Consider the following 56,211-nt stretch of genomic DNA (forward strand, 5'->3'; position numbering starts at 1 on the left):
ACGACCTGGCGAAGTCCAAGGCGCTACAAGACGCCCTCGTCTCTGAAAAAGACGCCCTCGCTTCCGAGAAAGACGCCGCCAGCCAGAGCGCCAACGACCTCCAGCAGAAGCTCACCGCCCAGGCTGAGGTCTTGCAGCAAGCCCACAACGCCCGCGATCAGCACGCTGCCCTGATCAAAAGCCTCCAAGACGACCTGGCGAAGTCCAAGGCGCTACAAGACGCCCTCGTCTCTGAAAAAGACGCCCTCGCTTCCGAGAAAGACGCCGCCAGCCAGAGCGCCAACGACCTCCAGCAGAAGCTCACCGCCCAGGCTGAAGCCCTCCATCGTCTCCGGCATCTGGCCCGGCCCTTGGCCGCAAGCCGCCCGTGATCCAATCAATCTGTCACGAGATCCTTGAGCTGTCAGAGCCAAGCCTTTCCGCCATGGCGTCGACTTCCAGCCTGATCTGAGCGAGCTGTGTGGCAAGTTGATCCCTTTCCTGCTGCAGCTCCTCCAGCTCCAGAAGTCGGGTCGCCAGTGGATCGCGCAGCCAGGCGTCCTTCCGCCCTTCTTGCCGGCAGAAGCCCCGTGCCACGAGCCAGGCGTCTAACGCCTCACCCCAGATCTCTGCGGCCCTGGGCCCCAGCAGCTCCACCCGCTCCAAACGAACCAGCCAGAGGCCTGCCCCCTGCAGCGCCCCAAGTGGATCACCTTGACGCACCAACAGCTGCAATGGCGTGGTGCTGCTCTGGGCTTGTGGCCAGCCCTCCAGCAGCGTGTCCAGCCGAGTGCCCACCATCCTCTGCTCCGCCAGCAGCTTCACATTGGGATAGTGGGACTGCCACCCATCCATTCCAAGGGGACCGTCCAGCCGGTGATCACTGAACCAGTGCCACAACACATCAGCTTCGGTCTCGGCAGCCAGAACGGCATGACGCCAGCTCAGCGGTTCCTGGCGGCGTTCCAGGGGCAAAGTCAAAGCCGACAGCCGCTCCCCATCCGCTTCGACCAGCAAGGTGGGCCCCGCAGGTAGCTGAGTGATCAGGCTTGGTGCCCCGATCACAATATTCAAGGGCGATTCAGGCACCAGGAGACAGGATGGGCTTGTCCAACTTAAGTTCCAGTCATTGTGGCCGACCTGCCGTGTTTCATTGGTATTCCCCTTTCCCCCTAGAACCAGCTCTCGAGGAGCACCTGAGCACAGGGGGACTGCGGCGGACGGCCGACGACGCTGGGGCTTCGGTGGACCTCCTCCTCTACGACACCCCTGACGCCGTCTTGAAGATCTGGCGCCAGCTGGACCAGCCAACCCCCGACAGCAAGGAACTGCTGGAGGGATACCGCAGCCTGGCCCGGAAGAGGGATGGCTCCCGGCTGATCAGCTCATGGCGCCTGCGCCAGCTCAAAGCGGATGAGTTACTAGCCTGGCTCCGTGGCGAGACCACTTGCCCCACTGTCCCCATGTCATTGCCAGAGGTGGACGCGCTTTTGGCCGTGGTGACGCGTTCGGTACTGGAGGTGGAACCCGATGCCTTGGAGGCCTATCTCGACCTCGAACTTCTGGCTGAACTTGCCGGTACCACTCCCGACAGCAACTACATCCATCGGCTCGACAACAGTGCCAGTGCCGAGGCCCTGCAAAGCCGCTGGTGCCAAACAGAACAGCAGACCATCAAGGTGAAGCACCTGGTAGAGGAGTTGGCTCAGCTCAATACAGAGTATGACGGGTTGGTCAAGAAGAAAGATGCCGCGCTCCAGGACGCCGACAACCTTAAACAACAGCTCCAAAGCCGCCTTCAGGAGCTGGAGGCTGCCAACCAAGCCATCAAGGAATCCAGGGAAGAAGCCGAGCTCACCCTCCTGCAGCTCCACCAAGTGCAGGAGGAGCACGAGAACTACTTCCTGCGCTCACGCGAACAAGATGACTTCACCGTCCAGCTCCAAACCAAAGTCGATGCCCTCGCCACCGAGAAAGACGCCGCCATCCACCGCGCCGAAGAACTTCAGCTGCAGGTCACCACCCAGGCTCAGGCCTTGCAGCAAGCCCACAACGCCCGTGATCAGCAGGCCGCCCAGCTCAAACGCCTCCAAGACGACCTGGCACAATCCAAGGCACAACACGACGCCGTCACCTCTGAAAAAGACGCTCTCGACACCGAGAAAGATGCCGCCATCCACCGCGCCGAAGAACTTCAGCAGGAGTGCACCGCCCAGGCTCAGGCCTTGCAGCAAGCCCACAACGCCCGTGATCAGCAGGCCGCCCAGCTCAAACGCCTCCAAGACGACCTGGCACAATCCAAGGCAAAACACCAGGCCCTGCAGGCTGCTCAAGCGAAGTGCTCCGACATCACCAATCAACTCCAACAGCGCAACCAGGAGCTCCTCACCCTGCAGCAACGTTATGACCAGCTGAGCATGGCCCAGAACGATCTCAGCGCCCAGGTCCAGTCCAAGGATCAGGCCCTCCAAGCCGCCTCAGCAAGCACTACTGACCTCGGAAATCAACTCCAACAACGCGGCGAGGAGCTGGAGACTGCCAACAAGAACCTAACGGAAGCCCAGCAAGAAGCCGAGCGTACTCTGCTGCAACTGCATCAGGTGCAGGAGGAACTCGAGCACTACTTCCTGCGCTCACGTGCAGGAGACGAGCTGAGCCATGCGCAGGCGCAGGAGAATTCCCGGGCCATGGGGCTGCTGGTCCGCATGATCCGTCTCCAGGCCAATGGTCTTCTTAACTACCCAGCTCGCTCCTCACCGGCTGACCTGGGCGCGTAGAATGCTACATACATACCAGTCTATCCATAGCGCCAAAGAGAATCCAGTTTCAGAAGGACTTTCAATTCCTGGGTTTCTTCGGCTATACACCAGCGAGGTTCAGTGTGAGGCTGCTCTTGAGAAAGACCGCTAGCCTCAAGACGACCATTACGGACCAATCGGCCTCTCATTGAGACACAAGCACAAAAACCAGGGCGGTCAAGGGCGCAGCAACGCAGCAACTTGCACACCCCCCCCTGGATAGGGACCCCTAATATTTGTAAATCTCAACAGAATCTAGGTGGAGATGATTTGGTTCTTGAAGCTGCAAGCGAACAAAGCGAGTGTTGTAGCCGGAGCAGAAAATCCGCAATGGGTTGCCATCTATGCCACCAAAATCTTTTGCTTGCTGACTCCCTTCGTAAACGCGGTGCCATCCTTCGCCGTCAATAGATATGTCAACACAGAGCGTGCGAGCCCTGGGTATACTGATATCTGGATACAGGCGGTTGAAAACAACTATCTCGTCAAAGTCAACAACGTCATTAAAGTCAATTAGCAAGAATGGCCTGTCCTCGTAGTCAGTATGGAACGAATAGGAGCCATTGCGCTCCCCGTTCACAGCCCGCTGAGCTTCGTCTGCCCCCACGCTCCACCACCTGCTCAGCGAGCTTTGGGTGCAGCGAGCAGTAATGGCTATGTTAAGACCCTCGATAACTGGTTCGATTTCTTGCATTGAATGTCTCACTATTTATGTACTATCGCATGGGAAGACCATTTAGTCAACCCTGCATAGCAGCCTTTATGTCTGTACAACGTGACGTTGGCGGGCCTGTCAGTATGGATGGTTTCGGCCGGCGGGTTGGCTACCCTCAATTCCCGAAATCCAAGTCGCACCAGCCGAGTAGAGAGCTCCGAGCAGCCTAATCAGCTTCCTCAAGGCCAGTCTGAGTACCTCAGACTGGTGGATGTCAAGCGACATCCAAAACTGGTCCGGGACCAAAAGCGGACTTGATTAGGCTGCTTGCTCCGCGAGCGGCAACTGAGTCCCAAACTGGTACGCCAGCACCAGTCAGATCATGGGACGCAACGGCATTCAGTGCCAGAAGGGGCTTTCCGTTACCAGAGATCCAGCAATGCTACGGAACGGAGGCCCAGTGATGAAGCCTTGGCACAGATCCGATGGCCCGATCTCTTCCGTTGCCCGCGCTGCGACGGGGCTGCCCATGGTGTGACAACGCTATCTCCGGCGTCTGGAGGCCATCTGCACGCAGGCCTGGCTCTCAACTCCGCAGACCAAGCAGGCGGAGCAACCGATCCCGCTTGCGCAGTGGGCCGCTTGTCTCTAGGGCCTGGCGCCCACGCAGCTGCTGAAATTCCTCCGCCCGGCAGACCTGGGCCTCCAGGCCGTCCAGAAACTGACGGAACTGCTCCAAGGCCTGCCAGCTCTGCTGCAACTCGCCGGGCGCATTCGCCACCTGCGCGGCATACGGCGACCCGGAAGCGGGATGCATCAGTGGAGCTGGAGACGGAATCACACCCAGTCCGGCCCCCGGCAGGCGGACCACACCAGCCCCCGGCAGCAGGATTTTCCCGCCCGCGTCAAAGCAGACCTGCACCTCCTGCCCGGCCCAGGCAGGAGGCAGCTGATGCAGCTCGATCTCAAAGCCACACTGCTCCGGGTAGCCCTGATCAGCCATCCCTGGTCGGTAGCGATCGCAGCGAAGCTTCACCGGTGGCTGACCCGCCGCGTGCAGCCACACCTCAATCGGCTGGCCAGACCTCTGGCCGCGACGGTAGGCCCAGCCGTGAAGGGCGTCGCCTTCAGGACTGAGCCCATCGAAATGGCCCACAGCGCCGCGCACCTCTGGGGCGAGCACCTGCTGCAGACGCTCCACCGTGCTGGCTGGCTGCGGCTGATAGGCCAGTTCCACGCTGGTGCCTCCATCGACAGAGAGCGCCAGCACACGCGGGGCCTCCGCAAAGGCCACCGCAGGAAGATCGCCGCAGATCTCCAACTGGAACCCAAAGGCGCCCTGGATCCCAAGCCTCTGGCAGGCATCCTGGCGTGGCTGATTGATCAGGGCCTGCGCCAGCAGATTGGGCCCCACCAACAAGCGCACCTCAGAAAGAGGTGCTGCTGAACAGTGGACCCAGCCAGCGATCAGGCCCGGTGTGATCGTATCGATGCCGCCGGCATGCTTGGGCTTGGAACGTCGACGGCGAAACAACGGAACTCCTCGTCTATCAGTGTGGAACCATTATCCCTTGGACGCGGCCGCCTCTGAGCTTGCCTGTGGCCACATCCTGAGGCTGCCGAAAACAGGCACCTCCAGCAGAGAATTCAAAACTATGCATCGGCGTGGTGTATAAACAATCCGCAAAGAAGAAATGGTTCACCTGGCTCCAGCGCGTGCGCTCACGGTTGTTCACCGGCAGCCCCCCATGCAGCAGATTGGCGTGCCAAATGAGCACCTCACCTTGGCGCGGCAGGTAAGTTTCGGGCTGCAAACCATGCTGCTGCAGCTCCTGTCGCCAGATCGGCTCGAACAGGCGCTGGGGGTGGGGTTCAGCCGCCACGTCCTCCGGACTCAATCCCTCCGTTTCGGCACTGCGGTAGGGCAGACGATGGCTGCCTGGATAATACACCAGTGGACCCGCATCGGCCTCAATATCTTCCAGAGCCATCCACACGCCACACATGAAACCATGGGGATAACTATGAAAATGCACGGCATCACTGTGGAAGTGCTGCTGGCTGCCCACCGGGAAGTTTAACGTTTGAAAGCAGAACGGGTCGCGTCCGTAGAGGTGGCGGAGCAGCTCCAACACCACCGCATGCAGCGCCAGCTCCCGAACAGCTTCGCACTTTTTCCAACTGTCTTGCAGACGCAGATCAACGGTCGTACCCTTTCTCCAACCATCCAGATCAAACTGGGGCTCCAGGGAAGCCCGAATCGCGCTGGCACGCTCGTGGAAGCTGTCATCCGCCAGATCCAGCAGGCAAAAGCCCTGCTCCGCCATCTGCAGAGCCTGCTGCCCATAGGGACCAAACGCCCCGGCGGCCACGCGGCCGGCCACATCAGGCCGATCAATCCAAGGCCTGCTGGCCAGATCCAGCCCCATCAGATCACCTCCTGCGCTGGCTGGAGCCGCCGCAACTGGGGGGCCGGACCATCCAAACGCAAACCAAAGTTCTCCTCACGAAGGCTGAGTTGGGGATGGTAATGGGGGTCTGCGTTGAGAATCACGCCCCAACGCTGCTGCATGACGTCCCTCTCCTTCTGCCACTGATGGAGAGCCTCTGGTGTGATCGGTGCACCCCGACTCTTCGACTCGTGGTGCACCAGGACAGCCTCGGCACAGTAAAGGTTTCGGTGGCCGGCGGTCATCGCCCGAAGACAGAGATCGAGATCGTTGTACGACACATGCAGCTGTTCGGCATCCAACCCCCCCAGCTGCTGAAACAACGCTCGACGGATCATCAGAACCGCACCGGTCACCGCACTGAGATTGTGACTGAGCTGGGCACGCAGCTGATGGCCAGGCTCCGAAGCCGATTGGTATTTGTGGCTATGGCCGGCAACACCACCAATGCCCAGAATCACGCCGGCATGCTGCAACGTTCCATCGGGATAGAGCAGCTGGGCCCCCACACAGCCGATCTCCCCCCGCAGGGCCTGGCCCGCCATCATCTCCAGCCAACCAGACGCCTGGGCCTCGATGTCATTGTTCAGCAGCAGCAACAACTCCCCTCGTGCCACCTCGGCGGCCGCATTGTTCAGTGCCGAATAGTTGAAGGGCCCAGGGCAGCGCAACACCCTCGCCCGGCCGCTGACCTCCAGCTCCGCCAGGAAGGCCAGTGTGGCTGGCTGCAGGCTGCCGTTATCCACCACCAGAAGCTCAAGCTCCAGGCGGCTTCCAGCCGTGGCCTGAAGGGAGTGGAGACAGGGCTCCAACAACTCCAGCCGGTCCCGGGTGGGCACAATCACACTCACGCTCACAGGGCGATCCGGCAGAGCCCACAACAGCCGATGGCCCCCACCCTCGCGAGCCTCCACCTCAACCTGGTATCCCAAACGCTGCAGGTGCCGCTGCACCAGCGCCGCCGTGGCCGTGCCCCCACGGCAGACAGGGCGATGGTGGCTCAGCACCTCGGGCCAATGCCAGATGTGCTCGGCCTGGCAGACCTGGGACAGCTCCAGCAGCAGGCCATAGGGGGTGGGTTCTTCACCGGCTGCAGCCAGCCGCTGCAGAGCCACCTCCAACCGGTCGGAACGCACCCAGAAACAGCGGCTGTAATGGGGGTCAGCCAGCAGCAGATCAGGATTCCAGGCTGGTTTCCACTGGGCACTGTGACGCACCCCCTGGGCTGAGAGGAGATCGCTGTCGGCATAGATCAGTTCAGCTCCAGGCGCCGCACACAGCAGCTGGCCAAGGCGTTCATTCGCATGGGGAGCCAGGCGATCTCCCTCATCCAGAACCACCCACCAGTCGGCTCGGCCGCTGCACTCCGGAGACCACAGCCGCAGACGAAGCTCAGCACCGGTCAGAGCCGTAGGCGGAGGCGTCAGTTCCAAGGCTCGCCGCTGGCAAGCCTCCACACGCTCCATCCAGGCGCTGTAGCCATGGGCATGCAAGGAGCGACGGGCGAGCAAGGCGTTGTAGTCGAACCAGAGACGCGCATGGCTCCGGTGGCGATTACTGCCGATCACCCGCCCATAGAGGTCGTGGCGGGTGCGGAGATGACGGGCCACCCGAAAGCGGGCCCTCGGCGAAAACAACGGCTGATAGCGCACCTGCACCCGCTCGAGATCCCCCTCAAGGTGCAAGAAACGAAGTTGCAAAGATTGGCTGCCACGACTGGAAATTCGCACCAAACGACGACGCTCCACACCATTGGTGGCCAAAAGAGGCTGCACAAAAGGCTCCTGCCCACGGCGAAGGTCGATCCGGTACCTGTGTTGGGGCCCCTGCAACAACAAACCAAGCCGGTACCAACCTGGCGATAAGGCGGTGTCACTGAGCCAGACAGGGGAATGCGACGATTCCGACCAGCGGCCATGCAACGGCTTCCAACGACTGAACACCAAGGCAAGTGTCTTGCGGCGCCACTGGCGTCCGGTGCTGAACGGAAGCCGGTGGAAGATCCGCCTACTCACGGTGGCTGTCTTGAACACCAAGCACAAACTTACCCAGGCTCAAGCTGACCAGGGCGAGGGCAGCAACCGTAAAGAAACCACGCAGCCGCCAATTGAACGCAGGAGAATCTGGCAAGAGCGGTGCCGACAAAATGGCCATGAATTTCTGTTGACGCTGGGTGTCCACACGGGCCTTTTCAGCAGAAACAAGTGCAGTTTTATACAAGTCCGCGGCAAAGTCGACTGCCGATTGGTACTGGAGCATGTCGGCCGCTTTTCGATTCAGATTTCGACCCGATCCCTGACGTGACACCAAGCCCTTACGCTCAGAATCAATCAATCGTTGCAATTCTGCAATCTGATCCTTGACAGCCAATAGATCCGGCTCGTCATCACTCTTGAATTGCTGTTGCAAGGTAAAGCGATGCAACTTCAGTTCAGCCAGCTTCATCTCAAGCCCTCCTACAGAGTTCGCCACAATCCCAGCCTCCACTTTGGGATCAATCACTTCCGTAGCGCTCTGAAAGGTAAGTAGTCGCTGCTTCGCTATGTTCAATTGCGATTGGGAACTGGCCAACTCCTTGCGGGCAAACTGCAGTTGCGCTTCACCGATCCTCTGGTTCAGGCGATTGACAAACTGCTCACTTTGCTTCAACAAGAACTGGTTGAGTTCGTAAGCCGCTTTGGGAGATAAGCCAACGGTCGTAAGAGTGATCACACCAGAGATCTCATCAAGCTGCACCTGCACCTGCTTCTGGAAGAACTTGAGCCGCTCTTGCCGATTGGCACCACTGGGCAAGCCCGCCATCAGATCAGGCGGGAGCTGGGCATAGGCAGCGTCGAAATCATAGGATTTGAGTAGATCCTCCAGAACCTGTGGAGACGTGAGATAGGTACGTAGGTAACGCGCATCCTCCAGGGAATTCTGGCTGGAACCCGCCAGCAAACCTGCAAGCCCACTGGTGGCACCGCCGCCCAGCGAAATATCTTCGGCTGAACGGCGTACGACATAGCTCGACTCCACTGCATATCGGTCACGCGCAATCGCAAAGAAGTAAATGCCCGCTAAAACCACCGGTACAAGTACCAACTGGAACAACGAACGCCGCTTTAACCAGCGCAGAGGATTAGGCCGCCGTAGCTGAGACCTCCAATCAGCTTGCGCCTGCTGGAAAACCTGAATCGAACTCTGCTTGGCTTGTTCAAGCTGCATGGGGAACTCCAGACTCTGGCGCCAATTCAGCAAGCAGGGTTTTGGTGTGGATATCTATGGCCTCTTTGACATTCGCATACTCAGTAATTCCTCCAGACTCCAGCAAGAAGGCCCGGTTACAATGGATCTGCAGGCCCCACAAATTATGGTCAACCATCAAGAAGTTGGAGGTTTTCTTTCGATCCAGCAAAAGGCGTTTGCTCTTTTCTCTGAACTTTTGGTCGCCAGCCGCCGTGATCTCATCGATGAGATAATAATCGAAGGGGAAGGCCATCGAAAGCCCAAAACTAAGGCGCGACTTCATGCCGGAGGAATAGGTTTTGAAGGGTCGATCAAAGTATATACCAAGCTCCGCAAAGTCTTCGACGAATTTGATGCGGTCGTCAATCTCACGCTTCTCTCCATAAATCATGCTCACGAACGTCACGTTCTCCCTGCCTGTTAGGCTTCCCTGGAAACCACCCTCGATACCCACGGGCCAAGAAATCGTGCCAGTACAGTCAATGGTTCCTCGATCAGGGATATCTATTCCTCCAAGCAGCTGAAGCAGGGTCGATTTCCCAGCCCCGTTGGCACCGATGACCGCGATCGACTCGTCGCCAGCAATCTCGAAGGTCAAATTGTCCAACACACGCTTGCGCTTGCCCTTGTAGAGGTAACTCTTGGTAAGCGAGCTAACACGTATCATTGGCCTAGCGGCGGATCAATACCTTCTCATTGTTAGTGTAGCACCAAAGGGCAAGACTCAGGTAAACCAGCGCGAATCCCGCCGGGTAGCCAAGGGTCACCTGGGAAGGAATCTGATAATCAACGCTCAAGGCCCTACGGGCCAGCTCAATGCACTGGAGAAGAGGGTTCCAAACAAGAAAGTCTCTGGCAAATTGAGGAATTTGGATCGGCGCATAGATAACACCTGAAGCAAAGTACAAAGCTCGATTCAGCCAAGAAAGCACCTGCTTCAGGTTAGGAAAATAATGGGAGCCCACCAAAGAAAGGAGGGAACTGGCAATGGCAAGTAACGTCATCAGCACAAAGGCCATGACCAAAAGGGGCAAATCTCGGAGCACCAAGCTGTAGAGATAAGCCCAGACAAGTCCAAAAACAACAATCGCTGCAGAGGCATAAAGCCCCAACTCTTCAATCGCCTTGGCTAGAATTGTGTCTATAGGCTTGACGCGACGGTAAAAAAACAGGGCCTTGTTGGCCTCCATCGTCGTCAGCCCATGCGAAGCCACCCTGGAATATAGGTTGAAAAGGATAACCCCGCAGGCAAGGAATAGAATGATATTGAGATTATTCACCATCGTTGCTGGGCTCGCAATCATGCGTAGCACTGTCCAAACAGCAATCTGACCGATCGGCTCCATCAGCACGGCAAGAAATCCACCCTGCACATCGCTGACGCGGCGCCTAAGCTCGCGATAAACGAGAGCATTCACCACACGCCACTGGATCTCAAACCCACTCAGTCGACGCAGCCGAGAATCTGAACCCTCCATGAAATCCCCTAGTTCACACCCAGCAACCGCAACAAAGAAGCGGCATTGATCACAGGACCCACGGGCTCGAGCGTGGCTCGCACCGCGTCATTTACAGCGGCCCTTCGGTTGCGGTTCACAACCACCACATCGCCCTCGCGCAGGGCAGGATTGTTGTCACTACCCAAGGGGTCCGAAGGACTGAAACGCACCTGCTTCTGGGTAACAGTCCCATTCGATTCGAGGCGAAAGAGTTGGAGGTTACCCACACTGGCCCGCTCTTTGACAAAACCACCAGCCGCCAGCACAGCGTTGCTGAGGTGACTGTTGGCCCGCACGCGAATGCTGCCAGGACGAACGACTTCACCCACGACGTTCACACCAATCGTATCGGGAGCAAAGGTCGATGAACCAATCTTGATCAGATCTTCGTAACTGAACTCATCGGCCGCCGTCACCATGACGACATCACCATCAAACAAGATTGGATTCTCAATCTGTTGACCATCTCGCAGCGCCTCCCAGAAGTTGACCCGCAGTTCTCGTTGCGGGCCAGGCCCCAGTTGGCGCTTGAGCACAACAGCTCGGAGATCTCCCCGTGCTGTGATGCCACCAGCCTTCTGAATCGCTTCGACCAGCGTGGGCCAACCACTGGACTGAATGGTGGTGGGCTGGGAAGAACCAGCGGTAGCGCCCGCACTTTCCAGCTGAAAACTGCCAGAACGATCCAGACTGTACAAACCTGGCCGCTGAACTTCACCGGTGACGGTGATGCGCATGGGTCGGGCATACACCAAATCCAGGGACACGCTGGGGCGGCGAAGGTAGCGCCCGTAGGCCTCACCGATGCGCTGTCGGGCCTGATCCAAGGTGAGTCCGGCCACAGGGACGCTGCCGATGCGAGGGAAACTCGCCGTGCCATCAGCGATCACCTCGGCAATCCCCTCATAGCCCGGAACCTTGAACACTGACATGCGGATGCGATCGCCAGGGCCAAGGCGATAGCGCAAATCGCGACTGAAACCGCTTGGAGCCTTTCCCGAAGGACCCATCGGTTGGGACGCTGCTCCCTGACCTAGGCCGAGCCCAGCACAAACACCAAGGATCATCAAAGTATGTGTTGCAAACGGGAGTTTATGTTTCATCGCTTAGGCCTAAATGAAGATAGTGTGAAGCGTGACAGCGGGCAGAATCAGCGAGTTGTTCACGCCATTGGGGCTGGCTCGACAGGCGATGAATAGCATCAAGCCACTCGTCGTATTGATCACCCAGCAAGAGCCCATCATCACCATGGTGTACCATGTTAGCATAGGGAGCCCGATTGCTGTATAGCCCAACGGCACCTAAGCGGACGGCATCAAAGAACTTCACCGCTGCGCGCGCACCATTGAACGTGTTGTCAAGGAGTGGGCATAGGAGCAGATCAAGATGCTGGCCGGCAGTGACTTCGCGATAGCGCTCCCAGGGAACGGGATGCTGCACCTGAACCCTCGGTAAGGGGCTGTATAACTTGCGAACCTTGTCATCGCCGTACAGCTCCACAAGCGTATGCGAATAGCGAGCCTGCACGTCCGCGATGAGCGGATACAACCAAAGCAATTCCTGCCGATGGGACGCCGTGCCGTGGTACCCGATAGTGAAGCTGCGGATCTGTTCCACCACCCTGGCCTGAGGGCGCAACGGGATCAGTTCAGGATTCAGGCTGGCATAGCGCTGGGCCAGGGATGGGGTGCTCACCCAAAGCTCCTGGCACCAATCAAGAATGGCGTGACGGCGATCCCAGGCCAGGCGACGCAATTTGGCCGCATACTTGCGCGGCAACACTTCAAATCCCGATCGGTCCATGAGGTCGTCATCCATCCAGTAGATGCAACGCAGGCCCTGCCGCCTGGCCTGCCTGAGCACCGCCCGCCAGCACCATCCGCTGGGCCAATACCGCACCAGCACGACAACCCGTGCCTTCATCAGCTGAGATCCCATGTCCGAAGGCGGACGACGGCGGGTATCCACCAAGAGTGCACGCCAATGCCGCTCCCGAAAAGCCGCATGCAAAAAATAGTCAAGGCTGGATTCCGCACCCTGATGGAGCACCAGTGCCGTCGTCACGCGCTCGCCCACACCAGGCTCACGTTGTGACCGCCAAAACCGAAGGCGTTCTTGAGAACCAGATGACGACGCTGCGGATCGAGCGGCTCGTTGCGATGCCTGGGGATCCGGAGCGCCAACTCAGGGTCGGGGGGATCGGCGTTCAGACTGCGTGGCACCACAGCCTTCTGCAGTGCCTTGAGCGTCAGGATGGACTCCACGGCTCCAGCGGCTCCCAGGAGATGGCCAAGGCCTGCTTTGGGAGCGGTGACCCAGACCTGATCCGTTGCCGTACCAAACACCCTATGAAGGGCGCGAGCCTCCGCCAGATCGCCCAGTGAGGTGCCGGTGGCATGGGCACTGATCATCGAAATCTCCTGCGGCTCCACCTCTGCAGTTCGCAGGGCCTTCTGCATGGCCCCAGCCGACTGCAGTCCATCGGGCTGAGGCATGGCCAGATGATGGGCATCACTGGTCATCCCAGAGCCAAGGAGCACCCCTTCAATCGTCGCCCGCCGCGCCAGGGCATCGCTGAGGCGCTCGAGGACGAGGACCCCGGCCCCTTCCCCAACAACAAAGCCGTCCCGATCGGCCGCAAAGGGCCGGCAGGCGCCCGACGGATCGTCGTGACGACAGGAGAGCGCACGCATTTCTGCAAATCCGCGCAAGGTGACGAGATGGATCGCCGCCTCCGTGCCGCCTACAACAACCACATCCGCCTGATCAGTTGCCAGCAGCATCTGTCCCCAGACAATCGCCTCAGCACCACTGGCACAGGCCGATACCGGGGCATGGGCACCGCCATGGGCACCCAACTCAATGGACACCTGAGCCGCGGCGGCATTGGGCATGGCCATGGCCACAGCCAGAGGATGAATGCGCCTGGCGCCGGCGGCATTGCGCTCATATTGTTGAATCAACGTGGATTGCCCACCAATGCCTGTGCCGATCACGACGGCCAGGCGTTCGCCAGGGACCCCAAGATTCCCCAGACCGCTCGCAGCCCAGGCCTGGCGGGCCGCCAGCAACGCCAGCTGACTGCAACGATCCAGGCGATTAACAAGGAAATCCCCAAGCTGTTCCCCCATATCACAAGAAACAGGTGCAACGATTCGGGCGGACAGCCCTGAGGCCCAAGGTTCAACAAGTTCGCTGCTAGCACTCAAACCCTGGAGATAAGACTCAGAAGCTGTATCAGGATTGTTTCCCAGCGGCGTAATACATCCCACACCGCTGACGGCTACGGCCGTAAAAGAGCTCATTCCACCTGTTCCTTTACAAAATCAACAATATCTCTAACGGTTGAAAGCTCCAGCAACTGATCGTCCTTAATCTCAATACCGAAACGATCTTCGGCATCCATGACGAGCTCATATGTCCCGAGAGAATCAATCCCAATGTCACCCACAAGTGAAGAATCAAGTTGAATGTCATCAATGTCGTGAGGCACAACTCTTCGCAGGATGATGACAATCTCTTCGACGATTTCTTCGTCACTCATCTCGCGAAGAAGGGCCTGATCAATTTTTTTGACGGTGGAGGACATTCAGTGCTACTTTAGCCTAGTCACCGTATCATACCACACTTGACAAACTTTGCTATAGGATATAGTACTGCAGCATCAAAGAGGAGCCATGCTCTCGCCAGGGGTTCCCCAACTCGCCAGCCAGAGGCTTGTTGATCGTCTGTTGCGGCGCAATGGCCTAAAAGCATCGGATCTGCCGTTCTTTTCGAGAGCAGATCAAGTCAACGCGCCGGGCCAGAGGCAGTTCTCATCTTATGACTATCTGGATCTCAAGACACATCCCCTGATCCTTGATGCCGCGTCAGAAGCCCTAAAGCAGTACGGATTGTCTACCTCGGCAAGTCGCCTCATGGCCGGTGAGCTGCCCCATCACGCAGGCCTCGAAACCCAGTTGGCGCAGGTTTACGGGCAAGAGTCGGCCTTGGTGTTCGTCAGTGGCCATGCAACGAACGTCAGCACAATCGCAGCCTTAGTAGAGCCTGGCGATTTAGTGATCGTAGACCAACTTTCTCACAACAGCATCCAGATGGGCGTCAGGCTCTCCGGTGCCCGTCGCCTCGTCTTTCCGCACAACGACCCGGTAGGTCTTGAACGCCTGCTCGTCAAGCACCGCCATCAGTATCGCCGCTGCCTGATCGTCACGGAAGGTCATTTCAGTATGGATGGCGACAGTCCCGACCTCAACAGCCTGCTCACGCTGCGAGATGAGCATCGAGCCTGGCTGATGGTGGACGAAGCGCATGGGCTCGGGGTGCTGGGTGCTGGTGGTCTTGGCAGTCATCAGCAGCAGGGAATTGACCCCAGCAAGGTGGACATCTGGATGGGAACGCTCAGCAAAAGCCTCGCCTCTACTGGCGGCTTCATCGCTGCCAAGCAGGACGTGATCCAACACCTCAGACTCCACGCCAGCGGCTTCAGTTTCAGTGTGGGACTGAATGCACCCTGCTGTGCCGCGGCGACTGCCGCTTTGACTGTCATGCGCAACGAGCCAGAACGGGTAGCCTCTCTTCAGGCCAACGGGAGGTACCTGATCCATACCGCGCAGGAGGCAGGCCTCGATGTGGGCCAGAGTCTCGGTATGGGCATTGTTCCCATCATGTTGAACGATCTTCGTCACACGTTCCTTGCCGCCAACCATCTGCTGGCCCAGGGCTGGGGGGTTTACCCGATCGCTCCTCCCACCGTTCCCAGCAATCGCTGCCGACTACGTCTGTTCGTACGCTCCGATCACACCAAAGAAAGCATCACCAACCTGGTGAATGACCTCAGCAGTGCCATTCACCATACAAAAACCAATGCGGGTCGTTAAGGTCCGTACTACTCTGGATCATCACCGGTTCAGGGCAGGGCTTGGCATCGGGCTTGAACCCGAACATTATCCCGATTGGTTTGACCGTTTCGATGAAGTCTTGCGAAGCTCAAGCTGGTTTCATCCCTATCTGAAGCGCACACCCCACCGGCGCTGGATTCTCAGGAGCCAAGGCAAAACCATTGGCAGGATCATGGCCATGCATCCTAAAGATGGTCCGTCCCGTTTCGGCTTCTATAATTGCATTGACAGCCCAGAGGCCGCTCACGCGCTCACCCATGCCGCCGAAACATGGACACGCTGCGGAGGCTCTGAACTTCTGATCGGTCCCTTTAATCCATCCATCCATGACGAATGTGGTCTACTAGAATACAGGAGTTGCTCGAATCTGTACGGCTATCCGCAGACTCCTCAACACTACATCCGCAACCTTGAGGCCTGCGGTTTTAACTGTGCCAAGCGATTGCTGACGTTCCTTCAAGCCGATGAACGCAATGCCTTGCGACTCCAACTGCGGATGGGCCCGCTACTCAAAGTCATGCCTCAGCAAGGGCTTCAACTAGAAGTAGCCAAGTGGTCAACTCTTGATCGCAATTGTGAATGGGTTGAAACCCTCATCAACCAATGCTGGAGCAACAATTGGGGTTTCGAACCGATCAGCAGAGCTGAGGCCAGAAACTTGGTCCTCAAGGTTCTTACGATGCTGCCCAAGGGAGTACTTTCCTTCATCTCTCTTCACGGTCGTCCCGTTGCCATTTGCCTAGGCATCCCCAACGCCAAGGAAATCGCCTCCAACCTCAACCCCAAGCTTGGGATCCTCAACTTGCCCATGTTGTTACTGAGATTACGGCGTTGTCAGTGCGAACATGGGCGGATCGCTCTTTTAGGCGTCATCCCTGAGCTTCAGGGATCCCAAGTTTCCTTGATAGCGTCCATCGCCATGCTCAGTCACTTGATCAATACGGGATTGGCCTTCGGCAGCTCTTCGGCCAGCATGGGCTGGATTCTCGAAGACAACCAAGCGATGATTCGCTTCCTGAAGCTCTACGGAGGTGAGCAGGTGATGTCTCATTTGATCATGGCCAAAAGCCTCGATAGGCCCGGCTAGAAGCAAGGATCCAGCGCAAGGCAGGCTTGGGTAAACGTTGCCCGATCCAAAGCAGCAGAGCCATCCGACGGGGAAACACAATGCGTTTGCGCCCAGCCCGCAAACCCCGCAGGATTCGTTGTGCAGCTTGTTCAGCCGTGCATTCCAATGGCCGAGGGCCTGGATAGTCCGTGGCCATGGCCGTGGCCACGAAACCTGGAAACACCTGGCTGAAAATGACCTCCGCACCTGGTTCAGAGCGGCAGGCATAGAAGTCGTCAAGGGCTTCCACCAGGGTGTGCTGAGCCGCCTTGGCCACGCAGTAACCTGGTGCCTCTCCGAGCGGCAGAAAGGCATTCAGAGAACTCACGACCACGCAATGAAGATGCGGTCGCTGTTTCACGGGCAGGCTCAGTCCAGCCTGGAGCAATGAGAGCGTACACGTGAGGTTGTGATCAATCTGTTCCCGAAGTTGCTCCCAATCGGGGCCCAGGTCGGTTGGCGTGTCCTCCAAGGCCACCACACCGGCATTGGCGATCAGAAGATGCACGCCTCCGCTGCTCGCAAAAGCCTCGACGGTATCCGCCACAGTCTCACGATGCCGCAAGTCAAGGGCCCTCCAGTAGACCTCCGCTCCTTTCCCAACGCAACGCTCGGCGACCTGGCGCAAATCGTCCCCATGCCGAGCCAACAGCATCAGAGCAACGCCAGGCTCCGCCAAGGCCTCAGCCAACGCAGCACCGATGCCTCGGCTTGCTCCCGAAATCACCACCCTCTGGGCCATCAACCTGAAGCCCCCTTCCGCACCAACGCCTAACTTTGCATGACCTGGACCACCCTGATGGGTAATTCCCTGGCTCCCCTGTTCGGACTTGAGCAGCCTACGTGGTTCCACAGGCTGGGGGGTTGGCAGCCTTTGAGCCGTTGCAACTGGTGCCAGCCACCGCAGGGTCTCTCTCCACTCCTTCCAAGCCAGGAGAAACGTTTGGAGGGGCTACTCAGTTACTGGCGGCACTGGGGAATCAGTGGCTGGAATCCGCGCCACTTAGCCACTCCACCGGAGCAGCCCTTCGTACTGCTCGCCAACCGGTGCCGAGGGCAGAATCTGCACATGCTCGCCCATAAACTGTATCCCTACGAGCGCGTTCTTGATCTCAGACGCCAACGGCAGCACCCGGCACCACTTCTGGCGACAGCGTCCGCGATGGTCACCAAGGACTGGCGTTGGGGCCTGGAAGCGCTGATCTGGAACCTTCCGGTGCATGGGCTTCCGCACCTGCCATCCAGCCGCCGATGGCAACTCGCACTGCTGCACCGATGGCTGCTGGAGGAGAGCACGTACTGGGATCCAACCCGGCGCCAAGCCTGTGATCCGGAACAGATCCTCGCGTTGGTCGGCTTGCAACTGCAGCAACGACGTCGCTTTCCAGAACGCATTGAAGCGTTCGGGATCCATCCGTTCCACCACCGAACCTTGCGCTACTACCTGGCAGGAAGCCAGCTGCGCTTTCGCCATCGGCACGCCAAGCCCAGTCGGAAAGCTCAGGCCTCAGCCGTGCTTGGCAGGGCGCTCAACAAGCAGGCGCTACAGCCTGAGAAAAGGCCACTGATTCAACTGGAGGATGGCTTTTTGCGTTCCAGTGGACGGGGAGCCCACCTCCAGCTGCCACTCTCACTGGCGGTTGATGCGGTTGGGATTTACTTCGATGCCACCTGTCCCAGTGCCCTAGAAAGATTGCTTCAAGAGCACTGCTTCAACGTCGAGGAATGCTTGAGGGCCAAACAACTACGGGCAGAGATCTTATCCGCTTCCCTCAGTAAATATAACCTGAAAGGACAGAGCTGGAACCGTCCGTACCACGACAAGTCTGTGGTGCTGGTAGTGGGGCAAGTGGAACAAGATGCCTCCATCCGCTACGGGGCTCCTGATATTCGCACCAACCTGGCCCTTGCCATAGCTGCCCGCAGATTAGAGCCCGAAGCTCACTTGATTTATAAACCTCATCCATTCGTCGCCAATGGACGAAGGCCCGCTGGTGACGGTGAAGACACCATCCCCAATTACGTCGATGTCATACTGCCACATGTTGCGATTAATACGCTGCTGAACCAAGTGGATCGCGTCCATGTTCTTACCTCCGGAACAGGCTTTGAGGCCCTGCTCAGACAGGTCCCCGTAGTCTGCCATGGCCTGCCATTTTATGCTGGCTGGGGACTCACAACGGATCGGCTTCACTGCAAGCGTCGACAACGCAAGCTTACACTGGATGAACTGGTCTTTGGGGCCCTAATGGCTTATCCCACCTATGTGAACCAGCACTGCGGCTGGTTCATCACTCCTGAACAAGCTGTTGAGCAATTGATAGCGTTGCAGGCCAATCCACCCTCACGCCTCGCTCTCAACCTGCAGCACTTGGCCGCATTCTTGCCGATCATCCATTCATGATATTCAAGCAACTTCGCCGAAGAACTACGGCGGCCCGAATGCTGGGCGGCGACACGGAGAGTCATCAGAACTCTGGATTCTGGCTTCTCAATGCAACTGCCAAAGATCATTACTCAGCAGGCACCGTTGTCGTGGCTGGACTGGGGCGCTCGGGCACCTCCATGCTGGCTGCTGTGCTCAAAACGGCAGGTATTTGCATGGGCGAGCAAACAGCCATTGGCACGCATGAAGATCAGCAGCTCGCAACACTCCTGCAGCCACGAAAACGCAGGGAATTGCGACGGCTGATTGAGCAACGCAATCAGAATTACACTCTGTGGGGCTTCAAGCTTCCATCCCGTCAGATTCTTGAGCCATCGCTGTTTAGCCTACTCAGACGACCCTACCTTGTGGTGATCTTCCGGGACATTCTTGCCATCGCAGGCCGGCGCCAAATCTCCAAGGGTGAAAGCTTGCAGTGCCAACTCACGCAGAGCCTTAGCGAATACCGTCGCTTGGTGAGGTTCCTTGATCGAATCGATCACCCCTGCCTACTAATCTCCTACGAGAAAGCCCTTCTAGATCCCGATTTGCTTGTTGATCAATTGGATCACTTCCTGAGGCTCAATCTCGATAACATCAGCAAGGTGGCCTGCAGTGCCAGTGTCCAAGTATCGCCCGATATCTATCGCCGCGAAGTTCGACAGCTACAGGGCTGGCAGGGCCGGCTTGAAGAAATTCAAAAAGATAAAATCAAGGGTTGGGCTTATGTTGGGCAAGCCGACGCTCCAGCAAAGGTTGAAATCTGGATCAATGGTCTTCGTCAGTACTTTTGCATTGCCAATCGGCCGCGGCCAGACGTCCAGAGCGAGCATCAGCTCAAGACATCAGCGTGTGGATTCTGCATCGCACTAAACGGTGACTCCCAACTGTTAAAACAGGGCGATTATGTGTCAGCCCGCTTGGCCGAGACAGAACAACAACTCCGTAATTCACCGCTGACCTACACAGATCCTTAATCCGTCCGAAGACAAGCTTGTTCACCTTGCCACCTTCGGGCCGCCGGCCGGCAAGCAGCATGGGGGGATGGCCACCCCCTCCCCGTTCGACGTCATTGCCGTGGTTCCCCCGGGGCTGGAGGAACCGGCGGCGGCGGAACTCACGGCCCTCGGCGCCCTTGAGGTGCGCCCCCTGCGGCGCGCCGTGGGCCTGCGGGCCGATGCGGCCACCTTCTACCGGCTGCATCTGCAGGCCCGGCTGCCGTTCCGCTTCCTGCGCCAACTGGCCCGCTTCCCCTGCCGCGGCCGTGAAGAGCTCTACGACGGCGTGCAGCGGGCCGCCGACTGGGAGCGCTGGTTGCCGCCGCAGTTGAGCTTCCGGGTGGAAGCCAGCGGCAGCGTGCCGGGCCTCAACCACAGCCACTACAGCGCCCTGCAGGTGAAGAACGCCCTGGTCGAGCAGCAGCGCCAGGTGTGGGGGTCCCGCTCCTCGGTGGACCTGGATGAGGCCGACCTGGTGCTGCACCTGCACCTCAGCCCCGGCCGCCCCGGCGGCAGCGGCCCCGAGGCGGTGCTGAGCCTCGATGGCGGCGGCGCCAGCCTGCACCGGCGCGGCTACCGGGCCGCCATGGGCCTGGCACCCCTCAAGGAGAACCTGGCCGCCGGGCTGATCGCCCACACCGGCTGGGACGGGAGCGTGCCGCTGGCCGATCCCTTCTGCGGCTCGGGCACCCTGCTGATCGAGGCCGCCTGCCGGGCCCTCGGCCGCGCCCCGGGCCTGGAGCGCCCGTTCAGTCTGGAGCGCTGGCCCGATTTCGATGCCGCCCTCTGGCAGCGGGAGCGGGCCGCGGCCATCGCCATGGCCCGCAACACCCTCCCGGGTGGTGAACCCCTGGCCGCGGTCGTGGGCCTGGAGCGGGATCCGGCCGTGCTGGCCATGGCCCGCAGCAACGCGGCGGCGGCCGGGGTGGCCGACTGGGTCGACCTGCAGGAGGGGGACTTTCGCGATTTCCATCCCCCCGAGACACCCGGGGTGCTGGTGTGCAACCCGCCCTACGGCGAGCGGCTCGGAGCGGAAGACGACCTGGAGGCGCTCTACGGCGATCTGGGGCGGATGGTGAAGGAGCGCTGCAGCGGCTGGACCCTGTGGCTGCTGAGCGGCAACCCGGCGCTCACGGGGGCCCTGCGCATGAAGGCCAGCCGCCGGGTGCCGGTGAGCAATGGCGGCATCGACTGCCGCTGGCTCCGCTACGACATCCGCTGAGGTCTGTTACAGCAGCTCCCCTCCAGCGCTGCTAGCGGTGGGTTCTGCCTCCGCCGCCGCCAGCCCCCATGGCCTCACTCTTCGAAACGCTCAGGCAGGAGGTACTCGCCGTCGAGAGGGATCCGGCCCTCGACACCAGCGCGGCGGCGGTGGCGCTGCTGCAGGAGTGGCTGGCCAGCCACGAAGCCGAGATCAGCGCCCGCAAGCTGGCCGCGCCGACGGAGTTCAACGGCACGCTGATGCAGTGGTTCCACTGGTACAGCGACGGCGACGGCGGCCACTGGCGGCGGCTGCGCCAGGAGGCCCCGGCACTGGCCAGGGCCGGCATCACGGCCCTGTGGCTACCGCCGGCCGGCAAGGGGGGCAGCGTATGGGATGTGGGCTACGGCACCTACGACCTGTTCGATCTGGGCGAATTCGACCAGAAGGGCACGGTGCGCACCAAGTACGGCACCAAGCAGGAGTATCTGGAGGCCGTGCAGGCCTGCCGCGAGGTCGGGATCCAGGTGTACGCCGATGTGGTGTTCAACCACAAGCTGAACGCCGACGAGCAGGAGCAGTACCGGGCCACCCCCTACGACCCCGCCGACCGCAACCGGCCCCTGGGGGAGGAACGCACGATCAGCGCCTGGACCCGCTTCCGCTTCGATGGCCGCGGCGACCATTACTCGTCGATGCAGTGGCACTGGTACCACTTCGACGCCGTCGACCACAACAGCCTCGATCCCGATTTCAAGGCCATCTGGCGCACCCAGGGGGCCGGCTTCGAGAGCAACGTCGACCTGGAGAAGGGCAACTACGACTACCTGATGGGCAGTGATCTCAACATCAACCACCCCGAGGTGCGCGGCGAGCTCAAGCACTGGGGCCGCTGGACCCTCGACCACGTGGGGGCCGACGGCTTCCGCCTCGATGCGATCAAGCACATCGCCAGTGACTTCTTCCTCGACTGGATCAGCGACCTGGAGGCGCATGCCCAGCGCGATCTGTTCGTGGTGGGTGAGTACTGGACCTACAACATCGCAAGCCTGCACTGGTACGCGGCCAACACCGGCGGCCACATGAGCCTGTTCGACGCGCCGCTGCACCTGAACTTCCACCAGGCCAGCCGCAGCGGCGGCCATTACGACATGCGCCGGCTGCTCGACGGCACCCTGATGCAGCAGCTGCCGCTGCTGGCGGTGACCCTGGTGGAGAACCACGACACCCAGCCGCTGCAATCACTGGAATCGGTGGTGGAGGCCTGGTTCAAACCCCTGGCCTACGCCGTGATCCTGTTGCGCGACCAGGGCTATCCCTGCATCTTCGGTGCCGATTACTACGGCGCCGAGTACACCGACAAAAAAGACGGCCAGGAGTACCGGATCGTGCTGCCCAGCCACCGCTTCCTGATCGACCGTTTCCTGCTCGCCCGCAGCCACTGCGCCTATGGCCCCCAGTACGACTACCTCGACCACGTCAACACCATCGGCTGGACGCGTCTGGGCACCCCGGGCCACCCCGGGGCCATGGCGGTGCTGATGAGCGACGGTCCCGCCGGCCACAAGTGGATGGAGGTGGGCAAGCGCCACACCAGCTTCCGCGACCTGACCGGGCACATCCAGACACCGATCACCACCAACGGCGACGGCTGGGCGGACTGGCACTGCCCGGGGGGCTCGCTGTCGGTGTGGGTGGAGGAGGCGTCCCTGGCGGCGATGGGGGTGACGCTCTGAACGGGCCGCTGGCCCTGGGTTCAGAACTTGCCCGTGAGGGCCCGGGTGGTGCGGATCAAGCCAGCGGTGGTTTCCGGCAGGTAGGGGCCCTTGAGCATCTGGCCGCCGATGCGCAGGCTGAGGCCGGCCAGCACCAGGTCGATGGCGGCCACGGCCGCCGCAGCCTGCAGCCAGGTCAAGGCGAAAGCCCCCTGGATCCAGAGCAACAGCACCAGCTCCGCCGCCACCAGCGCCAGGGTCATCAGGGTGAGGCCCATGCCGAGCATCACCCCGCCGCCCACAAGGCGCCGTTTCTCCTTGTCGGCCTCCTGCAGGGCGATGCGCACGTGCAGGTCCATCACCGAGCTGATCAGCGCCGTGACACGGGCGAAGTTCTGGCCCTTCATGCCGAACGCCGACCCGACGACAGCAGCAGCCCCACCACCAGCCCCACGCCGGCGGCGATGCCGAGGGCCATCAGGGGGCGCTCCCGCACTGGCTTCTCGATCCGGGGGCGCAGGGTGCTGTTGAGGTCATCGAGCAGGTGCTCCAGCTGCTCCTCGAGCGGCCGCAGTGAATCCACCACGTGGCCCGCCTGCTCACCCGTCACGTTGACCAGATCAAGCAGTTGCTGCTTGACACCGGCGGTGGTGACGCCGCTCTGGCGGCTGATCACCTCCACCACATGGTCGAAGCTGCCCCGGGTCGCCTCCAGGGTGTGGCGGGCCACCTCGGGCCATTCCTTCTGGATGCTGGGCAACAGGCTTTCAAAGCGTTCCCGGAACTGGTTCTGCGCCTGCTGGGCGTCAGCGGAACCGACGGGTTCCGGCGCCGGCGCCGGGGCCGCTTCCGGTGCGGGATGGGTGGTGTCCGTGTCCATGGGGCGCTCCGTGCGACAGCTGCACGGCATCACCGTAGGAAGAAGGGCTTGTGATCGTCAGCACCTCGGCTAAATTCCGATGGCGCGGCGCGCGGGCCTGTTGGTTCACATCAATCAGGTCGAGCTCACCCACTTCAAGTCCTTCGGCGGGTCGATGACCATCCCGCTGCAGGAAGGTTTCACCGTCGTCACGGGCCCGAACGGCTCCGGCAAGAGCAACATCCTCGATGCGGTGCTGTTCTGCCTGGGCCTGGCCACCAGCCGGGGCATGCGGGCGGAGCGGCTCCCCGATCTGATCAACAGCGCCATGCTGCGGGAGGGGAAGGCCGCCGAAACCAGCGTCACCGTCCGCTTCGACCTCGGTGACTGGCAACCGGACAACGCCGAGGAGGGGCTGGACGTCCCCGAACAGGGCCCCTGGCTGCAGCGGGGCCAACAGCAGTGGAGCGTCACCCGGCGGCTGCGGGTGGCCCCCGGCGGCACCTACAGCAGCAGTTTCAGCGCCGATGGGGTGCCCTGCAATCTGCAGCAACTGCAGACCCAGCTGCGGCGGCTGCGGGTCGACCCTGAGGGCAGCAACGTCGTCATGCAGGGCGACGTGACCCGCATCGTGTCGATGAGCGCCCGCGACCGGCGCGGCATCATCGACGAGCTGGCCGGGGTGGCCCTGTTCGACTCCCGCATCGAGCAGAGCCGGGGCAAGCTCGATGAAGTGGTCGAACGGCAGGAGCGCTGCCGCATCGTTGAGCAGGAACTGCTGGCGACACGCCAGAAGCTCGAACGCGACTGCGCCAAGGCCCGCACCTACCAGGAGCTGCGCGAACGGCTGCACCAGGGGCGCCTGCAGGAGCAGGTGCTGGCCTGGGAGGAGGCCCGTGCCCACGGCCTGGCCCTGACCGGCCGGCTTGACAACCTCGACCGCCAGCAGGAGCAGGAGCGCGAAGCGATCGTCGGCGCCGAAGCCGCGGTGGTGGCCGCCGCCGCCGCCCTCGAGCGGCTGCAGGCGGAGGTGAAGACCCTGGGCGAAGACCAGCTGCTGGCGGTGCAGGCCGAACTGGCCGGCCTGGAGACCAGCGGCCGCGAACTGGCCCGCCAGGCGGAACGGCATGGGCACCAGGCCGAGGAACTGCAGCGCCGTCGCCAGGAGCTGCAGCAGAACCAGGGCGAGTTACGCCAGCAGCGCCAGGCCCTCGACAGCCAGGTTGACGACGGCGCCATCGCCCGTGCCGAAACCCTCTGCCGCGAGGCCGAGGCGGCGGTGGAGCTGTCTCGCCGGCGGCTCGGAGAAGTGGCCGGGCGCTCCGGCAGCTGGCTGGAGGAGCAGCAGGGCCGCAGCCGCCGGCGCCAGGAACTGCAGGACCAGCTCGCGCCCCTGCTGGCCGAGCGGCAACAGCTGGAGGAGCGGCTGCGGCAGTCCGGCGAGCGGCTCCAGGAACTCGGCGGCGAGGAGCAGCAGGAGGACGCGGCCCAGGCGGAGGGCGCCGCCTCAGTCGCGGCCCTGGTGGAGCAGGAGCGCGCCTTGCTGGCCGGCCTGGAGGATCGCCAGCGGCAGGCCCAGGAGCTGGCCGAAGCCCTGGCGCTGCAACAGCGCACCAGGGCGCGGCTGGAGCAGGAGCAGACCAGCCTGGAGCGGGAGATCGCCCGCCTCGACAGCCGCCGCGAAACCCTGCAGGAGAGCCGCGGCACCGGCGCCCTGCGCCTGCTGCTGGAGGCGGGGCTGGAGGGGATCCACGGCTCGGTGGCCCAGTTGGGCGAGGTGGAGGAGCGGCTGCGGGTGGCCCTGGAGGTGGCCGCCGGGGGACGGCTGGCCCAGGTGGTGGTGGAGGACGACCGCATCGCCGCCCGGGCGATCGAGCTGCTCAAGAGCCGCCGCGCCGGACGCCTCACCTTCCTGCCCCTCAACCGCATCCGGGGCGGCAGTGGGGGCGGCAGTGGGGCCTCGGGGGGGGCCGCCCTGCAACGGGGCAACCCTGGGGCCGCTGCAGGGGCCGACGGGCTGGTGGGGCGGGCGGTGGATCTGATCCGCCACGAGCCCGTCTACGCCGATGTCTTCCGCTACGTCTTCGGCGACACCCTGGTGTTTGCCAGCCTCAGCGACGCCCGCCGGGAACTGGGCCGCTGCCGCGCCGTGACGCTGGAGGGCGAACTGCTCGAGAAGAGCGGCGCCATGACCGGCGGCAGTCTGCAGCAGCGCTCCGGCCAGCTGGGCTTCGGCCGCAGCAGCGAGGGCGATGAGGCTGAGCCGCTGCGGCAGCGGCTGCTGGAGCTGGGGGAGAGCCTGCTGGCCTGCCGCCGCCGCGAAGCGGAGCTGGGCCGGAGCCTGGAAGAGTCCCGGCCGGTCCTGCTGGAGCTGCAGCAGCGCCAGGCCGCCCTCCAGGCCGAACGCAGCGCCGCCGAGCGCACCCTGGCCCCACGGCAGCAGCGCCGCGACCAGGTGAGCAGCCGGCTGCAGCAACTGCAGGGGGCCCATCAGGCCGATGGCCGCCGGATGCAGACCCTCGAGCAGACCCTGCCTCCCCTGCGCCAGGCCCTGGCGGAACTGGAGGAGGCCGAACGTGCCGCCAGCGGCAACCACGACAGCGCCCGCTGGCAGGGCCTGCAGAGCGAGCTGGAACGGGCCGACCAGGCCCTGGTGGAGGCCCGCCGCCAGCGGGATGTCCTGGAGGCGGAGCGGCGGGAGCGGAGTCTGGGCGCCGAGCGGCTGGGCAGCCAGCTGGAGGCCCTCGCCGGGGAGGAACGGCGGCTGGTGGAGGCCGTGCAGGCCCTGGTGGCGGAGCGCCAGCTCTGGAAGGAGCGGCAGCAGACCGAGCAGGAGCGCCGCGCCGTGCTGGAGCGGCAGCAGAGCGAGCTGCAGACCCGCTTCGGCGAACGGCGCCGCGCCCGCGATGGGGCCGAAGCCCACCTGGCCGGCCAACGCCAGGCCCTGCAGCAGCGGCAGTGGGAGCTGCAGCGGCGCCAGGAGGAGCGGCTGGCCCTGGCCGAGGAGCAGCGCAGCCACGGTCTGCGGCTGGCCCAGATGGAACGGGAGCTGCCCGAGCCCCGGCCCGAGCTGCCCGAAGAGGTGCGCGAGGCTGGCCTGGAGGCGCTGCAGCAGAGCCTGCGCAGCCTGCAGCAGCGCATGGAGGCGCTCGAGCCGGTCAACATGCTGGCCCTTGAGGAGCTCGAGCAGCTGGAGCAGCGGCTGGCCGACCTGGACGACCGGCTGGAGGTGCTCAGCAAAGAGCGGGAGGAACTGCTGCTGCGGATCGAAACGGTGGCCACCCTGCGCCAGGAGGCCTTCATGGAGGCCTTCAACGCCGTCGACGGCCATTTCCAGACCATCTTCGCCGGCCTCTCCGAAGGCGAGGGACACCTGCAGCTGGAGAACCCCGACCAACCCCTCGACGGCGGCCTGACGCTGGTGGCCCACCCCAAGGGCAAGGCGGTGCGACGGCTGGCCTCGATGTCGGGAGGTGAGAAATCCCTGACCGCCCTGAGCTTCCTGTTCGCCCTGCAGCGCTTCCGCCCCTCGCCCTTCTATGCCCTCGACGAGGTGGACAGCTTTCTTGACGGGGTGAACGTGGAGCGCCTGGCCGCCCTGATCGCCGCCCAGGCCGACCAGGCCCAGTTCATGGTGGTCAGTCACCGCCGGCCGATGATCGCCGCGGCCACCCGCACCATCGGCGTCACGCAGGCCCGAGGCTCCCACACCCAGGTGGTCGGTTTGCCGCCGGCGGCCTGAGCCGACCGCGTGGGCCACAATGGGCCGACCAGGCTGTTCCAGGCCGTGAAGTCGCTCCCGCCCCCCCTGCCGTCCAGCCCCGATCTCCGGATTTGACCTCCCCGATTCCCCCCTCCACCGAACCCGCCGCCAGCAGCGACCGCCTCTGGTTGCGCTCAGAACTGATGGGCACCCAGGTGATCACCCGGGACACCGGCCGGCGGCTGGGCGTCGTCGGTGAGGTGGTGGTCGACATCGACCGGCGCGAGGTGGTGGCCCTGGGCCTGCGCGACAACCCCCTCACCCGTTTCCTGCCGGGCCTGCCCCGCTGGATGCCGCTGGACCGCATCCGCCAGGTGGGCGACGTGATCCTGGTGGATTCGGTCGATTCCCTGGCCGAAGGTTTCAATCCCGAGCGATTCAGCAAGGTCATCAACTGCCAGGTGATCACCGAATCGGGCGAACAGCTCGGCCGCGTGCTCGGCTTCAGCTTCGACATCGAAACCGGTGAGCTCACCACCCTGGTGATCGGGGCCCTCGGCGTTCCCCTGCTGGGGGAAGGGGTGCTCAGCACCTGGGAAATGCCGGTGGGGGAGGTGGTCAGCAGCGGCCCGGACCGGATCATCGTTTACGAGGGAGCCGAAGAGAAGCTCAAACAACTCGGCACCGGCCTGCTGGAGAAGCTCGGCATCGGTGGCGCCAGCTGGGAGCAGGAGGAGCGGGATCGCTTCCGCTCCGGCGCCGTGCCCGCCGAGAACCAGCTGCCCGCCGGCCAACCCACCGCCCAGGAGCAACGCCGCATCCAGCCGGCCACCAGCCGCAGCTTCCAACCCGCCGAGGAGATGGAGTACGTGGAACTGGAGGAGCGGCGCGAACGGGAACCACTCCGCCAGCGGCGCTACCTCGACGACGACCTCCCAGAGCCGCGCCAGCGCCCCGAGCCCCGCTCGGCACCCTCCGACCCCTACGCCCGAGAGTCGTACGCCTCCGACACCTACGGCCGGGAGCCTGAGCGCAATCCTGCCCGGTACGACAACCGTTACGAAGAGGAGCGCTACGACCAGGAGCGCGATCGGGAGGAACGCGGTTTCGAGCCGGACCGTTATGCCGCCCCCACCCCTATCCCCACGCGGGACTTCGAAGAGCCACCGCGCGTCCGCGAGCCGCAGCGGGCGGAGCGTCCCCAGGCACCGGCCCCCCGGCCGAAGGAGCCAGTGGATGTGGAGCCGGAAATCCTCGACGATCCCTGGTGAAGCCGCCGGAGGGCGGCCTCAGCCCTCTGCAAATCTCAGCGAAGCCGAATTGACGCAGTAGCGCTGGCCGCTGGGGGCAGGGCCGTCGTTGAAGACATGGCCGAGGTGAGCGTCACAGTTAGCGCAACGGATCTCGGTGCGCTCCATGCCATGGGTGCGGTCGGTGTGGGTGGTGATCGCCCCGGCGCCGACGCCCGCCCAGAAGCTGGGCCAGCCAGTGCCGGAATCGAACTTGGTGGCGGAACTGAACAGCTCGCTGCCACAGCAGACGCAGTGGTACATCCCCGTGGCCTTGTTGTTCCAGTAGGCACCGGTGAAGGCCCGTTCGGTGCCACCCTCGCGGGCCACCCGGTACTGCTCGGGGGTCAGCTTTGCCCTCCAGTCGGCCGTGTCAACGCTCTGGAGGGGGCTGGAATCACTCGACGGCATGGCCTGGAACCCGGCGTGGGGCAATGGTTGAAGAAATCCTATCCAGATCGCAGCGGGCGCCCGGAGGGTTCCTGCGCCGGCAGCAGGCCCCGCACCATGGCGGCCACGGCCGCCACGGCCCCCGGCGCTCCCCGCAGGCTGCGCAGGTCGCTGGCCATGGCCGCCAGCCGTTCGGGATGCTCCAGCCAGTCGGCCGCCTCAGCCGCGATCTGGGCCGGTTCGATCGGCCCCACCCGTTCCGGCACCACGGCACGGCCGGCGGAGATGTTGGGCCAGGCGAGGAAGCCCCGGTGACGCATGCGCCAGGCGGTGAGGGCCACCCCCACCAGACGCCGCAGCAGCGGCAACCGGGCCACCAGCCCCAGCCAGCCATCCCAGGCCTGCATCACCGCGAGGTGCTGGGTGGGCACCAACACGATCATCGGCACCGCCAGGGCCCCCAGCTCGGCGGTGTTGGCCCCCACCGTGGTGAGCGCCAGGGCGCACTGGCTCAGGGCGGCGTGGGCGGGATGCTGCACCAGCAGCAGGATGCGGGTGCCGGCCGCCGTAACCAGCTCATCGCCCTGGAGATGGGGCTCGCCGGCCCCCTGGCGTCGGTTCAGCGGATTGGACGGCCCGCCGTAGGCCAGCAGTTCCCGCACCGACGTGGTGGGAGCCACCGGCAGCAGGAAGCGGCAGCCGGGCCGCAAGGCCGCCAGCCGGTCGGCGGTCTCGAGCAGGAAGGGCACCCCGACCAGCAACTTGGCCCGCTTCGAGCCGGGCAGCAGAGCCACCCAGTCACCGGCGGGCAGGGGATCGTCCTGGCGCGCCAGGGCCGAAAGGTCCGCCATCAGGTCCCCCACCACCGTGGCCCGGGCCCGCCAGCGGGGCGCCAGGCGGCCGGCCGCGGCGGGTCCCATCACGGCGAGGCGGTCGTTCCAGCGGGGCCAGCGGACCACCCACTCGGCATAGGTGAGGTGGCGGTAGCCCAGCCGGGCCGAGAGCAGCACGGTCCAGAACTGGTCACCACCGAGGAAGACCACCACCCCCCGCTCGGGCCAGGGGCCGTGGCGGCGGGGCCGCAGCAGCAGCCACCAGAAGCGGGTGGCCGGCAGCACCCGATCGAACAGGCCCCAGCCCTCGGCCACCCGATGCTCCGCTCCAGTGGCGTTGGGGCAGGGGACCAGCACCAGCCGCAGGCTGCAGCTGGCGGCGGGGTCGCGGGGCCGCAGGGGCTCCAGACCATGGAGCTGCTCCGCCAGTGGACGCACCCAGGTGCTGAGTTCGCCAGGGCCGTTGCTGACCAGCACGATCGCGCTGCCTGCGGCTGGAGCGGAGACCGGCGACGGCTGGATCAAAAGAGCCGCAGGTTCCGGGGGACGGGAGCGGGAAAAGAAAAATGCGGATGGCGAGACTTGAACTCGCAAGGCCGAAGCCACACGCCCCTCAAACGTGCGTGTCTACCAATTCCACCACATCCGCGTGGCTGGCGCGGGCCGAAGCCCCTCACCGATTGAGCAATATACCCATGGGCTTCCCCGCCCCCGAAGGCCCTCACCGCCAAGCCGCGCCGGTGAGCACTGATACAGTCCGCCCCGGCATGGCCGCACCCTCGCCAGCCCACACCGCCTGGACCTGCACGGATGCCCATCGGCAAACTGCTGATCGCCAACCGAGGCGAAATCGCCCTCCGCATCCTGCGCAGCTGCCGGGAGCTCGGCATCGCCACGGTGGCCGTCTACAGCACCGTGGACAAAAACGCTCTGCATGTGCAGCTGGCCGATGAGGCCGTCTGCGTGGGTGAAGCCCCCAGCAGCCGCAGCTACCTCAACGTTCCCAACATCCTGGCGGCCGCCACCTCCCGCGGCGCCGATGCCATCCACCCCGGTTACGGCTTTCTGGCCGAGAACGCCGATTTCGCCGAGAAGTGCCTGGATCATGGCCTGATCTTCGTGGGCCCCTCGCCGGCCGCGATCCTGGCCATGGGCGACAAGTCCACGGCCAAGATCACCATGCAACAGGTGGGTGTGCCCACGATCCCCGGCAGCGAGGGACTGCTGCAGGATCCAGCCGAAGCGGCCGACCTCGCCGAGGCCATGGGCTATCCCGTGATGATCAAGGCCACCGCCGGTGGTGGCGGTCGGGGCATGCGGCTGGTGACGGACGCCGATCAGCTCGAAAGCCTGTTCCGGGCCGCCCAGGGGGAAGCGGAGGCCGCGTTCGGCAACCCCGGCCTCTACATGGAGAAATTCATCGACCGGCCGCGGCACGTGGAGGTGCAGGTGCTGGCCGACCGCCACGGCAACGTGGTGCACCTGGGCGAAAGGGATTGCTCGATCCAGCGCCGCCACCAGAAGCTCCTCGAGGAGGCCCCCAGCCCGGGGCTGGATCCGGAGCTGCGACGACGCATGGGCGAGGCGGCGGTGGCGGCGGCCCGCAGCATCGACTACGAGGGCGCCGGCACGGTGGAGTTCCTGGTGGACAAGAGCGGCGCCTTCTACTTCATGGAGATGAACACCCGCATCCAGGTGGAGCATCCCGTCACCGAGATGGTGACGGGCATCGATCTGATCGCCGAGCAACTGCGCATCGCCGGCGGCGAACCGATCTCGGTGCGCCAGGACCAGATCCGGGTCCACGGCCATGCCATCGAGTGCCGCATCAACGCCGAGGATCCCAGCCACAACTTCCGGCCGGCCCCAGGCAAGATCACCGGCTGGCTCCCCCCCGGCGGCCCTGGGGTGCGCATCGACAGCCACGTCTACACGGGCTATGAGATTCCGCCCTTCTACGACTCCCTGATCGGCAAACTGATCGTCTGGGGGGTCGACCGCGACCACGCCATCCGGCGCATGCGTCGGGCCCTGTCGGAATGTGCCGTCACGGGCATTCCCACCACGATCGAGTTTCACCTGGCCCTGCTGGATCGCCAGGAGTTCCAGCGCGGCGAGGTCTGGACCAAGTTTGTTGAAGAGGAAATGTTGAACCGCTGAAGCCCGCAGGGCTGCCGGTTCAGCCGATGGCCTGGCTGCGCAGCAAGGCCAGGGTGAGCAGTCCCTGCTGACCCACCAGCAGTTCCCGCAGCAGGCTGATCAACCCCACCCACACCACCGGCGTCACATCCACCCCACCAATGGGCTGGATCAGACGACGGGTGAGGCTCAGCAGGGGTTCGGTGGGCGCCCCCACCAGGCGCATCACTCCTTGGCTGAGGTCGACCCTCGGGTACCAGGTGAGGACGATCCGGAACAGGAACAACAGGGTCCAGCCCGCCAGGGCCAGCCCCAGGGCCAGGTGCAGCAGGGGTAGGGGCGCCAGGGCCGTCACAAAGCTCTAAGCATGGAAGGACTGATCGTAGGAACTCACCGCCACTGCCTAGGATCCGCCGAGCTGTCCAGAGCGAACGCCTGCCATGACTCCTTCCCTCGCCAACTTCCTCAGCAGCCTTGGCTGGGGCGCGGTCATCGTGGTGATCCCCATCGCCATCGCCCTGGTGCTGATCAGCCAGAACGACCAGCTCGACCGGCGTCTCTGAGGGTCTGCTGACAGCGCGGGTACGGTCCTTAGAGTGTTGGCCATCGCCCGGGTCAACAGCCGTGGTCAACGCCAGCCTCAACTGGGCCAGCATCGTCGGCATCGTCCTGGCGGTCGGCGGAGCCTTCCTCTACTTCATGAGGAGCTTCAAACCGGCCCTGGCCCGGGACTACGACGTCTTTTTTGCCGCCATCGGTCTGCTTTGCGGCGGCATCCTCTTCTTTCAAGGCTGGCGCCTTGACCCGATCCTGCAGTTCGGCCAGTTTCTGCTGGCGGGCACCACCGTTTTCTTCGCCTATGAGAGCGTTCGCCTGCGTGGGGTGACCACCGAACAGGCCCGGCGGTCCTCCTACTTCGACGACGAGGAACCCGCCGCCCCGTTCCGGCCGCGTGGTGGCCTGGGCGGCGGCCGCAGCTATGACGACGAGCCGGACCGCTTCGATGAGCCGGAGCCCCTGCGCCGTCGCATTCCCTCCCGCGACGAACCCGAGGACGACTTCTACCGGCCTCGCCGGCCCAGCAGGGCCGCGATCCCCGAGCGGGCCGCCAGCCGCAGGGAGGCGCCCGACGCCTGGGACAACCCCCGCTCGGAGCGCCCCTCCAGCCGGCCGGAACGGGATCCCATCGACGAGCGCCCCGATCGGAACGCCGGCCGTTACAGCGCCGGTGGCCCTGCCCGCAGCCAACCCAGCGATTTCGGCGCCCGCCGCCGGGATCGGGACAGTGCCCCCGAACCCCGCCGCGGCTCCCGCCCGGTGGCCGCCGCCGACAGCGCTCCCCGAAGCGGCCGTCGTGGTTCCACACCGCCGGGCCCTGCCGGCCCCCCGTCCCGTGACCCTGGCCTGGGAGCACCGCAGGGAACGCCCATGGGCACGCCGATCCGCTCCAGCACGGCCCGCGGCGCTGCTGCCGACGACGTCAGTGATGCCGACTTCTCGCCGATGGCCAGTGGCCGGCCCCGGCCAGCGTCGACCGAGCCCCCCGCCGCCCCGCCCGCGTCCAGCCGGGACAACAGCTCCCGCTTCGACGACTGATCCGCTGATCACCCAGCACCGGCGACGATCAAGCCCAGGCCTCTCTTGGCTGGTGTTCGGGATACTGGCCCTGCTGGTTTCGGGTTGCGGCAGCTGGAGCTGGGGACGCCGCAGCGCCGGTCCGGTGGGCTGGGGCGGCGCCGACCGCCAGGATCCTGCCCTCAGCGGCAACGGCCGGGTGCTGGCCAGCGTGGTGCGCCGCGACGGCCGCGATACGGTGCTGCTGCAGGAGCAGCCCTCCGGCACGGTGCTGCCGCTGCGGCATCTTGGCCGGCTGCAGCCGCACCGCTCCCCCTCCTTGAGCTGGAACGGCCGCTATCTGGCCCTGCTGGTGCAGCAGGGACCGGAACGCCGGGTGCTGATCGAGGACCGGGCCACGGGGCGCCTGCACCGCCTGCCCCTGCCCGGCGGCCTGGTGCCCGAAAGCCTCAGCCTGGCCGCCGATGGCCGGCGCCTCGCCATCGCCACCGAGGGCGACGGCCGCTCCCGGGTGCAGCTGTACGACCTCACCGCCCTGCTGGAGCCCGACCTGCCCGCCGGCCTGCCGGTGCGGGGGGCGCCGGCCGCCACCCCATGACGCGGGGATCCGACAGCCTGGTTCGGATGGCGACAGTGGCCGTCGCGGTGGCGGGCAGCCTGCCGCTGCTGCTGGCGGGCTGCCTGGCGCCCCTGCCCCAGCCCCTGGTGGGCCTGAATCAACGCCTCGAGGCCGCCGGCCCCGCCCGGGCCCCCTCGCTCTCCGGCGACTGGCTGGCCCTGATCGTCAGCCGTGACGGCCGCGACCGGGTGCAGCTGGTGGATCTGAAGCGCCAGCAACCGGTACCCCTGCCGGGGCTGGAGCGGCCCGACGCCCAGCCCCTGAGCGTGGCAGTGGATGGCCGCGGCGAGCGGCTGGCCCTGGTGCGCCAGCTGGAGGGCCGCACCGAGCTGGTGCTCTACCGCCGCAACCTGATGGCCCTGCAGCCAGTGCCGCTGCAGCCCCCTGGTGTGCCACGCCGGGTGTCCCTGCGGGCCGACGGCCGCGAGCTGGCGGTGGAGGTGAGCCGCCAGGGCCAGTGGCAGGTGGATCTGATCGCGCTGCCCTGATCAGGGCACCAGTCCCGCCCAGTGCAGGAAGGTGTCGTGGCTGAGGGCCTCGACCAGCAGCACGGCGACGAAACCGAGCATGGCGAAGCGGCCATTGACCCGCTCGGCGTAGCCGCTCCAGCCGAAGGCCGGCACCTCCGAGGTGGTGGCGCTGGTGGCGGGCGGGGTGGCGGCGGCCGGGGATGCGTCGGCTGATGGGTTGACGGAAGGGTCGCTCATCGGATCAGTCCTCGCGGCCAAAGGTATAGCCGGCCGCCGGAAGCAGGCGCCAGCCGGCGTTGCCATCGAGCTCCAGAACGGTGTCGTGATAGGCGGTGAGGGTGGGGCGATGGCCCACGCTCACGAAGGCCATCTCCCGCTCCACCAGCAGTTCGTAGAGGGCCTTCTCGGTGGTGATGTCAAGGGCGCTGGTGGCTTCGTCGAGCACCACGAACCGGGGCGAGTTGAGCAGCAGCCGGGCGAAGGCCAGGCGCTGCTGCTCGCCGAGCGAGAGCAGGCGGGGCCAGTCCTGCTTAATGTCCAGATCGGGGTAGCGGTGCACCAGTTCGGGCAGGCGCACCTCCTCGAGCACATGGCGCAGCTGCTCGTCGCTGAAGCGATCGGGGGGCTGGGGATAGCAGAGCTGCTCCCGCAGGCTGCCCAGCAGCATGTAGGGCTTCTGGGGGATGAACATCAACTCGCCCACCGGCGGCCGCTGCACGCTGCCGGCAGCGGGCGGCCAGAGGCCACTCACCAAGCGCAGGAAGGAGGTCTTGCCGCAGCCCGAGGGCCCCACCACCAGCAGCCTCTGGCTGGGGGTCACCTCGAGGCTGAGGTCGCTCACCAGCAAGCGGTTGGTGCGGGGGGGCACCAGGTTCACGTGGCTCACCAGGATCGATTCCGGGCGCACGGCGCCGGCCCCAGCACCCATGGCGCCACCGGCGGAGGCCTGCTCGGCGGCGACGAACTCGGCCATCTCAGCGCTGATCGACTCCACCTTGCCCTGGAAGCCCTCCAAGCGGCTGATGGAGGCGGAGAAGGCGGCCAGCCGGTCGATGTTGTTGACGATGTAGCTGACCGAGGACAGCACCTGGTAGAAGGCGATGCTGGCCTGACTGAAGACGCCGAAGTCGACGTCCTTGGCGAAGTAGATCGGAGCTATCGCAAAATAGGGCAGAAAGCGAGAGAAGTAGTCGTAGGAGCGCTGGATGACGCTGATCAGCGCCTCCCAGATGATCAGGCGGTTGTAGTTGACGATCGCCCCTTCCAGGCGTCGTTCGCCCTCCTTCTGCTCCTGGCGCTCGCCCCGATAGAACGCAATCGATTCGGCGTTGTCGCGGATGTGGACCAGGCCGTAGCGGAAATCGGCCTCCAGCTTCAGCTGCTGGTAGTTGAGGTTCACCAGCTTGCGGCTGGCGAACACGATCAGGGCGGTGCCGCCCACCGAATAGGCCAGCAGCCACAGGGCCAGGGTCTGGCTGATGCTCAAGAGAACGAAGATGAAGCTGAAGAAGGTGAGCAGGACGGAGATGATCTCCACCGTCACGCTCAGGCTGGTGGCGGTGAAACTGGCCGCGTCCTGGGAGATCCGCTGGTCCGGGTTGTCGATCCCTTCAACGCTTTCTTCGTTGGGATTGAGAACGTAGTAGGCCCGGTTGGTGAGGTAGCGGCCCAGCATGCGGCCACTGAGCCACTCCCGCCACAGCAGACCCAGCTTGGGAATCAGGTAGCTCTGGATGGCGCGGATCGGCAGGGCCAGCACCAGGCAGAAGGCGTAGATCGCGAGGATCTTCCAGAACGACTCCGCCTTGTACGCCACCAGGGCGTTCTCGAGGTTCCGGACGATGAAGCTGATCCCAACGTTGATGCCGTTGATCACCAGGATCAGCAGGACGATGATGCCCAGCAGCAGCCAGGGCAGCCAGCGCCCCTGGCGCAGCTTGGCCCGCAGGCTGATGAAGGCGCCCAGGCCAGCGGCGAACAGCACCATGATCACCAGGCCGATCGGGCCTTTCCAGACCGCCGCCACCTGCTCGGGAACCCCGGGCAGGAAGCGGCTGCGCAGTTCGGGGATCCAGGCCCCGGCCGCCGCCACCGCGCCGGTGAGCAGCAGCAGGGTGAAGCCCACCACCACCGCCAGCAGGGCCACCACCAGCAGCAGGAACTGGCCGCCGCCGCCGCCGTCTTCGTCGAGGGGCAGGAAGTAGGGCTGGGCCAGGCGCTGCAGCTTGCCGAGCTGCTCGCGAAGGGCCTTCAGGGGGGTCATGGGCGTGGGCGGATCGCGCCATTCTCTCCGCCAGCCCCTCCCGGTGGTGGCGGCGGTGTGAAGGCGGCCATCAGCCGGGCGGCCAGGCCAGCGGGCGGCCGCCGATCACATGCACGTGCAGGTGGAACACGGTCTGGCCGGCGTCGGCGCCACTGTTGATCACCGTGCGCCAGCTCTCGAGCCCTTCGAGCCGGGCCACCTTGGCGGCCACCAGCAGCAGATGGCCCAGCAGAGCCTGGTGCTCGGCCGTGGCCTCACCCAACTGGGCGATCGGCTCGCGGGGAATCACCAGCACGTGCACCGGCGCCTGGGGGTTCACATCCCGGAAGGCGAGGCAGAGGTCGTCGGCATAGACCTCCTGGCAGGGGATCTCGCCGCTGAGGATGCGGCCGAAGATGGTGTCGCTGCTGGCCATGGGACGCCGGGGAGTGGTCGGGAGGTGGCACTGAACGGGCAGTGGGCTCCGAAGGGGATGTTGGCACGGTGCAGCAGTGGGGCCCTGCGGGGCCTGGAGGCCCTGCCGGTGACGGTGGAGGTGGACATTGCGCCGGGGCTGCCGGGGTTGCGGGTGGTGGGTCTGGCGGATGCGGCGGCCCAGGAATCGCGGGAGCGGGTGCGGGGGGCCCTGCGCAACGGCGGCCTGCGGGTGCCCCTCACCCGGGTGGTGGTCAACCTGGCCCCCGCCGACCTGCCCAAGGCGGGCCCCGGCTTCGATCTGCCCATCGCCCTTGGGCTGCTGGTGGCCAGCCAGCAGCTGGCCGCCGCCGAGGTGGAAGGGGTCTGGAGCGCGGGGGAGCTGGGCCTCGACGGGCAGTTGCGGCCGATCCGGGGGGTGCTGGCCCTGGCCCTGGCCGCCCGCCGGCACGGCGCCCGGGCCCTGGTGGTGCCGGCGGCCAACGCCGCCGAGGCCGCCCTGGTGGAGGGGCTCGCCGTCTGGGGAGCCGACCATCTGGGGGAGGTGGTGGCCCTGCTGCGGGATCCGGGGCGGGCCCGAGCGGCGCCAGCCAGTCCGGCCCTGCCCCCGCCGGTGGCCGCCGGACCCGACCTGGCCGAGGTGCGCGGCCAGGCCCATGGCCGGCGGGCCCTGGAGATCGCCGCGGCCGGCGGCCATCACCTGCTGCTGGTGGGGGCACCCGGCAGCGGCAAGACGATGCTGGCCCGGCGGCTGCCGCCACTGCTGCCGCCCCTGGGGCACCAGGAGGCCCTGGAGGTCACCCAGCTCCACTCCCTGGCGGGTCTGCTGGGGGAGGGGGCCGGCCTGCGGCGGCAGCGCCCGTTCCGCAGCCCCCACCACGGCTGCTCCGCCGCCGCCCTGGTCGGTGGCGGCTCCCTGCCCCGGCCTGGGGAGCTGAGCCTGGCCCACCACGGCGTGCTGTTCCTCGATGAACTGGCGGAGTTCCGCCGCGAGGTGCTCGACCAGCTGCGCCAGCCCCTGGAGGAGGGGGAGCTGTGGATCAGCCGGGCCCAGCAGCGGTGCCGCTTCCCTTGCCGGGTGCTCCTGGTGGCCGCCACCAACCCCTGCCCCTGCGGCTGGTACGGCGATCCCAGCCAGAGCTGCCGCTGCGGCGAAGCCCAGCGGCAGCGGCACTGGGGGCGCCTCTCCGGGCCCCTGCTCGACCGGATCGACCTGCAGGTGGTGATGCGACGCCCCGAGGCCCACGACCTGGGTGGGGCCTACCGGGAGGGAGCGCAGCAACGGGGCCCTGGCGGCGAAGCCAGCGCGGTGGTGGCCCAACGGGTGGCCGCGGCCCGGCGGCGGATGGGCCAGCGCAATCCGGCAGGAGCGGCCAACGGCCAGCTGGATGGCCCCGCCCTAGCCGCGATCGTGAACCCGGAGCCCGACGCCCTGGTCCTCTGGGAGCGGGCCATCAGCCAGAGGCGCCTGTCCGCCAGGGGGGCGGAGCGGGTGCTGCGGGTGGCCCGCACGATCGCCGATCTGGCCAGTGCCGAGCGGGTGTCGGGCTCGGCGATCGCCGAAGCCCTCAGCTACAGATCCTTCGACCAGGTGGCCTGAAACCCCGGGATCAGCGGCGGCGCCGGCGGGTGGTGTCGCCGCTGAAGGGCTGCACACCGATCGCCGGCGGGCGGTGCTGGGCTTCTTCCGCCGGGTTGCCCCAGGCGTGGTTGATGGTCTCGGCCAACCAGTGGCTGAGCCGTTGAAGAAGGGAGGCAGACCTTGGCTGGCCCGCCGTCGAAGCAATCGGATGGCCCATGGACCCTGCAGCGATGGCCCCTCCAGCCTGCTCACGGGCGGAGGGCAAGGCAACAGGTACAAGCACCTGAAGCGAAGACGCCGGAGCGAAGCTCAGCGGCGACGGCGGCGCTGCTGGGCCTTGCGCTTGTACTTCTCGGTGGGGGTTTCGTGGTGGCGCAGCCGCTTCAGATCGGCAAAGATGCCCGCCTTGGACACCTGGCGCTTGAAGCGGCGCAGGGCCGATTCAATGCCTTCGTTTTCGCCGACGGTGACCTGGGTCATGAAGTACTGCTGAGACGTGCGCAGCGTTGCACCCTAGCAAGCGGCGCTTCACCCACCCGCTCAGAGCTTGGTGGCGGGGACGGCCGGCGGCGCCACGGGCTGCTGGACCGCGGACGGAGCCGCCTCCTTGACGGGGACCGCGGCGGTGGGGGGCTGGGCGGGCTCAACCGCGGTGGGCTGTGGCTGGGCGGCGGTCGCCGCCGTTCCCGGCCAGCTGTCGGCATAGACGTAAAGGTGGCCAAGGTTGCGGCCGCCGAACTGGCGCCGCATCAGCCGCCAGCTCGGCTCCAGGTGGAGCTTGAGGAAGCCGGGCGCACTGCCCCGGGTGCGGGCCACCACCATCTCAGGGCCGGCCCCGGCCTTGGTGGGGAAGGCCAGCAGCAGCATGTCGCCGCCGCTGCGGGTGACCATCAACCGGTAGGACGTGGCCAGGTCCTGGCCGCCCACCCGCACCGAGTAGCCGTTGGCGTCGATGTAACGGTTGCAGATGCCGGTGAAATCGAAGGTGGCCAGCAGGGGGTTCACCGGGGACGGCAGGCCCTCGCTCACCTCGAAACAGGGGCGCACCGGCTTGAGCTGCTCGTAGATGTTGAGCTGGGCCTTTTCGCCCTTGCTGCCGATGGGGGCGGCCACCAGCAGGAAGTTCTGCTGGTCCACCTCGGCGGCGGCGAACAGGGCGGAGGCTCGGACCGGGGCGGGGGCTGCAGTGGCCAGGGTTGTCGCCAGCACCGCCAGGGCCGCCAGGCCTGCGCGGTGGAGCACGGGAAGGGTCACGGCGTTCATCGAAGCGGCCTAAATCGTATGAACGGCAACCGCCGGAAACCAGCCCATGGGCCCAATCAGCCGGCCGGTTGTCGGGCCGGCCGAGGGGGCGCGGTGAGCTGGGGCGGGCTCAGGCGGGCTTGTTGATGCGGATCGCCACCAGCAGGGCCAGGACGGTGCCTGGCAGGCTGCCGGCCAGGATCCAGCGGGTGGCCTGAACGCCGAGGTCGGGGTCACCGTAGGAGAGCTCGAAGATCGATCCGGTGGCGGCGATGCCAAGCAGACAGGCCAGGCCCAGGAAGAGGCCGGCCAGGGGTTTCATCGGCATGGGGATCAGCGGATCGACTGGACGTCGGAGCGGTGGAAGCCCTGCTGCTGCAGGCCGTCGTTGAGGCTGAGCTCGTCGGTGACCCGATCGACGAACAGCACGCCGTTGAGATGGTCCATCTCGTGCTGGATGCAGCGGGCCAGCAGGCCATCGGCCTTGAGGCGGCGGGGGCGGCCCGTCTCATCGCGGTAGGTCACCTCCACCACCGACGGGCGCACCACATCCAGATAGACGCCGGGGATGCTGAGACAACCCTCCTCGTAGGTGTTGAAGGAGGCGCCGGCGGCGGTGATCTCGGGGTTGATCAGCACCAGCGGCGGGGTGGCCGCCTCCTCCAGATCCAGATCGATCACCAGCAACTGGCGATGCACCCCCACCTGCGGGGCCGCCAGGCCGATCCCCTTGGCGGTGTACATGCTGCGCAACATGTCGCGGGCCAGGTCGCGGACGGAGGCATCCACCTTGCTGATGCGCCGTGCTGCGGCCCGCAGCTCCTTCGACCCCAGCTTGTGGATCTCGAGGGGGGGCCGTTCCACCGGCTCCTTCGGCACCAATACGGAATGACCACCCTGCTCGGCGGAGCGTGCCATCTGGGCGAAGCTGCGGGCCAAGACGTCACCTGAAACGATGGATCGATTCTAGAAGCAGCCTGCGGAGGGCTCGGGTGGGGGCGGAGTCCTGGCAGGAAGATGGGCCCCTGCCCGCCGAGGTGGCGGTGGGCCTGGCCACCAGCGTCGCCGAACCGCGGCTGGACGGGGGGCGCCTGTTCTGGCTGGAGCAGCGCCCCAGCGAGCGGGGCCGCACCACCCTGATGGCGCGGCGCGGCGCCGCGGCCGTGGAGCTCACAGCGGGGCCCTGGAACCTGCGCACCCGCGTGCACGACTACGGCGGCGGCGCCTATGCGGTGGCGGGCGACCAGCTGGTGTTCGTCGACGACGGCGACCGCTGCCTGTGGCAGCTGAGCCTGGCCAGCGATGGTGACCCCCTACCCGCCGCGGCACCCCGGCGGCTCACCGCCCCCCCCGACCCGCAGCGGCCGCGGGCCTTCGCCGATGGCCTGATCGACCGGCCGCGTCAGCGCTGGATCGGTGTCATGGAGCAGGACGGCCTCGACCGGCTGGTGGCGGTGCCGCTGGCGGGGGGCGAACCGGAGCTGCTGCACCAGCCGGCCGACTTCTGCGGCTACGCCGTGCTGGCCCCAGGCGGCGGCCACCTGGCCTGGGTGGCCTGGCAGCAGCCCTTCATGCCCTGGGAGCGCAGCCAGCTCTGGCTCGCCGCCATCCATGCATCTGGGCAACTGCAGCAGGCCCGGCCCATCGCCGGTTCGGGGCCTGGGGATCCCCAGGGGATCTCGGTGTTCCAGCCCCTCTGGCTCGACGACGGCTCCCTGGTGGTGGCCAACGACCGCAGCGGCTGGTGGAATCTGGAGCGGCTGGCGGACGTGGCTGCCCTGGGGACGAACACCCCGCCCCGGTGGCAGCCGCTCTGCCCCCTGGAGGCGGAGTTCGGCGGGCCCCAGTGGGTCTACGGCCTGCGCACCCTGGCCTGGGACGGCACCCGGCTGCTGGCAGCGGTCTGCCGCCAGGGGCGCTGGGAGCTGGGCCGGCTGGGGGTCGACGGCGGCCCCTTCGAGCCGATCCCCCTGCCCTTCACCGAGCTGGCGGCCCTGAGCGCCGAAGCGGGCCGGCTGGTGGCGGTGGCGGGCGCCCCCGACATCGGCCAGGGGCTGCTGGAGCTGGACACGGCCAGCGGCAGCTGGCAGCACACCCCAGCCGCGCCGTTGCCCCTGGCGGCAGAAGCGATCAGCCGGCCGGAGCCGCTCTGGTTCGACGGCCACGGTGGGGCGGCGACCCACGCCTGGTACTACCCCCCCCGGGGGGGCAGCCGCGCCGAGGCCCCCCTGCTGGTGAAGGGCCACAGCGGCCCCACCGCCATGGCCGGCACGGGGCTGAACCTGGCCATCCAGTTCTGGACCAGCCGTGGCTGGGGCGTGGTGGATGTGAACTACGGCGGCTCCACCGGCTTCGGGCGGGCCTACCGGCGGCGGCTCGACGGCCAGTGGGGCGTGGTGGATGTGGCCGACTGCGCCGCCGCCGCCCGGGCCCTGGTGGCGGCGGGCAAGGCCGACCCGGCCCGGGTGGCCTTCGAGGGCGGCAGCGCTGGCGGTTTCACCGTGCTGGCGGCCCTGTGCTTCACCGACGTGTTCCAAGCCGGCGCCTGCCGCTACCCGGTGGCCGATCCCGAGGCCCTGCTCGGAGTGGATCACCGCTTCGAGGCCAGTTACACCGAAACCCTGATCGGCCCCTGGCCCGTGGCGCGGGCCCTCTACGAAGCCCGTTCACCCTTGCGGCACGCGGGGCGAATCACGGTGCCGGTGATCTTCTTCCATGGGCTGGACGACCGGGTGGTGCCGGCGCGTCAAAGTGAGCAGATGGTGGAAGCCCTACGGCGAGGCGGACTGGAAACGGAACTGCACTTGTTTGAAGCAGAGGGCCACGGCTTCCGCGACAGCGGCGTGCGCACCGCGGTGCTCGAAGCCACCGAAGCCTTCTTCCGCCGCCAGTTCCGCCTGTGATCGCCGCACGGGTGCCGGAGGTGGTGGAAGGCGTCGAATGGCTGGCCCTGGCCCTGGCCGCCCTGACCGTGCTGTTGCTGATCGGCAGCGGCATCGGCGGCCTGCTGGGCATGAAGCGCTGGGGACTGCCGGAGGCCCTGCTGGCGGGCGGGCTGGGGCTGGTGGTGGCCCCGGCCGGGCTGGTGCCCCTGCTGCCCCAGCGGGTGATCAACCTCTGGGACCAGCTGCCCCTGCCGCTGCTGACCCTGGTGTTCGCCACCCTGCTTCTTGGCAAGCCGCTGCCGAGGCTGGGGGGCCTGTGGCGTCCCCTCTCGGCCCAGGTGCTGCTCGCGCTCACCCTGGCCTTCGGCCAGTTCCTGGTGGGGGGATTGGCGGTGCTGTTGGTGCTCCAGCCCTGGCTGGGGGTGAGTCCGGTGATGGCCTGCCTGATCGAAGTGGCCTTCGAGGGCGGCCACGGCTCAGCCGCGGCCATGGGGCCCACCTACGAGCGGCTGGGGCTGGAGGGAGCCCAGGCCCTGGGGCTGGCGATGGCCACCGTGGGGCTGCTGGTGTCGACGGTGGTGGGCGGACTGCTGGTGGTAGTGGGGCGGGCTCGGGGCTGGCTGAAGTTTCCCGAGGCCCTGCTGATCGAGGAGGCGGTGGCGATCCTGGAGGAGCAGACCCAGCCCCTGCAGGAGGTGCCGCTGGACCTGCCCCTGGAGGCAGGCACCGTGGAGGTTCCGGCCCTGTGGCGGCAGATTGCCGACTGGGCCGTGAACCTCGCCCTGGCCGGGGTGGCGGTGCTGTTCGGCTGCGGGGCGCTGGCGGCGCTGCGCTTCATCGCTGACGCCAGCGGTGGGGTGTTCGCCCTGGTGATCGACGCCCTGCCCGTGTTCCCCCTGGCCCTGGTGGGCTCCCTGCTGGTGCGCCTGATCCTGGAGAAGAGCGGCCAGACCCAGTGGGTCTCGACCGCCATCCAGGGCCAGACCGGCACCGTCTCGGCCGATCTGCTGATCACCGCCGCCACCGCCTGCCTGGACCTGAGCCTGCTGGCCCATGACTGGATCCCCCTGACGGTGCTGGCTCTGGCGGGTCTGCTGTGGAACCTGGGGGTGATCCTGCTGCTGGCCCCGCGGATCCTGCCGTCCGACTGGTTCGAGCGGGCGATCATCGAGTTCGGCCAGGCCACGGGGGTGGCGGCGAGCGGCCTGCTGCTGCTGCGCATGGCCGACCCGGGCGACCGCAGCCAGGCGGTGACGGCGTTCTCGATCAAGCAGCTGCTGCTCCAGCCCCTGCTGGCCGGGGGGGTGATCACCGTGGTGGCCCCCCTGGTGGTGGACGGCTGGGGCCTGCCGGCCTGGACCGGCCTCTGCCTGGGCCTTGTGGTGCTGTGGAGCGGGCTGGGGCTGTGGCTGGCGGCGCGCGCCAGAGCGGCCAGCTAGCGCACCATCGCCGCCACATTGCCGCCATCGACGGTGAGCACGGCGCCGGTGGTGCGCTGCATCAGGGCCAGGGCCACGAAGGCGTCGGCCACATCGCTGGCGCGCACCTCGGCCCCCAGCAGGTTGCCGGCCATGTAGAGCTCCTCGCTGAGGCCGCGGGCGGCGGAGCGCTCCTTGATCATGGTGTCGTCGAGCAGGCCGGAGCGGATGCGGTCGGCGTTGATGGCATTGACCCGCACGCCCGCTTCGCCTTCCTCCAGGGCGTACTGGCGCACCAGGGCCAGCAGGGCGGCCTTGCTGATGCCGTAGGCGCCGAAGTTGGGGCCGGGGTTGAGGGCCTGCTTGCTGACGTTGAACAGCAGCTGGCCGCCCAGGCCCTGGGCGCGGAACACCGCCAGGGCCGCCTGGGCGACGCTCTGGTGGGCGAAGAAGTTGAGCTCGAAGCTGGCCCGCAGGTCGGCGTCGGCCAGGGTGGCCATCGGGCCGGTCCAGGCGGCACCGGCATTGCTGACCACGATGTCGAGGCCGCCGAAATGGGCCGCCACCGCCGCGATCGCGGCCTGCACCGCCGCCGGGTCGGTGACGTCGCAGGCGGTGGCCAGGGCCCGCTTACCGCAGGAGGCCGCCACCGCTGCGGCGGCGTCCTGGTCGAGATCGAGCACGGCCACGTCAGCCCCGGCGGCGGCGAAGGCGCGGGCGGTCGCCGCCCCGATGGCCCCGGCCGCTCCGGTGACCAGCACCACCTGGCGGGCCAGGGGCTTCTCGGCCGCCTTGCCGAGCTTGGCCTGCTCCAGGCTCCAGTACTCCATGGCGAACGTGTCGGCCTCTCCCACGGGCGCAAAGCGGCCGATGGCCTCAGCTGCCAGCAGGGTCTGGGCCCAGGCCTCGGCGATGTCGGCCACGGTGGCCGCCTCGGCGGCCGACTTGCCGATCCCCACCAGCCCCAGGCCAGGGATCGCCGCCACCCGCGGCAAGGGATCGAGCGCCTTTTTGACGCCGCCGGCGGCGGCGTTCTGGCGCTGGAAATAGGCGCGGTAGTCGGCCCCGTAGGCGTCGAGGGCCTGCTCCAGGGCCTTGCCCCAGGCGGCCAGGGCCGGGCCGTCGCCGCCGGGCGGCAGGGGCGGCAGCACCAGGGGCCGGGCCTTGGTGCGGATGACGTGGTCGGGGGTGGCGACGCCGCGGCCGGCCCAATCCGGCAGCCTGGCGTCGTCGCTGATGGCACGGGCCAGGGGCGTGTCGCGCAGCGCCAGGATCCAGTGGGGGCGGACGCCGGCGGTGACGGCGGCCCGGCCAAGGGCGCCCCGCAACAGCGGCAGCACCGCCGCCGCGGGGGCCGGGCGCTCCGGCACGGCCACGGCGTGGAGCGAGCGCTCACCCCGGGCCAGGCGCTCCTCGGCCCGCCGCACCAGGTCGATCATCCGGTCGTAGCTCTGCTCGGCGCTCGCCCCGAAGGAGAACAGGCCGTGCTGCAGCAGCACCATGCCCTCCGGTTCGTGGCCGCTGGCCGCCGCGGCCTCATAGGCCAGGGCGGCCGCCTTGGCCAGGGCGAAACCGGGCATCACGTAGGGCACCAGGGCCACCCGATCGCCGTAGACCTCGCGGCAGACCTTGGACGCATCGGGCTGGTCGGCCAGGGCCAGCAGGGCAATGGAATGGGTGTGGTCGACGAAGGTGTGGGGCAGGAAGGCATGCAGCAGCGCCTCCACCGAGGGGTTGGGGGCGGCCGGGTCGATCAGGTTCTGGCGCTGGGCGGCCACCATCGCCTCATCGCTGAGGGACTCCAGGACCCGCAGGGCCTGAAGGGGCTCCAGGCGCACCGCCGGATGGCCCGGCGGCTCGATCGTGCCCAGGTCCCAGCCCGATCCCTTGACGCACAGCACCCGGATCGGCTCCCCCAGCAGCCCGGTCACGGTGGTCTTCACCGAGGTGTTGCCGCCGCCGTGCAGCACCAGCTCCGGGTCGGCCCCCAGCAGCCGGGCCGAGTAGGTGCGCAGGGCCAGGTCTTCGCCCACGCCCTGCGCGCCGTAGCGGGCGATCGCTTCGCGGGCGGCGGCATCCGACCAGCGATGTTGCACGGCCATGGGGCGAAACGGGACTCTGGGGGGAGACTACGGGGAGCGATCCTCCAGGGGCTGCCCGTGTCCATCCGTTGCCGCCGCGAGGACTTGAAGTCGTGGGCCGGCGGGGCGTGGCTCGCTCTGCTGCTGGCGGTGATGGCGGGGGTGGCCCCCGCCCTGGCCCAGAAGGTCCCTCCCCAGATCCCCCGCGACGGCTGGAAGGACTGCGAGTACAACGACAAGCCCCTGGCCTGCGTCGATGCGCAGATCCCCGGCGGCCTGACGATCCGCTGGAAGGACGGCCAGTCGATGACCTACCGGCAGGTGTCCGGCAAGGGCAAGGACCCCAGCGGCAGCGACCTGCTGCGCGACCGGCTGGGGGGGATCTGGCGCCGGGAGCTCTACGTGCAGGGCAACATGTCGCTCACCAATGACGCCAACGGCAACCGGATCTTCGTGCCGCTGCGTTTCCCCTGCAAACCGCCCCTGCAGGGAGAAGTGGGCTATTGCCGCTACTGAACCCGCCCGCCATGAGAGCCATTCTCGCCACCCCTGCCCTGGTGGAAACGGAGCTGCCGGAGCCCATCCCCGGCCCCCACGACCTGCTGGTGCGCATCGAGGCGGTGGCGGTGAACCCGATTGACACCAAGCTGAGGGCCGCCGTGGGCGCCGGCGCGGCGGCCAAGCAGCTGGGCTGGGACGCCGCCGGGGTGGTGGCGGCGGCCGGGGAACGGGTGAGCCGCTTGCGGGTGGGGGATCCGGTGATGTTCGCCGGCGATGCGAGCAGGGCCGGCTGCAACGCCGAAGCCGTGCTGGTGGACGAGCGCCTGGCGGGCCGCAAACCGGCACGACTCTCCTGGGCCGAGGCGGCCAGCGTGCCGCTCACGGGCCTGACGGCCTGGGAGGCCCTGTTCGAGCGCCTCGACCTAGATCCAGACGGAAAAGCGGGACCAGGCCGCAGCCTGCTGATCCTCGGCGGCGCCGGCGGGGTGGGCTCGATCGCCATTCAGCTGGCCCGCCGGGCCGGCGCCGTGGTGATCGCCAGCGCCTCCCGCCCCGAGAGCGCCGCCTGGGTGCGAGAGCTGGGGGCCGACCACGTCGTCGACCACCACCAACCCCTGGCCCCCCAGCTGGCCGCCCTGGGTTTTGAGGCGGTGGATCGGATCGCCAACTTCAGCGACACCGACGCCTACTGGGAGGCGATGGCCGCGCTCATCGCGCCGCTGGGGTCGATCGTGGCGATCGTGGGCAACCGCCGCCCCCTCGACCTCAATCGGCTCAAGGCCAAGAGCGTGCGCTTCGCCTGGGAGTTCATGTTCACCCGCTCCCAGTTCCAGACCACCGACATGGGGCGGCAGGGGGAGATCCTCGACCGTCTCGCCGAGCTCTTCGAAGCCGGTGAGCTGCGCCCCACCCTGGGCCGCACGCTGTCCCCCATCAACGCCGCCAACCTGGAGATCGCCCACGCCCAGCTGGCCTCCGGCAGCACGATCGGCAAGCTGGCCCTGGTGGGCTGGCGCTGACGCCGGGCCTCAGCGCACGGCCACCAGCACCCGGTGGCGGGGATCGCAGGCCTCCCGGCGCACCTTCCGGAAGCCGGCCTGCTCCAAAGCGAAGGGCAGATCAAGGCCGAAGTAGTCCTCCAGGTAGGGCTCGGTGCTCTTGAGCAGGGTGGCGATCGGCGCCGGCAGCCGGCGGATCACGGCCGAATCGGGGTCCTGATCCACCAGGGCCACCACCCCGCCAGGGGTCAGCAGCCGGGCCGCCTCCCGCAGCACCGCCCGGGTGGCTTCGGCGGGCAGCTCGTGGCAGACGAACTGCAGCGTGATCAGATCGACGCTGGCCGGCGGCAGGCCGGTGGCTTCGGCGGCGGCGTGGTGCCAGCGGCGGATCCGCCCCCCGGGATCCCGGACCCTGGCCACCGCCAGCATCTGGGGGGAGAGGTCGAGGCCATCAACGGCGACGCCTGGGCCCTCACGCCGCTCCAGCCATTCCTTGAGGGCCAGGGTGCCGACCCCCACCGAGCAGCCGATGTCGAGGGCGCTGTGCACCGGGCCGCTGAGACTGGGCTCGATCGCCGCGAAGATCGCGTCCCGCAGCCGGCGCTGGGCGTCCTGGGGCTGGAGGGTTTCCCCCGGCCACACCCGCAGCGCCATGGCATCGGTGGCCTGCTCCGCCTCACCCGCCGCCTGCCAGCAGAGGTTGCCCTCCTGGTAGGCGTGGAACCGGGCCTGGTAATAGGGAGGCGTTCGGGTGGCCGCGTCGGTGCTGCTGGCGAGCAGTGGCTCGGCCTGCCGCAGCAGCTCCTCACGCCGGTCCCGCCAGGCGATGCCGCGGCGCTCGGCGGTGCGGATGATCAGCTGCCGGGCCTGCAGGAACAGCAGCTGCCGCAGCGGCTCGACGCCCAGCAGCCGGTCGATCAGCCAGCCAAGGGGATGGCGCGAGGCCACCCAGTTGGGCGGCGGCGCGGCTGGCTGGGCCTGGACGGCTGGCTGGGCCTGGACCATGGCGGCGGAGCGGCGGCGGCGACGCAGGGCATTCTCGCCTCAGGCGGCGGGGCTCAGCCGCAACGAGGCGGCGAAGCCCAGCAGGGCCACCGCCAGCCAGATCCAGCCGTGCAGGCTGAAGCTCATCACCCCGCCCAGGAAGGCGTTGACGTTGCAACCCGACGCCAGCAACCCTCCGTAACCCATCAGCAGGCCGCCGAAGCCTCGCCGGGCCAGTTCCGGCATGGCCTGGGACCTCTCGCCCCGCCAGCGGAAGCGGCCCTGGCCGATGGCCGTGGCCACGGCGCCGTAGAGCAGGCCCAGGTCCACGAGCACGGCGTCGTTGAACAGCCAGGCGTCCCAGCCCGCCAGCTGCACCTGGCCCCGTGGACTCGACCAGAACAGGCTGGTCTGGGGATCCCAGCCGAGGGCCTGGGCGGTGTGGGCGCCACTGAGGGCCAGGCCCCAGAGCACCTTCCAGGGCTCCGCGGTGACCAGCAACAGGCCGGTGGCCAGCACAGCCAGAGCAACCGCGCCGCCGTAGGGGCCGCGACCCTCGCCACGCCACGGCAGCTGGCCAGTCCAGCGCCAGAGCAGCACGGCGATCAGGGCAATCAAAGCCAGCTGCAGCACGACAGATCCCGCCAGCCCGAACAGTTCGAGACCGGAGGGGGAGGGGAGTCGGGGCAAGCCAAGGGCGGCCAGCTGGGGGGCGTGCAGGGTGCCCAGAAAGGCACCGACCACCAGACCGATCAGGGCCGCCACCACGCCGCCCCCGCCCTGGGAGGCCGCGGCCAGGGTGCCGCAGCCGCAGCCCCGGGCCCGCTCCATGCCGATGCCGAACAGGAAGGCCCCAGCCAGGAACGGCAGGCTGAGGGGGGTGGCCAGCAGCTTCGGCCGCAGGCCGGTGAGGGGCTCAAAGGCGAGCACCAGGGCCATGGCGATCACCAGCAGCGCCACCAGCAGCAACTGGGCGAAGGAAGGGCCGGGATCGCGCCGCTCCAGCAGCCGGCGGTAGCCGGAGGCGAAACCGAAATCGGAGCGGACCAGCCCATGGCCGAGGCCGCAGCCCAGGCCCCAGACGAGGGCCGAAGCCGGTTGCCGGGCCGCCAGGGCCACCCCAATCGCTATGGCCGGGGCCACAGCCAGGGCTGTGCGGAGCGGCTGCTTCAACGCTTCTTCGACTTGGCGGCAGGGGACGAGCTGTCGCTACCGGTGTCACAGGCCAGGGTGGCGGCCGGTGCGTACAGGAGCAGGAGCAGGGCAGCGAGCGCCCAGACGCGGGGATGGAACAAAGACATGGCGATGGATGGGGGAGGGGAAATCAGCGGCTGCTCACCTGGGCCGGGCTGCCTTCAGGACCCACGGCGATCGGCAGCTTGGAGGCGCTGTACTCGGTCCAGGAGCCTTCATAGATCCGCACATTGGGGTACTTGAGCAGATGCTTCAGGGTAAGGAACTGGAGGCTGGCTTCCCGGCCGGTGCTGCAGGAGACGATCACCTCCTTGTCGGGGGTGATGCCACGGCTGACCAGCAGGGCCCGGATCTCCTCAAGCGACCGGAGCGTGTGGGCGTTCTTCTGGGCCTCATCGGCGTTGCTGGCTTCGGTGAACATCTGCCAGGGGATGTTCTTGGCGCCAGGGATGTGGCCGTTGCGGATGAAGGTCTGGTCGGTGCCCTCGAACTGGGCCTTGGGCCGTGGGTCGATGATCACCACGTTGCTTTTGCCGATCAGGGGCGCCAGTTCGTTCAGGGGAATGGCCAGACCCTTGACCGTGGTGGGACGGAAGGACCCGGACTGGAACGTCGGGAAGGCCTTGGTGGTGGGCTGGGAGGCCGCCTTGTAGCCGCTCAGGCCGCCGTTGACGATCGCCACCTGGCGCACGCCACTCTTTTCAAGGATGTAGGCGACCAGGGAGGTGCCCAGCACGTCATTGCCGTCGGAGTAAACGAGCACCGAATCCTTGTTGGAGATTCCCGCCTGGCTCAGCAGACTGGCCAGCTTGGTGGGGCCCCAGATCTGGAAGGGCAGGCGACCGTCGGGCCCGCGGAAGGCCTGTTCCGAGAGATGAACGGCACCGGGCACGTGGCCACCGATGTAGGAGAGGGGGGGCACCGGACGCACGTCCAGCACTTTCCAGCGGCCCGAGCTGGCGGCGGCAGCGGCCTGCTCAGGGGAGAACACCTGGAAGCTGGTGCCCCCCGGGGCCAGGGTGGTGACACCCGCAGCGGCCTGGGCGGGAGCGGCGGCCTGGGCCTGGGTGCTGGGGGCGCTCCCGAGGGCGAAGGTGGTGGCCGTGGCGATGGCGGTTCCGGCCGCTACCGAGAGCAGCAGGCGGCGCGTGAGACGAGACGGCAGGACGGCCATTGAACACAAAGGTGATCGGTGTATAGATATTTAATCGATGGCAGGAACCCACCCCTGCCATCGCGATGACATTGAAATATTGGAAGCTGAATGGGGGTACCGTTCCAGCGACCCCGCGAACCAGCCATGGCTTGGCGTTCCCGTCTGCTGGCCCTCTCCACCTCGTTGCTGGTGGGCGCTGGCGCCCTGGTCGGCGGCGCCGCCCTGGCCACACCGGCCGGATCGCTGCTCAAGGGCCTGTCGCTGCCGCTGCCCAAGCCCGCTGCCAGCCTGTTCGCCGCCAATGCGATCGGCCAGACCAGCCTCAACACCCAGCTGCCCGGCAAGCCCGAGGAGCTGCTCGCCAAGGTGAAAGCGTCGCTGGCCAAGCAGGGCTACAGCGAGCGCAAGATCAACACCGTGGTGGGCCCCTGGGGCTTCAACCTGGTGCTGGATCCCCCGTCCGGCACCAAGGTGGATGGCACCGCCGAGGGCAAGGCCGCCGCCCTGGTGCTGCAGGCCACCGCCATCGGCCCCAACCAGCTCAACCTCAACGTCCGCTTTGAAGGGCTCTGAGGGGTTACGGACCAGAGTCACCCCATGGACAGCAAGCCAGCCCCCAACTGGTGGGCCCGCAACTGGAAATGGCTGGTGCCGGCCGGCTGCCTCACGGGGGTGGCTGGAGTGGCGGGCTTCATCGCCCTGATTGTCGGCCTGGTGTTCGGGCTGATCAAGTCGACCACGCCGTACCAACAGGCCCTGGCCAGGGCCCAGAAGGATCCCGTGGTGATCAGCCGCCTGGGCACGCCGATCAGCGGCGGTCTGCTGGTGTCCGGCAGCGTCAATCTCTCCGGTGGCACCGGCCAGGCCAACCTGGCCATACCCCTGCAGGGATCCAGGGGCAGCGGCACGCTTTATGTCCAGGCCCGCCAGAGCGCCGGCACCTGGACCTACTCCACCCTGACGCTCCAGCCCAACGGCGCCGGTGGACCGATCAGCCTGCTGAGGCCCTCGCTCTGAACTGGGTTCAGCCCGCAGCCACCGGGGCGGCGTAGAGGGCTTGCAGCCCCGCCTCGCTGGCTGGCGCCACGCCCCGCTCGGTGATCAGGGCCGTCACCAGCCGGGCGGGGGTGACATCGAAAGCGGGGTTGAAGCCCTCGCTGCCGTCGGGCACCAGCTGCACGCTGGTGGGCTCCCCGGCCGCGGGCTTGCCGGCGATGCGGGTCACCTCCAGGGGGGAGCGGGCCTCGATCGGGATCTCCGCCACCCCGTCGGCGATCGACCAGTCGATGGTGGAGGCGGGCAGGGCCACATAGAAGGGCACGCCGTTGTCGTGGGCGGCGAGGGCCTTGAGGTAGGTGCCGATCTTGTTGCAGACATCGCCCGTGCGGGTGGTGCGGTCGGTGCCGACGATCACCGCATCCACCTGGCCGTGCTGCATCAGATGCCCGCCGGCGTTGTCGACGATGACGGTGTGGGGCACCCCTTCTCGGCCCAGCTCGAAGGCCGTCAGGCTGGCCCCCTGGTTGCGGGGCCGGGTCTCGTCGACCCACACGTGGATCGGCAGGCCAGAGCGGTGCGCCTTGTAGATCGGCGCCAGGGCCGTGCCCCAGTCGACGGTGGCCAGCCAGCCGGCATTGCAGTGGGTGAGCACGTTCAGGGGCTGGCCGCGGCGCTGCTCGGGGCGCCGGGCGGCGATCGCCTGGAACAGGCGCAGGCCGTGGTCGCCGATGGCCTCACACATCGCCACGTCCTCCTCGGCGATGGCGGCCGCCTCGGCTTTCGCCGCCTCGGCGCGCTGCTCCGCCGCCAGGGGCAGCACCCTGGCCCGCACCCGCTCCAGGGCCCAGCGCAGGTTGATGGCGGTGGGGCGGGTGGCATCGAGGCGCTCGAAGGCCGCAGCCAGGGAGGCGTCGGAGGGATCGGCTTGCAGGGCCAGCATCAGCCCGTAGGCCCCGGTGACGCCGATCAGGGGAGCCCCCCGCACCACCATGGTGACGATCGCCTCGGCCGCCTCCTCGACGCTGGTGAGCGAGCGGGTGAGAAAGCGGTGCGGCAACAGGGTCTGGTCGATCACACCGACCGAGCGGCCGCCCTCCTCCAGCCAGATGGTGCGCCAGGGCCTGCCGTCGATGTTCATGGGGAAGCAGGGGTGGTGAGGTCCAGTATCGATTTTCCGCCATCACCGGGCCGGTTCAGCAGGTCGTCGGTGAGGCGCCGGAAGCGGGCCGGATCGAGATCCCCCAGGGCCTCACCGCGGCGGCTCTTCCAGGCCTGCCAGCCCAGCAGCGGCACCAGCCGGTTGTGGCCCGCCAGATCCAGAGGGGGCCCGGCCGGCACCACGGCCCGGGGCGGCGGCAGCGGCCCGCGCTGCGCCTCCAGCACCGCGGCGATGGCGACCAGATCCTCGTCGCCGCCGCTGGCGCCGAGGATCTCCAGTCCCACGGGCATGCCGCGGCGATCGAGGGCCAGCGGCAGGGCCACCGCCGGCAGGCCGCTGGTGCTGCTCACCATGCAGGTGATGGCAGGCGAAGGATCCCGCCGGGCGCCGCCGCGCCGATCGGGCAGCAGCAGCAGGCCGTCGAGGCGCTGGGCCCGCAGGGCCTGCTCCAGCAGCCGGCGGTTGGATGCCATCTGACGACGCGCCCGCTGCTCCGCCGCCGGATCGCTCGCCATCAGCGTGCGGCATTCCGCCGGGGTCCACTCCGGCGGCAGGCGGCCGGAGCCGCAGATGTCGTCCCAGCTGCGCCGGCTGCCCGGGTAGCGAACCAGCTGGGCGTCGATGCGACGCCCGGACCCCTTGACGAACGCCGGGCCCAGCCGGGTGTCGAGACCCGGCAGCACCAGCGCCTCGACCACCTCCGCTCCGGCGGCCCGCAGCAGGTCCACGGCCTGGCTTAGCGCCGCCGCGGCCGCCTCACTGGTGGGAGCCAGGTCCTGATCGCCGGCCCGGGCCAGCACCGCCAGCCGCCGGCCACGCAGATCGGGCGGAGCCACCGCGCGCTCGGCCTGCCAGGTGGGGTCGAGCACGGCCAGCCCCCGGGCCAGCAGGCCCGTGTCGCGGGCGATCAACCCCGGGGTGCCATTGACGAAGCCGATCGGCAGCAGGCCGGCGCTGGAGAAGCGCCCCTGGGTGGAGCGGAGCGTCACGGCGCCGTTGTAGACCGCCGGCAGGCGCAGGGAGCCGCAGTTGTCGCTGCCGAGGGCCAGCGGCACGAAGCCGGCCCCGACGGCCACCGCGGAACCGGAGGAGGAGCCCCCCGGGCCCAGCCAGGGGTCGTAGGCGTTGCCGACACGGCCCGCCGCCCCCGACAGCCCGCGGATGCCGAAGGCGAACTCATCCATCGTTGTCTTGCCGATCACGATCGCTCCGGCCGCCCGCAGGCGGGCCACCGCCTCGGCGTCCTCGGCGGGCTGGTTGCCCAGCAGCGCCAGCGAACCGGCGGCCATCGGCTGGTCGGCGCTGGCAAAGTTGTCCTTCACCGCCACAGGCAGACAGTCGAGGGGGCCGGCGGGGGCGCCCGCCGCCCGGGCCCGATCGAGGGCGGCGGCCTGCTCAAGGGCATAGGGATTGAGCTGCTGGAACGCGTTGAGCGGCGGTCCGGAGCCGGTGGCCAGGTTGCGATGCAGGATCTCCCTCTGCACCGCCGTGATCCTGGCCACGCAGCTGGGCGCCGGAGTCGCCGCCGCAGCAGGCGCAGGCAGCATGGCCATCAGCAGTGGCACGGCAAGCCCAAGCCCCCTGGGCCCCCTGCCGATCGCTGCCAGCGTCGCCCTTTGCATGCTCCGCTAGGGGACCGGTGATACCGCCGACGCCCGCATCAGCCGCTGCAGCTGGCCGCTCTCCAGCTCCAGCACCCGGCGGGCGAAATCGGGATCCCGCTCCAGCACCGCATCGAAGGAATCCACCGGCACGGCCAGCAGGCGGGTGCCGTCGGCCTCGGCCACGATCGTGCTCTCCGAGGCGCTGTGGGTGAGCACCTGCAGCTCATCAAGCACCCGGCCGGGCTGGAGATCCTCCTCCCAGGTGCGCTCGCCGTCCCGGTGCAGGACCCGGGCCCGGCCCTCGATCAGCAGCAGCAGTTCGCGGCAGGTGTCGCCCGTCTCGGTGATCAGTTCGCCCTTGGCGAACGTGCGCACGTCGGCCTGGGTGGCGAGGGCATCGAGGGTGTCGGCATCGCTGCGGCGGAAGAAGTCACTGGTGGCCAGGAACACCCGCTTCTCCAGCTCCGGGAACCCCCGCAACTCCGGGGGGCCTTGGAGGGCCTCGACGGCCCGGGCGGTCTGGCGCAGCAGGGGTGGGGCCCCCGTCACACCCAGCTCGGCCGCCAGGGACCGGGCCCGGCCGCCATCGAGGCAGGCCGTCAGGAACAGGGCAGCGGCCGCCAGTTTCGGACTGGGATCGGCGGCCAGGCTGGCCAGGAAGCTGAGGGTTTCGTCGACGGGCACCTCCAGGGAACAGGAGGGAGCCTCACCACCAGGGTGGGAAAGGGTGCCTGCGACGGCCGCCGGCAGGCGGCGCTCCCAGCCCTCCTGACGCAGCAACTCCGGCAGCTCCAGTGGCGCGATGGCCTGCAGCCGCTGCACCAGGCCCGGCACCGCCGGATCCTCCTGGAGGGTGGCCAGGCCATCGAGGATCGCCCGCAGCGTCAGCTCCTTGCGCAG

Annotated in this window: 56 protein-coding genes and 1 tRNA gene (1 of these 57 only partly in view); 22 read left to right on the forward strand and 35 right to left on the reverse strand. The window is 66.7% G+C overall.

From position 1 onward, the window contains the following. Positions 1–371 (forward strand): DUF4407 domain-containing protein (locus KBY95_RS12335; RefSeq protein WP_254965334.1); only part of this gene is annotated, 371 nt, incomplete at its 5' end. Positions 372–384: 13 nt separating this feature from the next. On the opposite strand, the gene KBY95_RS12340 is transcribed toward KBY95_RS12335, so the two are convergent. After that, positions 385–996 (reverse strand): hypothetical protein, encoded by a 612-nt coding sequence (locus KBY95_RS12340; RefSeq protein ID WP_254965336.1) that lies wholly within the window; start codon positions 994–996, stop codon positions 385–387. A gap of 227 nt (positions 997–1,223) precedes the next feature. Between KBY95_RS12340 and KBY95_RS12345 the strand changes: the two genes are divergently transcribed. Continuing rightward, positions 1,224–2,756 carry a hypothetical protein gene (locus tag KBY95_RS12345; RefSeq protein WP_254965337.1) on the forward strand — a complete coding sequence of 511 codons (1,533 nt, stop codon included), beginning with the start codon at positions 1,224–1,226 and terminating at the stop codon, positions 2,754–2,756. 250 nt (positions 2,757–3,006) lie between these two features. Here the strand turns inward: KBY95_RS12345 and KBY95_RS12350 are convergent, their stop codons facing one another. From KBY95_RS12350 to KBY95_RS12400, 11 genes are all read right to left on the reverse strand, one after another. Continuing rightward, entirely contained in the window at positions 3,007–3,471 is a 465-nt protein-coding gene (locus KBY95_RS12350; protein WP_254965338.1) for a discoidin domain-containing protein, read from the reverse strand. A 547-nt stretch (positions 3,472–4,018) separates the two neighbouring features. Continuing rightward, positions 4,019–4,846 (reverse strand): hypothetical protein, encoded by an 828-nt coding sequence (locus KBY95_RS12355; protein WP_254965339.1) that lies wholly within the window; start codon positions 4,844–4,846, stop codon positions 4,019–4,021. Positions 4,847–4,982: 136 nt separating this feature from the next. After that, positions 4,983–5,861, reverse strand: coding sequence for a phytanoyl-CoA dioxygenase family protein (locus KBY95_RS12360; RefSeq protein WP_254965340.1), 879 nt, complete (start codon positions 5,859–5,861; stop codon positions 4,983–4,985). After that, positions 5,861–7,567, reverse strand: coding sequence for a glycosyltransferase family 2 protein (locus KBY95_RS12365; RefSeq protein WP_254965342.1), 1,707 nt, complete (start codon positions 7,565–7,567; stop codon positions 5,861–5,863). Before KBY95_RS12365 ends, KBY95_RS12360 begins: the two co-directional genes overlap by 1 nt. Before the next feature lie 322 nt (positions 7,568–7,889). Next, positions 7,890–9,089, reverse strand: a complete 1,200-nt coding sequence (locus KBY95_RS12370; protein ID WP_254965343.1) for a hypothetical protein — start codon at positions 9,087–9,089, stop codon at positions 7,890–7,892. Beyond that, positions 9,079–9,708, reverse strand: a complete 630-nt coding sequence (locus KBY95_RS12375) for an ABC transporter ATP-binding protein (RefSeq protein WP_254965344.1) — start codon at positions 9,706–9,708, stop codon at positions 9,079–9,081. The genes KBY95_RS12370 and KBY95_RS12375 overlap by 11 nt, the downstream gene beginning before the upstream one ends. A 73-nt stretch (positions 9,709–9,781) precedes the next feature. Then, positions 9,782–10,588, reverse strand: coding sequence for an ABC transporter permease (locus KBY95_RS12380; RefSeq protein WP_254965345.1), 807 nt, complete (start codon positions 10,586–10,588; stop codon positions 9,782–9,784). 8 nt (positions 10,589–10,596) lie between these two features. After that, positions 10,597–11,712 (reverse strand): SLBB domain-containing protein, encoded by a 1,116-nt coding sequence (locus KBY95_RS12385; protein WP_315858919.1) that lies wholly within the window; start codon positions 11,710–11,712, stop codon positions 10,597–10,599. Further along, complete coding sequence (locus tag KBY95_RS12390; protein WP_254965347.1) at positions 11,702–12,673, reverse strand: hypothetical protein; 972 nt, start codon at positions 12,671–12,673, stop codon at positions 11,702–11,704. Before KBY95_RS12390 ends, KBY95_RS12385 begins: the two co-directional genes overlap by 11 nt. Continuing rightward, positions 12,670–13,914, reverse strand: coding sequence for a beta-ketoacyl synthase (locus tag KBY95_RS12395; protein WP_254965349.1), 1,245 nt, complete (start codon positions 13,912–13,914; stop codon positions 12,670–12,672). Before KBY95_RS12395 ends, KBY95_RS12390 begins: the two co-directional genes overlap by 4 nt. Beyond that, positions 13,911–14,198 carry an acyl carrier protein gene (locus KBY95_RS12400; RefSeq protein WP_254965350.1) on the reverse strand — a complete coding sequence of 96 codons (288 nt, stop codon included), beginning with the start codon at positions 14,196–14,198 and terminating at the stop codon, positions 13,911–13,913. Before KBY95_RS12400 ends, KBY95_RS12395 begins: the two co-directional genes overlap by 4 nt. Before the next feature lie 88 nt (positions 14,199–14,286). Between KBY95_RS12400 and KBY95_RS12405 the strand changes: the two genes are divergently transcribed. After that, complete coding sequence (locus KBY95_RS12405) at positions 14,287–15,486, forward strand: aminotransferase class I/II-fold pyridoxal phosphate-dependent enzyme (protein ID WP_254965351.1); 1,200 nt, start codon at positions 14,287–14,289, stop codon at positions 15,484–15,486. Continuing rightward, the gene (locus KBY95_RS12410; RefSeq protein ID WP_254965352.1) at positions 15,473–16,594 is read left to right on the forward strand and encodes a hypothetical protein; all 1,122 of its coding nucleotides are present in this window, start codon (positions 15,473–15,475) and stop codon (positions 16,592–16,594) included. Before KBY95_RS12405 ends, KBY95_RS12410 begins: the two co-directional genes overlap by 14 nt. Here KBY95_RS12410 and KBY95_RS12415 read toward each other — a convergent pair. Further along, positions 16,563–17,357, reverse strand: a complete 795-nt coding sequence (locus KBY95_RS12415) for an SDR family oxidoreductase (RefSeq protein ID WP_254965354.1) — start codon at positions 17,355–17,357, stop codon at positions 16,563–16,565. The genes KBY95_RS12410 and KBY95_RS12415 overlap by 32 nt on opposite strands. Before the next feature lie 420 nt (positions 17,358–17,777). Between KBY95_RS12415 and KBY95_RS12420 the strand changes: the two genes are divergently transcribed. From KBY95_RS12420 to KBY95_RS12435, 4 genes are all read left to right on the forward strand, one after another. Further along, complete coding sequence (locus KBY95_RS12420; protein ID WP_254965355.1) at positions 17,778–19,019, forward strand: hypothetical protein; 1,242 nt, start codon at positions 17,778–17,780, stop codon at positions 19,017–19,019. After that, a complete protein-coding gene (locus tag KBY95_RS12425; protein WP_254965356.1) occupies positions 19,016–20,017 on the forward strand; it encodes a hypothetical protein in 1,002 nt (333 codons plus the stop codon). The genes KBY95_RS12420 and KBY95_RS12425 overlap by 4 nt, the downstream gene beginning before the upstream one ends. A 67-nt stretch (positions 20,018–20,084) precedes the next feature. Next, positions 20,085–21,260, forward strand: coding sequence for a class I SAM-dependent RNA methyltransferase (locus KBY95_RS12430; RefSeq protein WP_254965357.1), 1,176 nt, complete (start codon positions 20,085–20,087; stop codon positions 21,258–21,260). A gap of 68 nt (positions 21,261–21,328) precedes the next feature. Then, positions 21,329–22,975 (forward strand): alpha-amylase, encoded by a 1,647-nt coding sequence (locus KBY95_RS12435; RefSeq protein ID WP_254965358.1) that lies wholly within the window; start codon positions 21,329–21,331, stop codon positions 22,973–22,975. Between the two features lie 20 nt (positions 22,976–22,995). Here KBY95_RS12435 and KBY95_RS12440 read toward each other — a convergent pair whose 3' ends face one another. Beyond that, positions 22,996–23,361: a phage holin family protein gene (locus KBY95_RS12440; protein WP_254965359.1), complete on the reverse strand. Its 366-nt coding sequence runs from the start codon at positions 23,359–23,361 to the stop codon at positions 22,996–22,998. Next, complete coding sequence (locus tag KBY95_RS12445) at positions 23,358–23,834, reverse strand: glycine zipper domain-containing protein (RefSeq protein WP_254965360.1); 477 nt, start codon at positions 23,832–23,834, stop codon at positions 23,358–23,360. Before KBY95_RS12445 ends, KBY95_RS12440 begins: the two co-directional genes overlap by 4 nt. Before the next feature lie 100 nt (positions 23,835–23,934). Between KBY95_RS12445 and smc the strand changes: the two genes are divergently transcribed. Together smc and KBY95_RS12455 are read left to right on the forward strand one after the other, a co-directional pair. Continuing rightward, positions 23,935–27,555, forward strand: a complete 3,621-nt coding sequence (smc, locus tag KBY95_RS12450; protein ID WP_254965431.1) for a chromosome segregation protein SMC — start codon at positions 23,935–23,937, stop codon at positions 27,553–27,555. Positions 27,556–27,647: 92 nt separating this feature from the next. Further along, positions 27,648–28,787 (forward strand): PRC-barrel domain-containing protein, encoded by a 1,140-nt coding sequence (locus tag KBY95_RS12455; RefSeq protein ID WP_254965361.1) that lies wholly within the window; start codon positions 27,648–27,650, stop codon positions 28,785–28,787. Between the two features lie 18 nt (positions 28,788–28,805). On the opposite strand, the gene msrB is transcribed toward KBY95_RS12455, so the two are convergent. The 3 genes from msrB to KBY95_RS12470 all read right to left on the reverse strand — a co-directional run bounded on the left by msrB (position 28,806) and on the right by KBY95_RS12470 (position 30,677). Then, the gene (msrB, locus tag KBY95_RS12460) at positions 28,806–29,216 is read right to left on the reverse strand and encodes a peptide-methionine (R)-S-oxide reductase MsrB (protein ID WP_254965362.1); all 411 of its coding nucleotides are present in this window, start codon (positions 29,214–29,216) and stop codon (positions 28,806–28,808) included. A gap of 38 nt (positions 29,217–29,254) precedes the next feature. Further along, complete coding sequence (locus KBY95_RS12465; protein WP_254965363.1) at positions 29,255–30,553, reverse strand: glycosyl transferase; 1,299 nt, start codon at positions 30,551–30,553, stop codon at positions 29,255–29,257. Positions 30,554–30,595: 42 nt separating this feature from the next. Further along, positions 30,596–30,677 (reverse strand) — tRNA-Leu (locus KBY95_RS12470). 161 nt (positions 30,678–30,838) lie between these two features. Here KBY95_RS12470 and accC point away from each other — a divergent pair. After that, a complete protein-coding gene (gene accC, locus KBY95_RS12475; protein ID WP_254965364.1) occupies positions 30,839–32,188 on the forward strand; it encodes an acetyl-CoA carboxylase biotin carboxylase subunit in 1,350 nt (449 codons plus the stop codon). Between the two features lie 19 nt (positions 32,189–32,207). Here accC and KBY95_RS12480 read toward each other — a convergent pair whose 3' ends face one another. Further along, positions 32,208–32,522 (reverse strand): YggT family protein, encoded by a 315-nt coding sequence (locus KBY95_RS12480; RefSeq protein WP_254952982.1) that lies wholly within the window; start codon positions 32,520–32,522, stop codon positions 32,208–32,210. Between the two features lie 85 nt (positions 32,523–32,607). Here KBY95_RS12480 and psbX point away from each other — a divergent pair, with 85 nt between their 5' ends. The 4 genes from psbX (at position 32,608) to KBY95_RS12500 (ending at position 34,849) form a co-directional block, all read left to right on the forward strand. Next, positions 32,608–32,730 carry a photosystem II reaction center X protein gene (gene psbX / locus KBY95_RS12485; protein WP_216909263.1) on the forward strand — a complete coding sequence of 41 codons (123 nt, stop codon included), beginning with the start codon at positions 32,608–32,610 and terminating at the stop codon, positions 32,728–32,730. A gap of 61 nt (positions 32,731–32,791) precedes the next feature. Further along, positions 32,792–33,763 carry a Ycf66 family protein gene (locus KBY95_RS12490; protein ID WP_254965365.1) on the forward strand — a complete coding sequence of 324 codons (972 nt, stop codon included), beginning with the start codon at positions 32,792–32,794 and terminating at the stop codon, positions 33,761–33,763. A 52-nt stretch (positions 33,764–33,815) separates the two neighbouring features. Beyond that, entirely contained in the window at positions 33,816–34,340 is a 525-nt protein-coding gene (locus KBY95_RS12495) for a Tol biopolymer transporter periplasmic protein (protein ID WP_315858921.1), read from the forward strand. Beyond that, a complete protein-coding gene (locus tag KBY95_RS12500; protein WP_254965366.1) occupies positions 34,337–34,849 on the forward strand; it encodes a hypothetical protein in 513 nt (170 codons plus the stop codon). The genes KBY95_RS12495 and KBY95_RS12500 overlap by 4 nt, the downstream gene beginning before the upstream one ends. Here the strand turns inward: KBY95_RS12500 and KBY95_RS12505 are convergent, their stop codons facing one another. From KBY95_RS12505 to KBY95_RS12515, 3 genes are all read right to left on the reverse strand, one after another. After that, the gene (locus tag KBY95_RS12505) at positions 34,850–35,068 is read right to left on the reverse strand and encodes a chlorophyll a/b-binding protein (protein WP_254965367.1); all 219 of its coding nucleotides are present in this window, start codon (positions 35,066–35,068) and stop codon (positions 34,850–34,852) included. Positions 35,069–35,072: 4 nt separating this feature from the next. Continuing rightward, positions 35,073–37,094, reverse strand: coding sequence for an ABC transporter ATP-binding protein/permease (locus tag KBY95_RS12510; protein WP_254965368.1), 2,022 nt, complete (start codon positions 37,092–37,094; stop codon positions 35,073–35,075). A 70-nt stretch (positions 37,095–37,164) separates the two neighbouring features. Continuing rightward, on the reverse strand, positions 37,165–37,509 hold the full coding sequence (locus KBY95_RS12515) for a histidine triad nucleotide-binding protein (protein ID WP_254965370.1): 345 nt from the start codon (positions 37,507–37,509) through the stop codon (positions 37,165–37,167). A 57-nt stretch (positions 37,510–37,566) separates the two neighbouring features. Between KBY95_RS12515 and KBY95_RS12520 the strand changes: the two genes are divergently transcribed. Further along, on the forward strand, positions 37,567–39,108 hold the full coding sequence (locus tag KBY95_RS12520; protein WP_254965372.1) for a YifB family Mg chelatase-like AAA ATPase: 1,542 nt from the start codon (positions 37,567–37,569) through the stop codon (positions 39,106–39,108). Positions 39,109–39,118: 10 nt separating this feature from the next. Here the strand turns inward: KBY95_RS12520 and KBY95_RS12525 are convergent, their stop codons facing one another. From KBY95_RS12525 to def, 5 genes are all read right to left on the reverse strand, one after another. After that, positions 39,119–39,355: a hypothetical protein gene (locus KBY95_RS12525; RefSeq protein ID WP_254965376.1), complete on the reverse strand. Its 237-nt coding sequence runs from the start codon at positions 39,353–39,355 to the stop codon at positions 39,119–39,121. A 44-nt stretch (positions 39,356–39,399) separates the two neighbouring features. Next, positions 39,400–39,570 (reverse strand): 30S ribosomal protein S21, encoded by a 171-nt coding sequence (rpsU, locus tag KBY95_RS12530; RefSeq protein WP_006172073.1) that lies wholly within the window; start codon positions 39,568–39,570, stop codon positions 39,400–39,402. Between the two features lie 60 nt (positions 39,571–39,630). Further along, the gene (locus tag KBY95_RS12535; RefSeq protein ID WP_396095021.1) at positions 39,631–40,353 is read right to left on the reverse strand and encodes a DUF3747 domain-containing protein; all 723 of its coding nucleotides are present in this window, start codon (positions 40,351–40,353) and stop codon (positions 39,631–39,633) included. Positions 40,354–40,462: 109 nt separating this feature from the next. Then, positions 40,463–40,660 (reverse strand): hypothetical protein, encoded by a 198-nt coding sequence (locus tag KBY95_RS12540; protein ID WP_015109112.1) that lies wholly within the window; start codon positions 40,658–40,660, stop codon positions 40,463–40,465. A 5-nt stretch (positions 40,661–40,665) separates the two neighbouring features. After that, complete coding sequence (gene def / locus KBY95_RS12545) at positions 40,666–41,271, reverse strand: peptide deformylase (protein WP_254965378.1); 606 nt, start codon at positions 41,269–41,271, stop codon at positions 40,666–40,668. Between the two features lie 53 nt (positions 41,272–41,324). On the opposite strand from def, the gene KBY95_RS12550 reads away from it, so the two are divergent. Both KBY95_RS12550 and KBY95_RS12555 read left to right on the forward strand, forming a co-directional pair. Beyond that, complete coding sequence (locus KBY95_RS12550) at positions 41,325–43,235, forward strand: prolyl oligopeptidase family serine peptidase (RefSeq protein ID WP_254965380.1); 1,911 nt, start codon at positions 41,325–41,327, stop codon at positions 43,233–43,235. Then, complete coding sequence (locus tag KBY95_RS12555; protein ID WP_254965382.1) at positions 43,232–44,656, forward strand: sodium/glutamate symporter; 1,425 nt, start codon at positions 43,232–43,234, stop codon at positions 44,654–44,656. The genes KBY95_RS12550 and KBY95_RS12555 overlap by 4 nt, the downstream gene beginning before the upstream one ends. Here the strand turns inward: KBY95_RS12555 and KBY95_RS12560 are convergent. Continuing rightward, positions 44,653–46,737, reverse strand: a complete 2,085-nt coding sequence (locus KBY95_RS12560; RefSeq protein ID WP_254965383.1) for a bifunctional aldolase/short-chain dehydrogenase — start codon at positions 46,735–46,737, stop codon at positions 44,653–44,655. The genes KBY95_RS12555 and KBY95_RS12560 overlap by 4 nt on opposite strands. 57 nt (positions 46,738–46,794) lie before the next feature. On the opposite strand from KBY95_RS12560, the gene KBY95_RS12565 reads away from it, so the two are divergent. Next, on the forward strand, positions 46,795–47,232 hold the full coding sequence (locus KBY95_RS12565; protein WP_254965384.1) for a hypothetical protein: 438 nt from the start codon (positions 46,795–46,797) through the stop codon (positions 47,230–47,232). Between the two features lie 11 nt (positions 47,233–47,243). Beyond that, positions 47,244–48,236 (forward strand): zinc-binding alcohol dehydrogenase family protein, encoded by a 993-nt coding sequence (locus KBY95_RS12570; RefSeq protein ID WP_254965385.1) that lies wholly within the window; start codon positions 47,244–47,246, stop codon positions 48,234–48,236. Between the two features lie 9 nt (positions 48,237–48,245). Here the strand turns inward: KBY95_RS12570 and KBY95_RS12575 are convergent, their stop codons facing one another. From KBY95_RS12575 to KBY95_RS12590, 4 genes are read right to left on the reverse strand one after another with little or no spacing between them, the layout of a single operon-like run. Further along, positions 48,246–49,220, reverse strand: a complete 975-nt coding sequence (locus KBY95_RS12575) for a class I SAM-dependent methyltransferase (RefSeq protein ID WP_254965386.1) — start codon at positions 49,218–49,220, stop codon at positions 48,246–48,248. Positions 49,221–49,259: 39 nt separating this feature from the next. Further along, entirely contained in the window at positions 49,260–50,372 is a 1,113-nt protein-coding gene (locus KBY95_RS12580; RefSeq protein WP_254965387.1) for a YeeE/YedE thiosulfate transporter family protein, read from the reverse strand. Continuing rightward, complete coding sequence (locus KBY95_RS12585) at positions 50,369–50,500, reverse strand: hypothetical protein (RefSeq protein WP_254965389.1); 132 nt, start codon at positions 50,498–50,500, stop codon at positions 50,369–50,371. The genes KBY95_RS12580 and KBY95_RS12585 overlap by 4 nt, the downstream gene beginning before the upstream one ends. 23 nt (positions 50,501–50,523) lie before the next feature. Then, a complete protein-coding gene (locus KBY95_RS12590) occupies positions 50,524–51,567 on the reverse strand; it encodes a sulfurtransferase (protein WP_254965390.1) in 1,044 nt (347 codons plus the stop codon). A gap of 126 nt (positions 51,568–51,693) precedes the next feature. On the opposite strand from KBY95_RS12590, the gene KBY95_RS12595 reads away from it, so the two are divergent. Then, positions 51,694–52,122 (forward strand): hypothetical protein, encoded by a 429-nt coding sequence (locus KBY95_RS12595; protein ID WP_254965392.1) that lies wholly within the window; start codon positions 51,694–51,696, stop codon positions 52,120–52,122. 24 nt (positions 52,123–52,146) lie between these two features. Next, positions 52,147–52,566, forward strand: a complete 420-nt coding sequence (locus KBY95_RS12600; RefSeq protein ID WP_254965393.1) for a cytochrome c oxidase assembly factor Coa1 family protein — start codon at positions 52,147–52,149, stop codon at positions 52,564–52,566. Between the two features lie 7 nt (positions 52,567–52,573). Here KBY95_RS12600 and mtnA read toward each other — a convergent pair whose 3' ends face one another. The 3 genes from mtnA to KBY95_RS16305 all read right to left on the reverse strand — a co-directional run. Further along, positions 52,574–53,686, reverse strand: a complete 1,113-nt coding sequence (gene mtnA / locus KBY95_RS12605; RefSeq protein ID WP_254965394.1) for an S-methyl-5-thioribose-1-phosphate isomerase — start codon at positions 53,684–53,686, stop codon at positions 52,574–52,576. After that, complete coding sequence (locus KBY95_RS12610; protein ID WP_254965395.1) at positions 53,683–55,260, reverse strand: amidase; 1,578 nt, start codon at positions 55,258–55,260, stop codon at positions 53,683–53,685. The genes mtnA and KBY95_RS12610 overlap by 4 nt, the downstream gene beginning before the upstream one ends. 75 nt (positions 55,261–55,335) lie before the next feature. Further along, a protein-coding gene (locus KBY95_RS16305; protein WP_261362654.1) for a cyclic nucleotide-binding domain-containing protein crosses the window boundary here: on the reverse strand, positions 55,336–56,211 show its 3' end. It continues 1,956 nt past the right edge of the window; 876 of the gene's 2,832 nt are visible here — the last part of the coding sequence; its start codon lies off the right edge, out of view; it ends in the stop codon at positions 55,336–55,338.

Source organism: Cyanobium sp. Aljojuca 7A6, assembly GCF_024346455.1.
Classification (GTDB): domain Bacteria; phylum Cyanobacteriota; class Cyanobacteriia; order PCC-6307; family Cyanobiaceae; genus Cyanobium.

Coding starts and splice junctions, on each gene's coding strand:
- KBY95_RS12360 (WP_254965340.1), bottom strand. CDS start 5,861: ATGGGGCTGGATCTGGCCAGCAGGCCTTGGATTGATCGGCCTGATGTG.
- KBY95_RS12505 (WP_254965367.1), bottom strand. CDS start 35,068: ATGAGCGACCCTTCCGTCAACCCATCAGCCGACGCATCCCCGGCCGCC.
- KBY95_RS12415 (WP_254965354.1), bottom strand. CDS start 17,357: ATGGCCCAGAGGGTGGTGATTTCGGGAGCAAGCCGAGGCATCGGTGCT.
- mtnA (WP_254965394.1), bottom strand. CDS start 53,686: ATGAACATCGACGGCAGGCCCTGGCGCACCATCTGGCTGGAGGAGGGC.
- KBY95_RS12510 (WP_254965368.1), bottom strand. CDS start 37,094: ATGACCCCCCTGAAGGCCCTTCGCGAGCAGCTCGGCAAGCTGCAGCGC.
- KBY95_RS12440 (WP_254965359.1), bottom strand. CDS start 23,361: ATGAAGGGCCAGAACTTCGCCCGTGTCACGGCGCTGATCAGCTCGGTG.
- KBY95_RS12445 (WP_254965360.1), bottom strand. CDS start 23,834: ATGGACACGGACACCACCCATCCCGCACCGGAAGCGGCCCCGGCGCCG.
- accC (WP_254965364.1), top strand. CDS start 30,839: ATGCCCATCGGCAAACTGCTGATCGCCAACCGAGGCGAAATCGCCCTC.
- KBY95_RS12395 (WP_254965349.1), bottom strand. CDS start 13,914: ATGAGCTCTTTTACGGCCGTAGCCGTCAGCGGTGTGGGATGTATTACG.
- KBY95_RS12560 (WP_254965383.1), bottom strand. CDS start 46,737: ATGGCCGTGCAACATCGCTGGTCGGATGCCGCCGCCCGCGAAGCGATC.
- KBY95_RS12400 (WP_254965350.1), bottom strand. CDS start 14,198: ATGTCCTCCACCGTCAAAAAAATTGATCAGGCCCTTCTTCGCGAGATG.
- KBY95_RS12515 (WP_254965370.1), bottom strand. CDS start 37,509: ATGGCCAGCAGCGACACCATCTTCGGCCGCATCCTCAGCGGCGAGATC.
- KBY95_RS12435 (WP_254965358.1), top strand. CDS start 21,329: ATGGCCTCACTCTTCGAAACGCTCAGGCAGGAGGTACTCGCCGTCGAG.
- KBY95_RS12420 (WP_254965355.1), top strand. CDS start 17,778: ATGGTCACCAAGGACTGGCGTTGGGGCCTGGAAGCGCTGATCTGGAAC.
- KBY95_RS12570 (WP_254965385.1), top strand. CDS start 47,244: ATGAGAGCCATTCTCGCCACCCCTGCCCTGGTGGAAACGGAGCTGCCG.
- KBY95_RS12535 (WP_396095021.1), bottom strand. CDS start 40,353: ATGAACGCCGTGACCCTTCCCGTGCTCCACCGCGCAGGCCTGGCGGCC.
- msrB (WP_254965362.1), bottom strand. CDS start 29,216: ATGCCGTCGAGTGATTCCAGCCCCCTCCAGAGCGTTGACACGGCCGAC.
- KBY95_RS12380 (WP_254965345.1), bottom strand. CDS start 10,588: ATGGAGGGTTCAGATTCTCGGCTGCGTCGACTGAGTGGGTTTGAGATC.
- KBY95_RS12430 (WP_254965357.1), top strand. CDS start 20,085: ATGGCCACCCCCTCCCCGTTCGACGTCATTGCCGTGGTTCCCCCGGGG.
- KBY95_RS12385 (WP_315858919.1), bottom strand. CDS start 11,712: ATGAAACATAAACTCCCGTTTGCAACACATACTTTGATGATCCTTGGT.
- rpsU (WP_006172073.1), bottom strand. CDS start 39,570: ATGACCCAGGTCACCGTCGGCGAAAACGAAGGCATTGAATCGGCCCTG.
- psbX (WP_216909263.1), top strand. CDS start 32,608: ATGACTCCTTCCCTCGCCAACTTCCTCAGCAGCCTTGGCTGGGGCGCG.
- KBY95_RS12585 (WP_254965389.1), bottom strand. CDS start 50,500: ATGTCTTTGTTCCATCCCCGCGTCTGGGCGCTCGCTGCCCTGCTCCTG.
- KBY95_RS12610 (WP_254965395.1), bottom strand. CDS start 55,260: ATGGCCATGCTGCCTGCGCCTGCTGCGGCGGCGACTCCGGCGCCCAGC.
- KBY95_RS12575 (WP_254965386.1), bottom strand. CDS start 49,220: ATGGTCCAGGCCCAGCCAGCCGTCCAGGCCCAGCCAGCCGCGCCGCCG.
- KBY95_RS12500 (WP_254965366.1), top strand. CDS start 34,337: ATGACGCGGGGATCCGACAGCCTGGTTCGGATGGCGACAGTGGCCGTC.
- KBY95_RS12405 (WP_254965351.1), top strand. CDS start 14,287: ATGCTCTCGCCAGGGGTTCCCCAACTCGCCAGCCAGAGGCTTGTTGAT.
- KBY95_RS12540 (WP_015109112.1), bottom strand. CDS start 40,660: ATGCCGATGAAACCCCTGGCCGGCCTCTTCCTGGGCCTGGCCTGTCTG.
- KBY95_RS12600 (WP_254965393.1), top strand. CDS start 52,147: ATGGACAGCAAGCCAGCCCCCAACTGGTGGGCCCGCAACTGGAAATGG.
- KBY95_RS12350 (WP_254965338.1), bottom strand. CDS start 3,471: ATGCAAGAAATCGAACCAGTTATCGAGGGTCTTAACATAGCCATTACT.
- KBY95_RS12425 (WP_254965356.1), top strand. CDS start 19,016: ATGATATTCAAGCAACTTCGCCGAAGAACTACGGCGGCCCGAATGCTG.
- KBY95_RS12590 (WP_254965390.1), bottom strand. CDS start 51,567: ATGGCCGTCCTGCCGTCTCGTCTCACGCGCCGCCTGCTGCTCTCGGTA.
- KBY95_RS12595 (WP_254965392.1), top strand. CDS start 51,694: ATGGCTTGGCGTTCCCGTCTGCTGGCCCTCTCCACCTCGTTGCTGGTG.
- KBY95_RS12410 (WP_254965352.1), top strand. CDS start 15,473: ATGCGGGTCGTTAAGGTCCGTACTACTCTGGATCATCACCGGTTCAGG.
- KBY95_RS12370 (WP_254965343.1), bottom strand. CDS start 9,089: ATGCAGCTTGAACAAGCCAAGCAGAGTTCGATTCAGGTTTTCCAGCAG.
- KBY95_RS12520 (WP_254965372.1), top strand. CDS start 37,567: ATGTTGGCACGGTGCAGCAGTGGGGCCCTGCGGGGCCTGGAGGCCCTG.